Genomic DNA, 56991 nt, shown 5'->3' on the forward strand with positions numbered 1-56991 from the left:
AGCCTTCGGCAGCTCCTACATTGGAATGCATTTCCCTGTAGGAGCTGCCGAAGGCTGCGATCTTTGCTTTTAAGGATGCTTGAGGCTGTTAAGCGTCATCGAGCCAATCAACAACTCAGGGCTTTCCAGCTCTGCCAACCCGGCCGTGCTGACCCGCTCCGGCGGATGCCCGGCGCCATGCTGCAGATAGCTGAGCAGATTGCCCACCAACGGGTTGTGGCTGACCAGCAGCACGTTGCTCACCGACACCAGTTGATCGGTGACCTTGTCCGGGTCGACCTCCGGCGTCAGCCATTCGACCGTGCGAATCTCCGGTTCGAAGCCCAACGCTTCGCGCACAATCTGCGCGGTCTGCTGCGCCCGCAGATAAGGGCTGGCGTAGATCGCCGTCAACGGCTGGCCAATCAAATGCGCGGCGCTGCTCAAGGCTTCTTTGCGACCGTGATCGGTCAGCTCCCGCTCGGAGTCGGGGCACGAGCCGTAAGGCACCGCCTCACCGTGACGCAATACCCAGAGTTTCATAGTTTGGGTTCCTCATCTCGAACCGGATGCGGTGCAGGCGGCACAGCGTGTGGCGCTTCACCTTCCGGGGTACGCGGCGCAGGCCAGTCGGCGAACGGCCAGGGTTTCTGGTCGCTGTGAAAACTGCCGAAACGGCCGATCTGGGCCAGAAACTGGCTCAGGCTGTCGCCGAAATTCATCAGGCTGGCACTCGGGGCGCCATAGATCAAACGATAGATCAGTTGCACCAGCACCACCGCGCCGAGGATGAACTGCGCCACTTGCCAGACCAGCACGTAGACGATCATCCACAACACCCGCAGGAGAATGGATTCGTACTTGGCTTCGGTTTTAGGTTCGTTCATGGCTTGCTGCTCCCGGCTCAATCAGTTGAAACCACTGGTGGAAATAAAGTCGACGTCGGTTTTCGGCTCGGCACGCATCAGTAGACCGATCACCTGCTCCAGCGTGCGTCCTTCGAAGAGGATCGCGTGCAGCCCGGCGACCAGTGGCATGTACACGCCAACTTCCTGGGATTTGGCCTTGAGCACTTTCAGGGTGTTGACCCCTTCGGCAACTTCGCCAAGACGCGACACCGCTTCGTCGAGGCTCAAGCCCTGACCAAGAGCGAAACCGACCTGATAGTTGCGGCTCTTCGGCGAAGAGCAGGTGACGATCAAATCACCGACACCGGCCAGACCGAGGAAAGTCATTGGGTTGGCGCCCTGATTCACCGCAAACCGGGTCATCTCCGCGAGTGCGCGGGTGATCAGCATGCTCTTGGTGTTCTCGCCCATTTCCAGCGCCACCGCCATGCCGGCGATGATTGCGTAGACGTTTTTCAACGCCCCGCCCAGCTCGACACCAAAACGGTCGGCACTGGCGTAGACGCGGAAGGTGCGCCCGTGCAGCGCGGCTTGCACCTGTTTGCACAGTTCTTCGTCCTCGCTGGCGACCACGGTCGCGGTCAGCGCATGTTCGGCGATCTCACGCGCCAGATTCGGCCCGGACAGCACGCCAATGCGCGCTTGCGGGGCGATCTCTTCGAGGATCTGGCTCATCAGCTTGAAGGTGTGCGCCTCGATGCCTTTGGTCAGGCTGACCAGCATCTTGCCGCTCAGGCGCTCGGCGTGGGCGGCGAGCACCGTGCGCAGCGCGCTGGACGGCAGCGCGACAAAACACAAATCGCAGGCGTCGAGGGTTGCTTGCAGGTCAGTGACGGCGGTCACGCCCGGCAGAATCTTGATGCCTTTGAGGTAACGCGGGTTTTCGCGATTGACCCGGATGGCCTCGGCCTGTTCGGGGTCACGCATCCACTGCAGGACTTGATGGCCGTTCTCGGCCAAAAGGTTGGCCACGGCGGTACCAAAACTTCCGCCTCCCAGGACCGCAATCGGGCGCTGTTCAGTCATATGCAATCCGTTAATCCATACCAGTGGCGATGCCGGCATTATACGGGGCGACCCGGTCGCGGCCAGCCCCAGCAACAATTACCGACACTTGTAGGAAGAAGACCAATAAAAGCTAGGAAAATGCCTGCAACGTGACTGGAAAAGTCGCTGCCCTCGGTTAACATGCGCGCCAAATCTTTTCTCTATAGGCGGCGTTGTGCTTTTTGGCCCTCCTTCACCGCGTTCGTCACTGCTGCTGGCGCTGTTGTTCAGCCCGGCGTTGCTGGCGGACGACCTGTTTGTCGACAGCGAAACGCTGCCGCAGGTGCTGACGGCCACGCGCCTGAAACAGACGCCGGCGGAAGTGCCGGGGAGCATGACCGTTCTCGACAGCGCGTTGATCCACGCCAGCGGCGCCCGCGACATCAGCGAATTGCTGCGACTGGTGCCGGGCATGATGGTCGGCAACATCAACGGCAATCAGGCTGCGGTCAATTACCACGGCACCAATGCCACCGAAGCACGGCGCATGCAGGTTTTGATCGATGGCCGCTCGGTGTACCGCGCGGGTCTGGCCACGGTGGACTGGAGCGATATCCCCGTGGCCATGGAGGACATCGAGCGCATCGAAGTCTTTCGCGGGCCGAACACCGTCAGCTACGGCGCCAATGCGCTGATGGCGGTGATCAACATCATCACCCGCAACCCGGCGGACAGCCACGGCACACGGCTGAAATACACCCGTGGCCAGCGCGGCATCAATGACTTCTATGCCAGCCAGGGCACGGGCTGGAATGGCGGCGATCTACGCTTGTCGCTTTCCGGCCAGGAAGACGATGGCTTCGACACCGATCGCAGCGGCGCCGACTACCGCGACAGCCGTCGCCTGACCCGTTTCAATCTCGCCGTCAGCCACAGCCTCAGCGACGACCAGAGCCTCGACTGGCAGCTCAATGCGAAAGACGGCAGCAATCAGCGTCCCTACACCTACCGTCCGGTGTTCTCCGGGATTACCGATGCCGGTAACAATTCCGACGTGGTCGCCAAGGATTACGCCGGTTCGGTGCGCTGGAACCTCGACATCAATCCCGATCACAGCCTTTATATACAGGGTTCGGCGCAACACTGGGATCGTCAGCAGGTCTGGCGCGCCTGCGATGCCGAGGTGTCATTCAGCCCCGAGTTGACGCAACTGTGGCAGCTCAACCCGAATTACACCGAACGCCTGGCGCGCAACATCACCCAGTTCACCGGTCCCGGCGCAGCACCGGGCACGCCGCAGGAAATGGCCCTGGCCAATCAGGTGCTCGATCAATGGCGCAAAGGCGCCAGCCAGACCTTGTGCGGCGACATCGATCAGAGCGCTCGGGAATCACGGTACGACCTCGAATTGCAGGACACCCTCAGCCTGTCCGACAGCCTGCGGCTGGTCAGCGGCATGAACTATCGTTACGACCGCGCCAACTCCGAAACCTATTTCAACGGCACGCTGGACGACACCACATGGCGCGCCTTCGGCCAACTGGAATGGCGTGCCACGGAACACTGGCTGTTACAGGGCGGGGCGATGTTCGAAGACACGCAACTGATCGGCAGTTCGCTGACCCCGCGCTTCGCCGTCAATTATCTGATCAATCCGCGTCACGGCCTGCGCGCGGTGTATTCGGAGGCGATCCGCTCGCCGGACATGTTCGAGAACAACGTCAACTGGAGCTATCAGGTCAGCAACCTGCGGCCTTCGGCTTACGGTCAGTCGTCGGCGCGCTACTTCGTCAAGACACGTGGCCCCGGCGACCTGGATCAGGAACACATGCGCTCGCGGGAGCTGGGCTACAACGGCTATTTCGCCGAGCTGGGTCTGGCCCTCGACGTGAAGCTGTTCTACGACGAGATCACCGGCATGATCAGCGAGCCGCTGCGCAACAATCAGTACATCGCCAGCAACGCCAACAGTTCACGCTTTCGCGGCACCGAAACCCAACTCGACTGGCACGTGAGCCTGGCCGACCGCTTGCGTTTCACCTACGCCTTCGTCGACGCCGAGGCGAGCAACCCGCTTGATCAGCAGTTCACCTCGCGCAACAGCGGTTCGGCCGGGTGGCTGCGCGATTGGGGCCACGGCTGGAACAGCGCCCTCTTCTATTACGGCGACAACGCCCTCAACGGTTACCGCTTCGAACGGGTCGACACACGCATCGCCAAACGCATCCCGCTGGGCAAGGCTCAGTTGCAATTGGCCGGCGTGCTGCAACAGCGCCTCGACCATGAGCCGACCACCTTCGCCGACAACAATTACGACGAACGCCGGGTGATGTATATCAGCGCCGAGCTGGAGTTCTAGGATGGGTTACGGGCAATCACGGAAGATGCCAACCCTTGGCCACTGGCTGGCCGGGGTCTGTCTGTTTCTCACTGCATGGCTGCACGGGGTGGCCGTGCAGGCCGCCGACATTCTGCTCACCGGCGCCGAGGAAAGCCCCGGTGTCCAAGCTTTCGTGCAAGCCCTCAGCGAATTGCGCCCCACCGATAACGTGCGTTTTCAGCCGCTGGCCAGCCTGCCGGCGCCGGGCAAACTGCCGGCCAGCCTGCGTCTGATTCTGCTGGACTTGCCGGCCCTCGACTGGCGCCTGCAGGATTCCCAAGGCCCGGCAACGCTGGTGCTGCGCATCAGCCGTTTGCAGGCCCGGCAGCGTTTCGGTGATGCACAACCGGCGCGCCTGAGCCTGCTGTGGAGTGATCCGCCGCTGAGCCGGCAGTTGCAGCTGATCCGGCGGATATTGCCGCAGGCTCGGCGAATCGGCGTGCTGTTCGATCAGCACAGCGAGTTTCTGCTCAAAGAGCTGCATCAGTCCGCGCAACCGCTGAATCTGGAAATCGTCAGTCAGCGCTGGGACAACACCCACGACAGCCGTCCCCTGCAAGCGGTGCTGAAAAACAGCGATGTGTTGCTCGGTCTCGATGATCCCGACCTGTACAACCCCAAGACTGCGAAAAACCTGCTGCTCAGCAGTTATTCACGGCAGGTGGCGTTGGTCGGACCGAACATTGCCTTTGTCCGTGCCGGCAGTCTGGCCAGCACCTACAGCGACCAGAACGACTGGTTGACGATCCTCGATCAATTGCTCGATCAGCCCACCGCAAGCTGGCCGCGAACGCTCTATCCCGCACACTTTAAAGTCTCAAGTAATGCGCAGGTCGCTCGTTCATTAGGCATCGAACCCCTGAATGAAGCCTCTGTCGCCGGCACGCTGGCCGAAGGAGAACGCCGCCCATGAGTTTTCGTCGACGTTGGGACATCAATACCCGCACCCAGCTGATCAGCCTGGGCCCGGCGCTGTTGCTGACCTTGTTGTTGATCAGCTTCTTCACCTTTGTGCGCATCCAGGATTTGCGTCAGGAGCTGAACCACACCGGTCAATTGATCGCCAACCAACTGGCGCCCGCCACCGAGTACGGGGTGATTTCCGGCAACAACGAAGTGCTGGAAAGTTTGCTCAAGGCCACGCTCGCCACGCCCAACGTGCGCTTTCTGGAAGTGCAGGACAGCGCCAACCGGATTCTGGTCTACGTCGAACAACCGGCGGCCAGCCACAACCGTCCGCATCAGGTAGAAGTGTTTCAGGCCCCGGTGCGGCTGCAGAAAATCGCCCTGCACAATGATTTTTTTCAGGATGGAAAAGGCAGTAATAACGGCGCCAGTGAGGATTATCTCGGACGGGTGATCGTCGGTCTGTCCAACGATGCCTTCAGTCAGCGCCAGCAGGAAATCCTGCTCAAGGCCGGGATTCTGGCGTTGTTCGCCCTGCTCTTCACCTTTGTTCTGGCACGGCGCTTGGCCGGCAGCCTGTCGCAGCCGATCCGCGATATTGGCGATGCGGTCAAGGCGATTCAGGACGGCGACTACAAAACCCCGCTGCCGATTGTCGATGACACCGAACTCGGTGCGCTGTCGCAGCACATCAACAACCTCGCCCAGGCACTCGAACAAGCCAGCCGCGAACAGCATCAGGCGATGGCGCAACTGATCCAGACCCGCGAGGAAGCGGAAAAGGCCAACAACGCCAAATCCGATTTCCTGGCAATGATGAGCCACGAGTTGCGCACGCCCATGAACGGCGTGCTCGGCATGCTGCAATTGCTTGAAACCACCGAAATGACCGAAGAGCAGGTCGAATACGCTGCGCTCGCCTCGGAATCCACCGAGCATCTGTTGAAAGTCATCAACGACATCCTCGACTTCTCGCGCATCGAGCGCTCGGAGCTTGAGCTGGAGCACATTCCGTTCAACCTCGCCGAGCTGATCGGCGCCTGCGCGCAGTCGTTCCAGCACAGCGCGGTGCAACGAGGGCTGGCGCTGAACTTGCGCATCCCGGACGACATGCGCGGTTTGCAGGTGCAGGGCGATCCAACGCGGATCCGGCAGATTCTGGTTAACCTGGTCGGCAACGCGCTGAAGTTTACCGAGCAGGGTCGGGTCAGCATCGAAGCGCAGTGGCAGTCGCTGGATCACGAACTGCTGTGGTTCACCTGTTCGGTGCGCGACAGCGGAATCGGTATCTCGCCCGAGAGCCTGGAGCTGATGTTCAATGCGTTCCAGCAGGCCGATAGCTCGATTTCGCGGCGCTATGGGGGCACCGGCCTCGGTTTGCCGATCGCCCGCACCCTCGCCGAACGCATGGGCGGCACATTGCGTGCGCAGAGCGAAGAAGGTCGCGGCTCGGTGTTCACCCTGGAAATTCCGCTGGCACTTTATAAGCAGGCGATGCCGGCACTCGCCGCGCCACGTGCACTCAATGGCAACGGCCATGGTGAAGGACGCCATGTCTTGCTGGTCGAAGACAACCCGGTCAACCAGACCGTTATCGAGGCGATGCTGCGCAGTCTGGGCTTTACTGTCAGTGTGGCCACCGATGGCGCGCAAGCGGTGCGCAGTGCCGAGGGCGGCGAATTTGAAGCGATTTTGATGGACTGTCGTTTGCCGATCATCGACGGTTATGAAGCGACCCGGCAGATCCGCCGTTTGCCCGGACGCGTGGACGTGCCGATCATCGCGCTGACGGCCAATGCCTTGCAGGGCGACCGCGAAACCTGCCTGGCGGCCGGCATGAACGATTATTTGGCGAAGCCGTTCAAACGCAATGACCTACAGCAGATTCTGCAGCGCTGGGTGCAGTAGTGACGGCTTTTCGACCATCTGTGACTGGCGTGAACAGCGAAAGTGCGGCAGTCTTAGGCACCCGAACGGGCCTCAAAAGGGGCTTGATTAAAAATTTCAGTGCACAAGTGTACATTCATGTCCTTGGTGCTGTGACTTTCACCACAACGCAATAGTCTATGAGTAGGCTGCCGGTTCGAGGCATGAACGCTTCGAACGGTCGGGAAGATTTGCCCCACCTGCCGCATGGGATTATTGAGGAGCTCGCATGACCAAACAAAACGCCTTTACTCGGGAAGATCTGCTGCGCTGCAGTCGCGGTGAGCTGTTCGGCCCAGGTAACGCGCAACTGCCCGCCCCGAACATGCTGATGGTCGATCGCATCACCCTGATCAGCGAAGAAGGTGGCAAGTACGGCAAAGGTGAATTGGTCGCCGAGCTGGATATCAACCCTGACCTGTGGTTCTTCGCGTGCCACTTCGAAGGCGATCCGGTCATGCCGGGCTGCCTGGGTCTGGATGCCATGTGGCAACTGGTCGGCTTCTTCCTGGGCTGGCAAGGCCTGCCGGGCCGTGGCCGTGCGCTGGGTTCGGGCGAAGTGAAATTCTTCGGTCAGGTACTGCCGACCGCCAAGAAAGTCACCTACAACATTCATATCAAACGCGTCCTCAAGGGCAAGCTGAACCTGGCCATTGCCGATGGTTCGGTGACTGTCGACGGTCGCGAAATCTACACCGCCGAAGGCCTTCGCGTCGGCGTGTTCACCTCCACTGACAACTTCTAAGGGTTATTCGCATGCGCCGCGTCGTTATCACTGGTCTGGGCATCGTTTCGTGCCTGGGCAATGACAAAGAGACCGTCTCCGCTAACCTGCGTGCAAGCCGCCCTGGCATCCGGTTCAACCCGGAATACAAGGAAATGGGTCTGCGCAGCCAGGTTTCCGGCTCCATCGACCTCAACCTTGAAGAACTGATCGACCGCAAGATCTTTCGCTTCGTCGGTCACGCGGCAGCTTATGCCTACCTGGCCATGGCTGACGCCATCAAGGACTCCGGCCTGACCGAAGAGCAAGTGTCCAACCCGCGTACCGGCCTGATCGCCGGCTCCGGCGGTGCTTCGACCCTGAACCAGATGGAAGCGCTGGACATCCTGCGCGAGAAAGGCGTGAAGCGCGTGGGCCCGTACCGTGTAACGCGGACCATGAGCAGCACCGTTTCCGCTTGCCTGGCCACGCCGTTCAAGATCAAGGGCCTGAACTACTCCATCGCTTCTGCCTGCGCCACCAGTGCTCACTGCATCGGTACCGCCATGGAACAGATCCAGATGGGCAAGCAGGACATCGTTTTCGCCGGTGGCGGTGAAGAAGAGCACTGGAGCCAATCGTTCCTGTTCGACGCCATGGGCGCTCTGTCCAGCAAGCGTAACGAAACGCCTGAGCAAGCTTCCCGTGCCTACGACGCCGACCGTGACGGTTTCGTCATCGCTGGCGGTGGCGGCATGGTCGTGGTTGAAGAGCTGGAACACGCTCTGGCCCGTGGCGCCAAGATCTACGCCGAAATCGTTGGCTACGGCGCGACGTCCGACGGCTACGACATGGTTGCCCCAAGTGGCGAAGGCGCGATCCGCTGCATGCAGATGGCGATGTCCACCGTTGATACCCCGATCGACTACCTGAACACCCACGGCACTTCGACTCCGGTCGGCGACGTTGCGGAAATGAAAGGTGTGCGTGAAGTGTTCGGCGACAAGGCACCCGCGATCAGCTCGACCAAGAGCCTGTCCGGTCACTCCCTGGGCGCCGCCGGCGTTCACGAAGCGATCTACTGCATGCTGATGATGGAAGGCAACTTCATTGCCGGTTCCGCCAACATCGACGAGCTGGACCCAGCAGTGGCCGATCTGCCGGTGCTGACCAAGACCCGCGAGAACGCCACGATCAACACCGTGATGAGCAACAGCTTCGGCTTCGGCGGCACCAACGCCACGCTGGTACTGAAGCGCTGGGAAGGCAAGTAATTCCCCGCTGCTGAGCCACACATGAAAACGCCCCGACTGGTTCGGGGCGTTTTTTTTGCCTGCAGCAAATGGCCCAGGTACACCACAAATCCCTGTGGGAGCTGGCTTGCCAGCGATAGCGGAGTATCAGGTAACAGAGATGTTTGCTGTGCCGACGTCATCGCTGGCAAGCCAGCTCCCACAGGGTTCCAAGCTGTTCTGGAGATGAAACTTCTGTCATGAAACTTTGCCCCCTGCGACTGAATGTCGCGGTTTCAGCGGGCTGCAGCACTGTTGCAAAAAACGCAACAACACCTTGCACAAATCAGCCGTTTACTTAGCAAGCTAACAAATCATATAAAAGAGTCCTGCACACGCCTTGCTGCAGATAACTTGAGATTTGGAGCTAGCAGATGAGTGTAAAAGTAACTGAACGCGACGATTCACACATGTCCCACGAAGGCGTAGCCGCCGGTATCCGTATCTGGGACGTGCATCAACAAGACTTGCTGGTCGGCATGTTTCATAACGAGATCGACGCCCACAACTACAAGGCCGAACTCGAAGTGCAAGAACAGCAGCGGGACTTGAAATCCGCCTGATCCACCACTTTTCATGGTTGCAGCCTGCTCACTCACAGGGTGACAGGCTGCAACAACATCATGATCATCACGCCACGCGAATAGCACTCAGATACAGGTCGTCGTCGATTTCAACCGACGCGACCGCATCGACGATCTTCCCGTCTTCAAGCTTGACCACCTCACATGCACCCTCCCCCATGCCGTCATTCCTGATCGAGTACTGGACGGAGGTCGGGTGCCGCTTGCGATAGTCAAAGGGCATGCCGCAAGCAATCAGAAAGTCGATCTTCACCTCGGGAATTTCAACTTCCTTGTCACGCTCCCGCTCTCTGAGCACCGCATAATCGAGGCACACGTTAATGCCGAACGGACATCCCGCAACCAGGCTATTGATAAACAGCCCGTCGTAACCGTCGAAGTAACTGTGTTCCGCGCTGACCGCACTGTAATCCTTGACCTTGATGACAAATTCATCAAACAGTCGGAAAAACCAGAAGCCCTCTTCACTGCCAATATGCTGACCAAAATCGATGCCGGACACATAACGCTTCGGCCACATCGACATCAGCGGCATGTCGGCCTCATATTCCTTATTGGTAACGGCCAGCAAATAATTGATGACGTCATAATAACTTTCGTCACCCTCGCCGACTTTGATCAACGTCGCACAACTTCCCGCCAACAATACAATCTTGCCATAGCGTTCCGTGGGCATATCTTTCATTAATGACGAAACGTAAGCGGGCACTTTTTCCAGGTAGACGGTCGTTAGTTCATGCAATTCTTCCTCGCTGTCGACTTCGCGCCAAGGGATATTCCAGAAGAACTCTGGCAGAGTGAAGAAGAGACACTCCGCGCCAGCGTGATCAGCGGCTGCGGCCTTTGCTGCGATCCTGATTTTACGGCGTACGTACTCGACCCGCGCATCCAGTTCGCTGATCACGTAATCGGTAATCGACTGGCCAGGTGCCCGCAACTGAAAAAACTGCGGATTAAAAGTAGGTTGGCGCAACGAAGCAATGCTTAACAACATCAACAATATCCTTATTCATTTAATTTAATTCCATTTATTCTCCCCCACACAAAAATACTTATATAAAAGCGCAACGCACTGCGCATGAGCAGCGCAAAATTTCTACACTTAAAAAGTTAATTTCCGCCAAAAGAAAACCCGCCGATCGTATCGATACGAATCGGCGGGTTCAATATATAAAAACTTTCAAAGTACTAGCAAAAGTGTAGGCCGCTAGAACAATAAAGCGATTACCACATCAGATCATCAGGGATTTGATACGCCGCATACGGATCGTCCTCGGTGCTGACCTCTTCGGTCTGCACATTGAGCTGGACGATGCGCTGCGGGTCGCGTTCCTGGATCTTCAGAGCCGCTTCACGAGGGATCACTTCGTAGCCGCCGGCATGGTGCACGATCGCCAGCGAACCGCTGCTGAGCTTGTTGCGCATCAGCGTGTTGACCGAGATGCGCTTGACCTTCTTGTCGTCGACGAAGTTGTAGTAGTCCTCGGTCGTCAGCTTCGGCAGGCGCGAGACTTCGATCAGTTGCTTGACCTGAGCGGCACGCGCCTTGGCTTCGGCTTTCTCTTTCTGCTGACGGTTCAGCTCCTGATCGCGCTTGACCTTCTCGGCCATGGCTTCCTGAGCGGCGCGTTGCTGCGAATCATCCAGCTCGACCTGACCTTTGTGGGCCAGACGCTGCTGCTTCTGCTTGTCTTTGCTGACCTGCTTGGCCTGCTTTTGGTTGACCAGGCCTGCTTTGAGCAACTGGTCGCGAAGGGAAATACTCATCGGGCTTACTCACTAGGGCAGTTGCTCAGCCGCAGCTGGGCGCATTCTTTTCCTGACGTTTGGCTTCACCCCACAGGGCGTCCAACTCTTCGAGGGTGCAATCTTCCATGGGACGGTGGGTGTCGCGCAATGCCTGTTCGATAAAACGGAAACGTCTTTCAAACTTGCCATTGGCGCCACGCAGGGCAGCTTCCGGATCGACCTTCAGATGCCGGGCCAGATTGACCACGGAAAACAGCAGGTCGCCGATCTCGTCAGCCACCGCGACAGGATCGTTTTCGGACATGGCTTCGAGCACTTCATCGAGTTCTTCGCGCACCTTGTCGAGCACCGGCAAGGCGTCCGGCCAGTCGAAACCGACCTGCCCTGCGCGCTTCTGCAACTTGGCCGAACGCGACAAGGCCGGCAGCGTGGCCGGTACGTCATCGAGCAGCGACAGTTGCTCGGGCGCGGCGGATTTCTCGGCGCGTTCTTCGGCCTTGATCTCTTCCCAACGCTGCTTGACCTGTTCTTCGCTCAAACGCGGCACGTCGAGCGGCGCGTACAGATCGCCCGTCGGGAACACATGGGGATGACGACGAATGAGTTTGCGGGTGATGCTGTCGATCACCCCGGCAAATTCGAAACGGCCTTCTTCCTTGGCCAACTGGCTGTAATAGACGACCTGAAACAGCAGATCGCCGAGCTCGCCTTGCAGATGATCGAAGTCGCCACGCTCGATGGCATCGGCCACTTCGTAGGCTTCTTCGAGAGTATGCGGAACGATGGTCGCGTAGGTTTGCTTGATGTCCCACGGGCAACCGAACTGCGGATCGCGCAGACGGTTCATCAGGTGAAGCAGGTCTTCAAGGCTGTACATCATTTCTCAGTCTCACCACAAAACCCTGTGGGAGCTGGCTTGCCAGCGATGCGGGCACCTCGGTGTCTCAGGACAATCGAGGTGATGCAATCGCTGGCAAGCCAGCTCCCACAGTTGATCGGGTTGGTCATCACGGCGTACGGTTACGCCGCGTTTCGATGATGTTCGGTAACTGCGATATGCGTCCCAGCAACCGGCCCAGCGCGTCCAGACCCGGGATCTCGATGGTCAGGGACATCAACGCTGTGTTGTCCTCCTTGTTCGAGCGGGTGTTGACCGCCAGCACGTTGATGCGCTCGTTGAGCAGCACCTGCGAGACGTCACGCAGCAGACCGGAACGGTCGTAGGCGCGGATGATGATGTCCACCGGATAGGTGAGCACCGGCACCGGGCCCCAGCTGACCTGAATGATCCGCTCTGGCTCGCGCCCGCCCAGTTGCAGCACCGAGGCGCAGTCCTGACGGTGAATGCTCACGCCACGGCCCTGGGTGATGTAACCGACGATCGCATCGCCCGGCAGCGGCTGGCAGCAGCCGGCCATTTGCGTCATCAGGTTGCCGACGCCCTGGATCTGAATGTCGCCGCGCTTGCCTGGTTTGTAGCCGGTGGCCTTGCGCGGGATCAGTTCCAGCTGTTCGTTGCCGCGTTCCGGTTCGACCAGTTGCTGCGCGAGGTTGACCAGTTGCGCCAAGCGCAAGTCGCCGGCACCGAGGGCGGCGAACATGTCTTCGGCAGTTTTCATGTTGGCCTTGTCGGCCAGCTTGTCGAAGTCCACCGCGGGCAGGCCGAGGCGCGTCAGTTCGCGTTCGATCAGGGTTTTACCGGCGGCAACGTTCTGGTCGCGCGCCTGCAATTTGAACCAGTGAACGATCTTCGCCCGCGCCCGCGAGGTGGTGACGTAACCGAGGTTGGAGTTCAGCCAGTCGCGGCTCGGCGTACCGTGCTTGCTGGTGATGATCTCGACCTGCTCACCGGTCTGCAGGCTGTAGTTGAGCGGCACGATGCGCCCGTTGATCTTCGCGCCACGGCAGTTGTGGCCGATCTCGGTGTGCACGCGGTAGGCGAAGTCCAGCGGCGTCGCGCCCTTCGGCAAGTCGATGGCGTGACCGTCAGGGGTGAAGATGTAGACCCGATCCGGTTCGATATCGACGCGCAGCTGTTCCGCCAGTCCACCGATGTCGCCCAGCTCTTCGTGCCACTCGAGGACCTGACGCAGCCAGGAGATTTTCTCTTCGTAGTGGTTCGAACCGGATTTGACGTCGGTGCCCTTGTAGCGCCAGTGCGCGCAGACGCCGAGTTCGGCTTCTTCGTGCATCGAGTGCGTACGGATCTGCACCTCGAGAACCTTGCCTTCCGGGCCGATCACCGCGGTGTGCAGGGAGCGGTAGCCGTTCTCTTTCGGGTTGGCGATGTAGTCGTCGAATTCTTTCGGGATGTGCCGCCACAAGGTGTGGACGATACCGAGCGCGGTGTAGCAGTCGCGCATTTCCGGCACCAGCACGCGCACCGCACGCACGTCGTAGATCTGGCTGAATTCCAGACCCTTGCGCTGCATTTTGCGCCAGATCGAATAGATGTGTTTGGCCCGGCCGCTGATGTCGGCGTCGACGCCGGTGGCCTGCAATTCGTCCTTGAGCTGGGTCATCACGTCGGCGATGAAACGCTCGCGATCCAGCCGTCGCTCGTGGAGCAACTTGGCGATCTGCTTGTATTGATCCGGCTCCAGGTAACGGAAGGACAAGTCCTCCAGTTCCCATTTGATATGGCCGATGCCGAGGCGATGCGCGAGCGGCGCATAAATGTCGAAGACTTCGCGGGCGACACGGTTACGCTTTTCGTCGTCGGCGGTTTTCACCGCTCGGATGGCGCAGGTGCGTTCGGCGAGTTTGATCAGTGCGACACGCACGTCGTCGACCATCGCCACGAGCATCTTGCGCAGGTTTTCCACCTGCCCTTGCGTGCCCATGACCATCGACTGGCGCGGGCTGAGGCTGGCACTGATGGCCGCCATGCGCTGCACGCCGTCGATCAGTTTGGCCACCACCGGGCCGAAGCGCTGGCCGATGGCCGCGAGTTCGATCTGACCCTCGCGTACGCCGCGATACAAAACCGCCGCGACCAGCGAATCCTGATCGAGCTTGAGGTCGGCGAGGATCTCGGCGATCTCGAGTCCCGTGCTGAAACTGCCGGAGCCTTCGGCCCACAGATTCTTCTTGGCATTGGACTGCTGTTCGGCCTCGCGAGCGAACTCGCAGGCTTCCTTCAAGGCTTCGCGATCCAGTGCCAGATCGACACTGACCGCATGATCGAGCCAAGCCTCGAGATTGATACTGCCGTCATTGTTGATCGGCTGGTGTGCTCTCACCTGTACCATCTTGCTTTACCTTCCCTACGACGCAGATTCAATGCGTCAAATCGCTGACCTCTACTGTCCGTTTGCGCTCGCGGGGCTAATGCGAGCGCTGCGCGGACAGGTCAGGCGGATTCAGACGAGCCATCCTGGCTCGCTTCAAATAACGCCATGGCCTCGACATGTGCCGTCTGAGGAAACATATCGAGAATCCCGGCACGTTTTAACCGGTAGCCCTGCTTGATCAATTCGACCGTGTCGCGCGCCAGCGTTGCCGGGTTGCACGACACATACACCAACCGTTTGGCACCCAGGCTCGCCAGCTTGCGTACCACCTCGAAAGCACCGTCACGTGGTGGGTCCAAGAGTACCGCAGAAAAGCCGTTTCCGATCCACTGGGCATCGGTCAAAGGCTGGGATAAATCGGCTTGAAAAAACTTTGTGTTATGCAAATTGTTACTGGCAGCGTTCGCTTCTGCACGATCAACCATGGTCTGCACGCCTTCCACCGCGACAACTTCGCGCACGGCTTTAGCCAGCGGCAAAGCGAAGTTGCCCAAGCCGCAGAACAGGTCCAGCACACGCTCGTCGCTACCCGGTTTCAGCCAGTCCAGCGCCTGCGCCACCATCGCTTCGTTGACGCCGGCGTTGACCTGGATAAAGTCGCCGGGCCGATACGCCAAATTCAGATCCCACTGCTCCAGACGATAGCCCAGCGACTGGGTCGCATCGACCGGTTGCGGCTCGCCTTCGCCATGCAGCCACAATTGCGCCTCATGGAACTGGCAGAAGTCCTTGAGGATGTTCAGATCCGCGTCGGACAACGGCGCCATGTGCCGCAGCAACACCGCCAGTGACGAGCCACTGAACAATTCGACGTGACCCAACGCCTGCGGTTTGCTCAAACGACGGAGCATCTCCGGCAAACGGGTCATGATCGGTTGCAAGGGCTGTACCAGCACCGGACATTCGCTGATCGCGACGATGTCCTGACTGCCGGCGGCGCGGAAACCGACTTCGAGTTTCTTCGCCTTCATGTCCCAGCGCACCGCGATCCGGGCGCGACGGCGATAGCCGAATTCGGGTCCGGTCAGCGGTGCTGCCCATTCTTCAGGTTCGACACCGGCTACGCGCGACAATTGCTCGGCGAGCATGCGCTGTTTCAGGGCGAGCTGTTCGTCATGGGACAAATGCTGCACGCTGCAGCCGCCGCAACGGCCGGCGTGCTGACACGGCGCCGGGCGGCGCAGTTCGCTGGCCTTGAACACGCGCTCGGTGCGCGCTTCGACCACTTTGCCGTGGGCGCCGAGCACCCGCGCTTCGACCTCTTCACCGGCAAGGGCGCCGAGGACGAACCAGGTTTTGCCTTCGAAAAACGCGATGCCGCGACCGTCATTAGCCAAGCGCTCGATGCTCAAGCGCTGCTTTTTGCCGGTCGGGATTTGCGCGGCCTTGCTGCCACCCGTGGGTTGGAAGCGCAGGCCTCTCTCGTGCTTGGCCATCAGTTGGGCGCGTCGAAAATGCCGGTCGACAGGTAACGGTCGCCACGGTCGCAGATGATCGCGACGATCACCGCGTTTTCAACTTCTTTGGACAGGCGCAGCATCGCTGCGACCGCACCGCCCGAGGACACGCCGCAGAAGATGCCTTCTTCGCGGGCCAGACGACGAGTGACGTCCTCGGCCTCGCTTTGCGCCATGTCGACGATGCGGTCGACGCGGTCAGCCTGATAAATCTTCGGCAGGTATTCCTGCGGCCAGCGGCGGATGCCCGGAATGGCCGAGCCTTCCATCGGTTGCAGGCCGACGATCTGCACGCTGTCGCTCTGCTCTTTCAAGTAGCGCGACACGCCCATGATGGTGCCGGTGGTGCCCATCGAACTGACGAAATGGGTGATGCTGCCCTGGGTCTGACGCCAGATTTCCGGGCCAGTGGTGGTGTAATGCGCTTCAGGATTGTCGCCGTTGGCGAACTGATCGAGCACCTTGCCACGGCCTTCGGCTTCCATGCGCTGCGCCAGATCGCGCGCGCCTTCCATGCCTTCTTCCTGACTGACCAGAATCAGCTCGGCACCGTACGCGGTCATCGCCGCTTTGCGCTCGGCGCTGGAGTTGTCCGGCATGATCAGGATCATCTTGTAACCCTTGATCGCGGCAGCCATGGCCAGCGCGATCCCGGTGTTACCCGAGGTCGCCTCGATCAGCGTGTCGCCAGCGTGAATCTGCCCGCGCAATTCGGCACGGGTGATCATCGACAGCGCCGGACGGTCCTTGACCGAACCCGCCGGGTTATTCCCTTCGAGCTTGAGCAATAGGGTGTTGCTGGTTTCACCGGGCAGGCGCTGCAAACGCACCAGCGGAGTGTTGCCGACGCAATCGGCGATGGTTGGGTACTGCAGGGTCATGGCGTATTCGCAATCCAGACGTGCGGGGGCGCCTATCATACCGGCAAACCCGCGCAGGCCATATCACGCAAAGTGCGGTGCTTATGGTTTATGGGAATAAGGGATTAAAAGTCGCACCAGTGGTGCGACTAATTGCGGTGGATCATCTTGAATGGCGGTGACGCAAATGGCATCTTCGCTGGCAAGCCAGCTCCCACAGTGTCCAGTGCTGATCCATCATCGTGTCAGCAGTGCTGACCCTATTTGGATTGCTCACACAATCTGCGGGTGAAACACCTCCACTGTGGGAGCTGGCTTGCCAGCGATAGCGTCGAGACTGACAGCGCAATTATCAGCGATAAGTCGCAGATTCAAACGCAACCCCGCCCCACCATTCTCCGCCCACAAACTCCCGCCCTGACGCTGCACGGCATTGCGCGCGATGCTCAGCCCCAAGCCAAAACCACCATCACCTGGCCGCGAGCCGTCGAGGCGAGTGAACGGCAAGAAGATCCGCTGCAGATCCGCTTCAGCCACCCCGCCGCCCTGATCTTCCAGCCACAGGTGCCAATAATCGCCATCGCGCCGCCCATCGAGGCGGACGAGCCCGCCCTCCGGCGAATGCCGAATGGCATTGCGCAAAATGTTCTCCAGCGCCTGCGCCAGCGTGTTCAGGTTGCCGCGCACCCAGCACGACGAATCCACCGCACACTGCAACTGCAAACTCGGCCAGCCGCTTTCGTAGCAGGCGTTGTCGGTGAGCATTTCCCACAGTGCCTGGATCTGGATCGCCTCATCCGGCAGGGGGGTGCGATCGGTGTCGAGCCAGGCCAGTTGCAAGGTGTCTTCGACCAGCCGTTGCATGCCGTCGACTTCACGGCCAATGCGTTCGCGCAATTGCACCAGCCCCTGCTCACTTTCGCTGGCCACGCGCAGTCGGCTCAGCGGCGTGCGCAATTCATGCGACAAGTCGCGCAGCAATTGTTGTTGCAGGCTGACTGTCGATTGCAGGCGCTCGGACATGGAGTCAAACGCGCGGGCCAGTTCGCCGAGTTCGTCCGGACGCTGGGTGATGCCGCTGGACAGTCGCACATTCAATTGATCGGCACGCCAGGCGTTGGCCTGTTCGCGCAGGTTGTTCAGGGGCACCACCAACAAGCGATACAGGCCGACACACAGCAACAACGTAAACAGACCGGGAATCACACCGTTGGTGATGACCCGCCACAACACTCGATACTTGCCCGGCAAAAAGCGCTCGGGCAACTCAATGACCAGACTGCCCGCAGCCGGTTCTTTAGGAAAAGGAATGCGCAACCACGGCCGGCCCTGTTTATGAATCGGCCAGTCGAGCCCACGCAAGAATGTCAGGCGCTGCAGCTCTTGTTCGTTCAGCGGCTCATTGCTCAGCGACTGCAAATTGCCGCCGATCACGCCGACCCAACTGGCCTCGCGCAACTCCATGCTCTGCAACCAGTCATCGATGCCGCTGCGGCCGCCGCGCTGCCACGCCTGTTCAGCCTGTGAGGCGTAGCGGCTGAGGGTGCCCCGCGCTTCGTCGGAGAGAAACTGATTGCGCTCCTCCATATAGCGGCCCCATGACCAGCTCAGCCAGATCATCAACAGGCAGAAGGCGACCAGCAAACACGCCAGTTTCCAGAACAGTGAATGCCGCCCCGGCAGTTCAGAGCGTTTCATCGGCGGCACTCAACACGTAACCCTTGCCCCACACGGTGCGCACTTCGCGCTCGGTATAACCGATGGCCTTGAGTTTGCGGCGGATCTGGCTGATGTGCATGTCGAGGCTGCGATCATGGGCCGCGTAGCCGCGCTGCAACACATGCTGATAAAGGAAGGCTTTGCTCAGCACTTCTTCATCATTGCGATTGAGGGTTTCCAGCAGACGGAATTCGCTGCGCGTCAGCCCGGCAGGCTGATCACGAAAGAACACCTCGCACTGCTCATCGTCGAAGCGCAACGTGCCCGTCGCCACCGGCACGGCGAGCGCCGCCGGACGACGATCCAGCGCGACCCGGCGCAGGATCGCTTCGATGCGCACATGCAGTTCGGCCATGCTGAACGGCTTGGGCAGGTAATCATCGGCGCCCAAGCGGAAGCCACTGATGCGGTCGGCTTCGGCACCGAGGGCCGACATCAGCAGCACCGGCGTCGAATGGCTCTGGCGCAATTGCGTCAGCACGTTCAAGCCGTCCAGGCCCGGCAGCAGAATATCCATCAGCACCACGTCGAACGGCTGGCGCCTGGCGATGCTCAGGCCTTCCTGGCCGTTCTGGCACCAGGTCACCTGAAAGCCGCTGCGGCCCAGATGCTCATGAACATAGGCACCGAGGACTGGATCGTCCTCGATGGAAAGAATGCGTGGCGGGCCAACGGGAACAGGAGTCATGAGTATCTGCAAGTAATTCTCAGTTGAGCGCGATTATTCAAGATTGTCCGACAGCGGGCAACACAAGGTTGGCCTATCGGACAAACGCGCAGCGGCGCTCAGACCCATCCCGAGAGCATTTTTCCGGAGATTGCCCGCGAGCAAATCGCTACACTGCGCCCATGTCGCGTGCCGGATGCACGCATGAGTCAACAGATCAGCGGGATGCAGGAGAGAGGCGTGCTCAAGAAACTGGGAATCAAAGGTCGAGTGTTATTGCTGACCTTGTTGCCGACCAGCCTGATGGCGCTGGTGCTGGGTGGCTATTTCACCTGGACGCAGCAGTCCGACCTGCAGAGCCAATTGATGCAGCGCGGCGAAATGATCGCCGAGCAACTGGCGCCGCTGGTGGCGCCCGCCATGGGCCATGGCGACAGTGATCTGCTGGAACGCATCGCCACCCAATCCCTCGAACAACCCGACGTACGCGCGGTGACCTTCCTCGCGCCCGACCGCTCGCCCTTGGCCCACGCCGGCCCGACCATGCTCAATCAGGCGCCGAGCGGCGACAGCGGACATCTGCAACGGCGCAGCGGTAACGACGCGACGCGCTACCTGATGCCGGTCTTCGGCAAGCACCGAAATCTTGCCGGCGAACTGATCCCTGAGGAGTCCGATCGCCTGCTTGGCTGGGTCGAGCTGGAGCTGTCGCACAACGGTATGTTGCTGCGCGGTTATCGCAGTCTGTTCGCCAGCCTGCTGCTGATTGCCGCCGGTCTTGCCGGAGCCGCGCTGCTGGCGCTGCGCATGGGCCGCACGATCAACCGGCCGCTGAGCCAGATCAAACAGGCCGTCGCGCAGCTCAAGGACGGCCACCTGGAAACCCGTCTGCCGCCGCTCGGCAGTCAGGAACTGGATGAGCTGGCGTCGGGCATCAACCGCATGGCCGGCACCCTGCAGAACGCCCGCGAAGAACTGCAGCACAGCGTCGATCAGGCCACCGAAGACGTTCGGCAAAACCTGGAAACCATCGAGATCCAGAACATCGAACTGGATCTGGCGCGCAAAGAAGCGCTGGAAGCGAGCCGGATCAAATCCGAATTCCTCGCCAACATGAGCCACGAAATCCGCACGCCACTCAACGGCATTCTCGGCTTCACCCACCTGTTGCAGAAAAGCGAACTGACCCCGCGCCAGCTCGACTATCTGGGCACCATTGAAAAGTCCGCCGACAGCCTGTTGGGCATCATCAACGAGATTCTCGACTTCTCGAAGATCGAGGCCGGCAAACTGGTGCTCGACCACATTCCGTTCAACCTGCGCGACTTGCTCCAAGATACCCTGACCATTCTGGCCCCCGCCGCGCACGCCAAACAGCTTGAGCTGGTCAGTCTGGTCTATCGCGATACGCCGCTGTCGCTGGTCGGTGATCCGCTGCGCCTCAAGCAGATTCTGACCAACCTGGTGAGCAACGCGATCAAGTTCACCCGCGAAGGCACCATCGTTGCCCGGGCGATGCTCGAAGAAGAACACGACGACAGCGTGCAACTGCGCATCAGTATTCAGGACACCGGTATCGGCCTGTCGAGTCAGGATGTGCGCGCGCTGTTCCAGGCCTTCAGTCAGGCCGACAACTCGCTGTCCCGTCAGCCGGGCGGCACCGGTCTGGGGCTGGTGATTTCCAAGCGGCTGATCGAACAGATGGGCGGCGAAATCGGCGTCGACAGCACGCCGGGCGAAGGCTCGGAATTCTGGATCAGCCTGAGTCTGCCGAAAACCCGCGACGACGCCGAAGACCTGCCGGCCGCGCCGCTGCTCGGACGCCGTGTGGCGGTGCTGGAAAGTCACGAACTGGCCCGTCAGGCCTTGCAGCATCAACTGGAAGACTGCGGCCTCGACGTCACCACCTTCAATACATTGGAAAGCCTGACCAATGGCGTCACCGGCGCTCACCAGACCGATCAGGCGATCGATCTGGCGGTGCTCGGCATCACCAGCAATGACATGCTCCCCGAACGCTTGAACCAGCACATCTGGGACCTCGAACACCTCGGCTGCAAAGTGCTGGTGCTGTGCCCGACCACCGAGCAGACGCTGTTTCATCTGTCGGTGCCGAACCCGCACAGCCAGTTGCAGGCCAAACCCGCCTGCACGCGCAAACTGCGCCGCGCCCTCGCCGATCTGGCCAACCCGCGCCAGCCGCGCAACGAGCCGGGCGAGCAGTTGTCGAGTCGGGCGCCGAAAGTACTTTGCGTCGACGACAACCCGGCCAACCTGTTGCTGGTGCAAACCCTGCTCGAAGACATGGGCGCCAAAGTGCTGGCGGTCGAGAGCGGTTACGCTGCGGTCAAAGCGGTGCAGACCGAATCATTCGACCTGGTGCTGATGGACGTGCAAATGCCGGGCATGGACGGTCGCCAAAGCACCGAAACCATCCGCCAGTGGGAAAGCGAACGGCATTGCACGCCGCTGCCGATCGTCGCCCTCACCGCCCACGCCATGGCCAACGAAAAACGCGCCCTGCTGCAAAGCGGTATGGACGATTACCTGACCAAACCGATCAGCGAGCGGCAACTGGCTCAAGTCGTATTGAAATGGACCGGTCTGGCCTTGCGCAACCAAGGTCCAGAGCGGTCCAGCGAGAACGCGGGCGTCAGCCACGAACTGCCGGTGCTCGACCACGAGGAAGGCTTGCGTCTGGCTGCCGGCAAGGCGGATCTTGCCGCCGACATGTTGGCGATGCTGCTGGCTTCACTGGAAGCCGATCGCGAAGCCATCCGCGCCGCCCGCGACGCCCATGACCAGAATGCGCTGCTCGAACGGGTCCATCGTCTGCACGGCGCCACCCGTTACTGCGGCGTACCGCAATTGCGCGCAGCCTGTCAGCGCAGCGAAACCCTGCTCAAACAGGATGACCCGAAAGCCCTGATGGCCCTTGATGAACTGGAGCGGGCGATCAATCGCCTGGCCGCTCAGGCGAAGATCAGCGCCTGATCCACGGCAATGCCGGTAACGCTCAAGACCGCTAACCTTGTCGCGGGTCATTTGCGCCCGTGTCATTGCTCCAGGAGGATTTCATGCGCACGCTCATTTTCAGCAGCCAGACTTACGACCGTGACAGCTTCCTCGGCGCCGATTGCCCGGCCGGGATCGAACTGCACTTCCAGCCAGCGCGGTTGAGTCTCGACACCGCCGCACTGGCCGACGGCCACGAAGTGGTTTGCGCTTTTATCAATGATGATCTCGGTGCACCGGTGCTGGAGCGTCTGGCCGCCGGCGGCACGCGCCTGATTGCCCTGCGCTCGGCCGGCTACAACCATGTCGATCTAGCCGTGGCGAAACGCTTGGGGCTGACCGTCGTGCGCGTTCCGGCCTACTCGCCGCACGCTGTCGCCGAACATGCCGTGGCGCTGATTCTCGCCCTCAATCGACGCTTGCACCGCGCCTACAACCGCACCCGCGAAGGCGACTTCAGCCTGCACGGCCTGACCGGTTTCGATCTGGTTGGCAAGACCGTCGGCATTGTCGGCACCGGACAGATCGGCGCGACGTTCGCGAAAATCATGCACGGTTTCGGCTGCGAATTACTGGCCTACGATCCTTATCCACACCCTGAAGTGCTGGCCTTGGGCGCGCGCTATCTGAGCCTGCCGGAACTGCTCACGCAGTCGCGCATCATCAGCCTGCACTGCCCGCTCAACGCGCAGAGCAAACATCTGATCAACCGCGATTCGCTGGCCCACATGCAGCCCGGCGCGATGCTGATCAACACCGGTCGCGGCGGACTGGTCGACACACCGGCGCTGATCGACGCCTTGAAGGACGGGCAACTGGGTTATCTCGGGCTGGATGTGTACGAAGAAGAGGCGCAGATATTTTTCGAGGACCGCTCCGACCTGCCGTTGCAGGACGATGTGCTGGCGCGATTGCTGACGTTTCCTAACGTGATCATCACCGCGCACCAGGCGTTTCTGACCCGTGAGGCGCTGGGCGCGATTGCCGCGACCACCCTGCACAACATCGCGACCTGGGCGGCTGGGGCGCCGCAAAACCAGGTCGAGGGTTGAGGCTTATTTTGGCGAGAGCGAAGACGCCAGAATCAACAGCGCCAGCCAGCCGAAACCGAACAAGCGCTGTTTCAGCGAATGGCCGTTGCGCAGCAGGAACCAGACAAACACCATCGGCAGCAGAAACACCATGATCTTCAACCAGCCTTCCACCGGGCGGCTGCCATCGGCATTGATCTGCGGTTGAGTCGTCGGTCGCGTTGCCGTTTCAGCCTGCTGCCGGCGTAGGCGCCCCGCCGCTGCTGGCATGACTTTGGGCAAAGGTTCAGGGGTCGGCGGCAAGGCAACCGCTTCAGGCACGGCCTTATTGCGTGGCAGGCTACCGAACGAAATCGTCGACGTTTGCGCCGATGCGGTGACGGGGTGCGCTTGTGTATGAGCGGGTTGTGCCGGAGCCCCGCAATGAATGCACGCCGTGGCTTCGGAGCTGATGCTCCGCTTGCATTCATAACATTCGATCAGCGCCATGTTCCGTTCCTTCAGAGTCGAGGCCGGCAGTTTGCCATGAGCGCCCGTCGATTTGAACCGGATCGAAGGTCGCACGCGCGCATCATTCTGCAATCGAGCCCGTGCTAGCATGTCGCGCATATTTGGAGGACCCATGGTCGAACACGATTTCCGCTACACCCTGATGAACCCGCAACACACCCTCACCGAATGCCGCGCCCTGGTTCCGGGCCGTTATCAGGTCACCGGAAACGGTGGTTCGATCCGCATTGGTGATGTCCTGTTGGTCACCCTCAAAGGCAGCAAGGATTTGTCCATGCGCCTGACCGTCGACACCGTCCGCCACCTGATCAACCCGCCGGGCCAATGGACCGCGATGACCACAGGCCCGGTGTTCGGCGAATTGGCCATCCACACCTGGCAGGTCAATTGCGACAGCTGCGCCAAAGAGCTGAGCTTCGAATTCGCGGTCGACTCCAAGCTGGGCAAAGCTGCGGAAAAACCGGCCGCCACGGCCCGCATCGCCGAGTTGGGCTGGAAAGCCGTGGGTGACAAGCATCTGTGCCCGCAATGCCCGGAGCCGGCATGATGAAACGCCTTGCCCTGACCGCTCTGGTCGGCGCTGGCCTGGTGGGCTGTGCCGCAGAACCTGTGCAACTGCAACAGAACCGCAGCTACATTCTGGAGTGGATCGGCGAACGCCCATTGATGGATTACAGCCACCTGACCATCACCCTTGGCGATGATGGCCGTGCCTACGGCAACGGTGGCTGCAACCATTGGTTCGCGCCGTACACCCTCGAGGGCGACAAGATCACCTTCGGCAAGATCGGCAAGACCCGCAAGCTCTGCGCGCCGGCGCTGATGGAACAGGAACAACGCTTCCTGCAGGCGCTGGAACATGTCCAGCGCTGGGACATCTCGCCGATCGAGCAGATGCGTCTGTGGCCGGCTGAAGGCAAGCCGTTGCGTTGGTGGCTCGAAGAGGGTTGATTGTTCAGCCGCAAAAAAGATCGCAGCCTTCGGCAGCTCCTACATGAGTCCGTGTACACCCTGTAGGAACTGCCGAAGGCTGCGATCTTTTCTTTCACAACAACCTATTTGGTTGCTTGCAACGCCTCAAGCTTGGCCATCACCCCCGCCGCCGTCTGCTCGCCCATCAACTGTTCGCGCACTTTGCCCTTGTTGTCGATGATGTACGTCACCGGCAATGCCTCGCTGCGCGGCACGTCGAACAGTTCCGCCGGATCCTGCGCCAGCACGGTGAACTTGATGCCGAGCTTCTCGCTCGCCTCTTTCAGCTCCGCGCCCTGCACATTGTCGAAGTTGACCCCGAATACACCGACGTTCTTGCCCTTGAGTTCATCGGCCAAATGGTTGAGCTCGGGAATCTCGGTGCGGCATGGGCCACACCATTCGGCCCAGTAATTGAGCACTACCCATTGCTTGTCCAGACGTTCGGAGGCGACTTTCTGCCCATTCTGGTCGATGCCGTAGTCGTTGCCGCAGCCCCCCAGCATCAACGCCCCGATTACCGTCAATGCCGCTGCCAATCGCCGTGTCATGTCATGTTCCTTGTGAAAATTTAACCGCGTCTGCGACCCATCGCCTCTGACGGTTCTGGATTGCGCGCTGCACAGTTAGAATAGCCGCCACTTTACGCCAGAAGCGACCCGCCATGACCGATCTGACGCTTTATCACAATCCGCGCTGCTCGAAATCCCGCGGCGCGCTGGAACTCATCGAAGCCCGCGGCCTGACGCCAACCGTCGTGCGTTACCTCGAAACCCCGCTGAACGCGGGGCAAATCAAGGCACTGCTCGGCAAGCTCGGGATCAGCGCACGGCAACTGCTGCGTACCGGCGAAGATGAATACAAAATGCTTCAACTGGCTGACGAAAGCCTCAGCGAAGCGCAATTGATCGACGCCATTGCCCAGCATCCAAAACTGATGGAGCGGCCGATTCTCGAAGTCGGTGACAAAGCCGTCATCGGTCGTCCGCCGGAAAATGTATTGGAGTTGTTGCCGTGAGCGCGCCCTACATTCTGGTGCTGTATTACAGCCGCAACGGCTCGACCAACGAAATGGCGCGGCAGATCGCACGCGGTGTCGAGCAGGCTGGCCTCGAAGCGCGCCTGCGCACCGTGCCGGCGATCTCCACCGAGTGCGAAGCGGTGGCAGCGGATATTCCCGCTGAAGGCGCACTCTACGCAACGCTGGATGACCTGAAGAACTGCGCTGGCCTGGCGCTGGGCAGCCCAACGCGTTTCGGCAACATGGCCGCGCCGCTGAAGTACTTCCTTGATGGCACCAGCAATCTCTGGCTGACCGGCGCGCTGGTCGGCAAACCGGCCGGCGTGTTCACCTCGACCGCCAGTTTGCATGGCGGCCAGGAAACCACCCTGCTGTCGATGATGCTGCCCCTGCTGCACCACGGCATGTTGATCACGGGCCTGCCGTACAGCGAATCGGCATTGCTGGAAACCCAAGGTGGCGGCACGCCTTACGGCGCCAGTCATCACGCTGGGGCTGACGGCAAAAAAGGTCTCGATCAGCACGAAGTGGCGCTGTGCCGCGCGCTCGGTCTGCGCCTGGCCAAGACTGCGCAGAAACTGGAGGGCTGACAGTGGCGAAGAAGCCGAAAGTCCTGCCCTCGGTCGAGTGGCTCGAGCCGCGCGTGAAAGCCATGCGGGTGGTCAGTCTGCTGAGCTTTTTCGCTTTGGGCGGATTGCTCGCGGCTTACTATCTGCTTTTCGCCGATCTGCACGGCGCGCGGCCGTGGGTGATTCTGCTGGTCGAGTTGATCCCGTGGCTCGTCCTCGCGCCGGCGATGATCATGGGCAGCGCCCGTGGCCATTCATGGATGTGTTTTGTGGTGAATCTGTATTTCATCAAAGGCGCACTGGCGGCGTATGACCCGAACCGGCAGATGTTTGGTGTGCTGGAGATGGTCGCGAGCCTGGCGGTGTTCTGCTCGGCGCTGCTGTATGTGCGGTGGCGGTATCAGCTGAATCGTAAACTGGCAGGTGAAGGCGAAATCTCCGTCGCCTGAAAGGCCGCCATCGCTGGCAAGCCAGCTCCCACAGGTTTTTGCGTCGATCACATAAATGTGTTTCAACAAAGATCCTGTGGGAGCTGGCTTGCCAGCGATTGGGGCAACTCGGTCTTAATGGTTGACGGTGTACGCGAGCATCATCGAAATCTGGCTCATCGGCCGCCCGCCACTCTGTTCATGCCACTGGTTGAACGCATCCTGCACAATCTTCAGATCGCGCTGGCTGGTCGGCACCTTGTCGACGATCTTCTGCGCATTCAGCGCCGCGACCACGTCGTAGCTCGGCACAAACGTATCCTTGCCGACCATGCGCAAAAAGCGTGGCGCCGAGAGCCCGCCAAGTTGGTGGCCGTGCTTTTTCAGGTACGTCCAGAGACCGACAATATCGGTCACCGGCCAGTCGGCAATCAGTGCGCCGAAACTGCCCTTGTCCTGTTCCACATCGAGAATGAACTGCGCATTGCGCGGCACGCTTTTCAGTTTGCCGAGGTGGCGAATGATTCGCGCGTCCTGCATCAGGCGCTCAAGGTGCTCGGCGCTCATCAGCACGACTTTTTCCGGGTCGAACTTGAAGAACACTTCTTCAAAGGCCGGCCACTTGGCGTCGACCAGACTGTGCTTGAGACCGGCGCGGAACACGCGCAGGGCCATGGTCGAGAGGTAACGGTCGTCGCTGATCTTGCGCAATTGCGCGGGAGTCTTGGGAACGGGCAGATGGGCTTCCAGTTCAGCCGCCGAACCGAAGCGGTTCAGACAGTATTCGTGCAGCCACTTGTAATCGCGCATGCCCTCTCCTGGGAAATGAAAATGAAATTCTATCTTTGAACACAAAACACTGTGGGAGCGAGCTTGCTCGCGAAAGCGGTATGTCATTCAACATGGATGTCGGCTGACACGACGCCTTCGCGAGCAAGCTCGCTCCCACATGAGTCGGGTTTACAGGTTGACGACGTTAACGAAGCGCGAAGCCGCGGTCTCGTCGATCTTGAGGCTGGTGAAGTCGAACAGGTTGCGGTCGGCCAGTTGCGACGGAATGACATTCTGCAGGCTGCGGAAAATCGATTCGGTACGGCCCGGGGTCTTGCGCTCCCAATCAACGAGCATTTCCTTGACCACCTGACGCTGCAGGTTTTCCTGCGAACCGCAGAGGTTGCACGGGATGATCGGGAATGCCTTGAAGTCCGAATAGGCCTGAATGTCTTTCTCGTTGCAGTACGCCAGCGGGCGAATCACCACGTTGCGACCGTCATCGGCGCGCAGCTTCGGCGGCATGGCTTTCAGCGAACCGTTGAAGAACATGTTGAGGAAGAACGTCTCGACGATGTCGTCGCGGTGATGACCGAGGGCCATTTTGGTCGCGCCGATTTCGTCAGCGAAGGTGTACAGCGTGCCGCGACGCAGGCGCGAGCACAGCGAGCAGGTGGTCTTGCCTTCCGGAATCAACTCCTTGACCACCGAGTAGGTATCTTTCTCGACGATGTGGTACTCGACGCCCAGCTCTTTCAGATAGGCTGGCAGCACATGCTCGGGGAAGCCCGGCTGCTTTTGGTCCATGTTCACGGCGACGATTTCGAACTTGATCGGCGCAACCTTCTGCAAGTGCAGCAGCACGTCGAGCATGGTGTAGCTGTCCTTGCCGCCGGACAGGCAGACCATGACCTTGTCGCCGTCTTCAATCATGTTGAAATCGGCGACCGCTTCGCCGGCCAGGCGGCGCAGGCGCTTTTGCAGTTTGTTCTGGTTGACCGTAAGAGTGCCCATGACGCGAGATCCGTGAGGTGTGACGAAAGGCCGGCATTTTACGCAAAAACCCGGCGTGGGCGAAGCATACCGACCGGTCGCATTCTGCGATGCATATTCATGTAGGAGCTGCCGAAGGCTGCGATCTTTTGATTTTGATTTTAAAAACACGATCAAAAGATCGCAGCCTCCGGCAACTCCTACACGGTCGAGAATCATGTCAATCAAGACTGAGCGGCGATTACCCGCCATGTTTACAGCGCGATTTGCTCTAAGCCCCTAATACCTGTGCGGTTAAGTCCTTTCTATACTGCGACATAAGGTCGCACACATCTGAAGACCTGTATTTGCTCGGCCACCTTGGCCCGTAGGCGCTCCGTTGGGGGGCGATGGCAATAACAAGAGGAGTGACTGGCATGATCCATCACGTAGTGGGACTTTTCACCCACCCCGATCAGGAATGGAAGGAAATCCGTGGCGACCAAGAGGAAAGTATCAGCCACATGTACCTCACCCACACGCTGATTCTCGCAGCGATTCCCGCCGTCTCGGCGTTTATCGGCACCACGCAGGTTGGCTGGGTGATCGGCAACCGCGCGCCAGTGATGCTGACTGTTGAAAGCGCGATCTGGATGACCGTCATGTCGTATCTGGCGATGCTCGGCGGGGTCGCGGTCATGGGTGCCTTCGTGCACTGGATGGCCCGCACTTACGACGCCAATCCGAGTCTGGCCCGTTGCGTTGCTTTCGCCACCTACACCGCTACACCGTTGTTTGTCGGCGGGCTGGCGGCGCTGTATCCGCATATGTGGCTGGGAATGATTGTGGGGACCGCGGCCATCTGCTACACGGTGTATCTGTTGTACGTGGGGCTGCCGACGTTCATGAATATTCCGTCGGATGAAGGTTTTCTGTTCTCAAGTTCGGTGCTGGCGGTGGGTCTGGTGGTGCTGGTCGCCATCATGGCCTTCACCGTGATTGTCTGGGGGCTGGGCGTAGGGCCCGTTTATACCAACTGACTTGATTGGCTCAATACAGGCCGCCGCAAGGCGGCCTTGTCGTTTGGCGGATGACCATTCGGCAGCTCGACGATTCGCAAGTCTGCGGCGTTGCGGCATACTCGACGCCTCTGGAGATCCATCAAGCATGCCCGAGCAACTCAATACCCGCGTCGAAGACTGTTACCAACTCGCAGAATCCTTTTTCAAACGTTCTTTCCCACGCCCGGTCGTCAGCCTCAAGCTGCGCGGGCAAAAAGCCGGTGTCGCGCATCTGCACGAGAACCTGCTGCGCTTCAATCCGCAGCTGTACCGGGAAAACGCCGAACACTTCCTCAAGCAGACCGTGGCCCACGAAGTCGCGCACCTGATTGCCCATCAGTTGTTTGGCGATCGAATCCAGCCCCATGGCGAGGAATGGCAATTGATCATGCGCGGCGTTTACGAACTGCCGCCGGATCGCTGCCACACCTACGAAATCAAACGCCGCAGCGTGACCCGCTATATCTACAAATGCCCATGCGTGGACAGTGACTTTCCGTTCTCGGCGCAGCGCCATAGCCTGGTCCGGCAGGGACGGCGGTATTTGTGTCGCAGATGCCGCAGTACCTTGGTGTTCAGTGGTGAGATGCGCGTCGAATAGTCAGCTTGTGTTGCCCTGACTGGCCCCATCGCTGGCAAGCCAGCTCCCACAGGTTCAGTGAGCACCTCGAAAACTGTGGGAGCTGGCTTGCCAGCGATGAGGCCAGAACAGGCACTAGAGAATGACTTTGGCAGAACGCAATTCTGCAATCCGCTCAGTACTAAACCCCAACTCCGCCAACACCTCATCCGTATGCTGCCCCAACCCCGCGCCAACATGCCGCGGCGCCGGCAACGCTTCAGAAAACTTCAACGGACACGCCATCTGCGCCTGCGTCGTGCCATCCCCACGCGGCACTTGCGTCACCAGTTCCCGCGCCTGCAACTGTGGATGGCGCACCGACTCTGCCAAATTCAACACCGGCTCGACACACGCATCGATCCCGGCAAACAACTCGCACAATTCGGCAAAGTCATGTTTTTCAAACTCGACCGTCAGCGCGTATTTCAACTGTCGCTGCTGTTCAGGCTTGGGCGACAAACCCAGCGCCGCCAACTCCGGCCGCCCCAGCGCGGCACACAACTGCTGCATGAACGCCGGCTCCAGACTGCCCACCGACATCCAGCGCCCATCCCGCGAGCGGTAATAGTCGTAAAAACTGCCGCCATTGAGCATCTGATCTTCCCAGCCCGGTTCTGCGCCACAGGCCAGATACCCGGCGCCGGCCATGGCATTAAGGCTGAACGCGCAGTCGGTCATGCTCACGTCCAGATGCGTGCCCTGCCCCGTCTGCTGTCGGGCAATCACCGCCGCCAGCAGGCCGATCACGCCGTGCAGCGAGCCACCGGCAACATCCGCCACCTGCATGCCCAGCGGCAACGGCCCGCTCTGCGCACGGCCGGTGTAACTGGCCAGCCCCGCCAGCGCCAGATAATTGATGTCATGCCCGGCGCGCTCCTTGTACGGCCCGGTCTGGCCGTAACCGGTGATCGACACGTAGATCAACCTCGGGTTGATGGCTTTCAACGCCTCGTAACCCAACCCCAAGCGCTCCATCACACCGGGACGAAACTGTTCCAAAACAATGTCGTATTCGCCGAGCAACTGCTTGACCACCTCCAGCGCCTCGGGCTGTTTCAAGTCCAGCGCCAGACTGCGCTTGTTGCGGTTCAGGTAAGCGTGACTGGCTGATACGCCGCCATCATGGGGCGGCAATACCCGCAGCAGATCCAGGCGCGTCGGGGATTCGATGCGCAACACCTCGGCGCCCATGTCCGCCAGCAACAGCGAGGCAAACGGCCCCGGCAACAAGGTCGAGAAATCGAGGATCTTCAGTGAGGCCAGCGGTGCAGACATGGGCGAACTCCTTGTGCGATGCACTCAGCCTAGGCAGGCATTGCCGATGCAGCAATCACCGGAAATGTCAGCGGGTGTGACCGTTACGCTCAAATCGCAGGCATGAAAAAACCCGCCTAAGCGGGTTTCTTCAATGCAAGCAGCGCTTACTTCACGTTGCTCGGGGTTGCGCCTTCAGCGACACCCAGGTCGTCTTCAGGGCGGGTATCAATGATGCCGCGACCGCCAGAAGCCAGTTCGGCGTCCAGTACGTCGGTGTCCAACTCTTTCACCCACTTGGCAACCACGATGGTCGCAACAGCGTTACCAACGAGGTTGGTCAGTGCGCGGGCTTCGGACATGAAGCGGTCGATACCGAGGATCAACGCCAGACCGGCCACCGGCAGGTGACCTACCGCCGACAGGGTCGCTGCCAGCACGATAAAGCCCGAACCGGTCACACCGGCTGCGCCTTTGGAGGACAGCAGCAACACCACCAGCAGCGTGATCTGGTGAGTGATGTCCATGTGCGTGTCAGTTGCCTGAGCAATGAACACCGCAGCCATGGTCAGGTAGATCGCAGTACCGTCGAGGTTGAACGAGTAACCGGTCGGGATCACCAGACCCACCACCGATTTCTTCGCGCCCAGACGCTCCATCTTGATCAGCATGCGTGGCAGTACCGATTCCGACGACGAGGTGCCGAGTACGATCAACAACTCTTCACGGATGTAACGGATCATCTTCAGCACGCTGAAGCCGTGCATGCGAGCGATACCGCCGAGCACGATGAGGATGAACGCCAGGCAAGTGATGTAGAAGCAGATCATCAGTTGACCCAACTGCACCAGCGAGCCGACACCGTAGGCACCGATGGTGAAGGCCATGGCACCGAAGGCACCGATTGGCGCGAGCTTCATGATCATGTTGATGATGTTGAACATCACGTGAGCGAAGCGATCGATGAAGTCGAGGATCGGCTTGCCGTAGGCACCCAGGCGATGCAGGGCGAAACCGAAGATCACCGAGAACATCAGCACTTGCAGGATGTCACCGGTGGCGAACGCGCCGACGATGGTGGTCGGGATCACGTTGAGCAGGAAGCCGACAACGCTTTGGTCAGCGCCAGCGGCAACATAGGAAGCGACTTTCGAAGCATCAAGGGTGGCGACGTCGATGTGCATGCCGTTGCCCGGCTGTACAACGTTGACCACGACCAGGCCGACCAGCAGCGCGATGGTCGAGACGATTTCGAAGTAAAGAAGTGCGTAACCGCCGGTCTTGCCGACCGACTTCATGTTCTGCATGCCGGCGATGCCGCTGACCACGGTGCAGAAGATGATTGGGGCGATGATCATTTTGATCAGCTTGATGAACCCGTCACCCAGCGGCTTTACTGCCACGCCGAACTGCGGGTAGTAATGACCGAGCGCGATACCGATGATGATCGCGATGATCACCTGGAAATACAGGGATTTGTACAGTGGCTGACGAGTCGTCATTGCAGATTTCCTCAAGAGCCTCGCGTGGCAACATCCATCTGTTGACCGCGAAACCTGAATTGCGAACCCTCCTGCACTGGAGGGATTTGTTGTTGGAGCGGCGCTTTCCGGTCGGGAGAAACGCACGCTTCTGTCGCTCTTATCGCAAACGCCGTGCCACTTTGGTGCATATGGCTGCAAGCCTTTTGATATCAAGGCCTGCAGGTTTTTTACTGTCACCGACTGGTTACTTGAGTGTGGCGGATTTCCGCCAACTCGCCACTTCTCGTCCTACAATTTGGCGGAAATCCGCCTTGTTGCCCGTATCCCCCCCGGCTACCATCCGGCGCTTGAGGAAGGATCTGCCGCTTATGCGCGAACGCACCATTGCCAGTCATTTCGCCCGCGCCGCCCTCGGTGGCGCGCGCCGTCTGGGTTTCGACTATTCGGGCCTGCTGCTGCAATTGGGCATCAGCCCGGAATTGCTCGACGAGCCGCGCGCGCGCATCCCCCCCGAACAATTCACCCAACTGATCCAGAGCCTGTGGCTGGCGCTCGACGACGAATACCTGGGTTTCGGCCAAGCGCCGAGCAAACCCGGCAGCTTCGCGATGATGTGCCACGCCTCGATCCACTGCCGCAATCTGGAGAAGGCTCTGCAACGCGGTTTATTGTTTTATAGCCTATTCCCCGGCGCCCCGCGTCTGACCCTGACACGCGAAGACGAATGGGTGCGTTTGAGCCTCGACGATTCGCAGTTATGGGACCCGGATCACTTTTTAACGGAAAGCCTGCTGGTGATCTGGCATCGCCTCGGCAGTTGGCTGATCGGCCAGCGTATTCGCCTCGAACAAGCCTCATTCAGCTACCCACGCCCGGAACACGGCGCTGAGTATGACTTGCTGTTCCCCTGCCCCCTGACCTTCGGCGCCGAGCAAAGCAGCCTGTTGTTTCACAGCCGCTACCTGCCGATGCCGCTGTTGCAGGACGAACGCACGCTCAAGCACTTTCTCGAACGCTCCCCCGCCGACCTGCTCTCACGGCCGGACGATGGCGATAGCCTCAGCAGTCGCTTGCGCCGCCTGCTCAGCCGCGACAGTGCGAACTGGCCGGATCTGGAAGCGGTGGCGGCGCAGCTGCACATCAGTCCGCAGACCCTGCGCCGGCATTTGCGTGAGGAAGGCACCAGTTTTCAGGAATTGAAGGATCAGCTGCGGCGGGATATCGCCATCTATCATTTGGGCCGGGCGGATTTGTCGTTGCAGCAGATTGCCGAGCAGTTGGGGTTTTCCGAACCGTCGGCGTTTCACCGGGCGTTCAAGAAGTGGACGGGGCTGACACCGGGGGCTTATCGCGCGCAGGAGCATTGAGGCAATCAACAATCTTGTGGTGAAGTCACTGGCCCCATCGCTGGCAAGCCAGCTCCCACAATGTCCGAGTCGTACATAAAATTCATGTAAACCTCAAAACGTGTGGGAGCTGGCTTGCCAGCGATAGGGCCAGAAAGGCCAACACCTAAACCGCCGGAAAATGAATCCTGAACGCCGCCCCGCCCATCGGCGAGTCACCCAGCGCCAGTTTGGCGTTGTAGCTTTCGATGATGTCCTTGACCACCGCCAGTCCGATGCCTTGCCCCGGATGCTGGGCATCCAACCGTTCACCGCGCTCGAGAATCCGCGCACGCTGATCCTGCGGTACCCCCGGCCCGTCGTCTTCAACACACAGCTCCACCCCGGCCAAGGTTTCGCGCACGCTGATGCGCACTTCACCCAGGCACAGGCGATAGGCGTTTTCCAGCAGGTTGCCCATCATCTCCAGCAACGCACCCTGCTCGATCGGCACATAACAATGCTCGGGCAGATCAAAGGCCACGCGCACGTGTTTATCGCGGTAAACCTTGTCCAGCGTATCGCAGAGACTTTTCAACACCGGTTGCAGGCGCACCTGATGGCGCACCAGACCACTTTTGCGCAGGCTGGCCCGTTGCAGTTGATAGCTGATCTGCTGGCTCATGCGCTCGATCTGGCTTTGCAGCACCCAAGCCTGGTCGCGATCTTCCGGGCGCTGGGCCATGTCTTCGCTGACGCCTTGCAGCACGGCCAACGGGGTTTTCAGGCTGTGCGCCAGATCGTCGAGGGAGTCGCGGTAACGGCTGCGCTGCTGACGCTCGCTGTGCAGCAAGCGGTTGAGCGAGCCGGTCAAACGCAGCAGTTCGCGCGGGTGCTGTTCGGTCAGGCTCTCGCGAGTGCCGCCTTCGATTTCATCGAGTTCCTGACTGAGTTGCCGCAGGGCTTTAAGGCCCCAGGTCAGACCGATCCACAACAGCGCCAGCAGTACCAGCAAAGCTGCGCCGAAACCGAGGTAGAGATTCTCGCGCAGGCCTTCGAGGGTGGTTTCGTACTCGCGCACCGGTTGCAGGGCGACGATGCTGAAGGCTGCACTTTTGCCGCCGAGCAGTTTGACTTCAACGTCGTAAACGAAGAATTCCTGACCGTTGGCCTCGCGGATCCGCGCGAACTCGTTGCCGAGACCGTCGTAGCGCGGCTTGTAGTTGATCTGCTCTTCCTGGGTAGCTTTCGAGCGCCAGACCAGATGCCCTTCGCGGTCGTAGATGTAACCGAGCAAACGGAAATCGGTGAGGTTGAAGCGCTCATCGGGCAACTGGTTGGGCATCACCAGTCGGCCGTTCTCAATGCGCGCCGCCGAGATCAGCGTGGTGACGTCAGAGGCGAGGCGCTGCTCGATCGAGTCCTGCAGCGCGAGACTGAAAGCGCCCTGCATCGCCGGCAGCAAGGCGAGCATGAACAACACCGCCAATGTGGTGGCGGCGAGCATCAAGCGAACGCGAAGAGAACGAATCAAGTGCAGCGCTCATTGAACAGGTAGCCGAGGCCGCGCACGGTGTCGATCGGCTTGAACCCGGCCGGGCCTTCGAGTTTGCGGCGCAAACGGCCGACCAGCACTTCGATGACATTCGGATCGCGCTCGTCGTCGTCCGGGTAGAGTTGCTCCATCAAACGATCCTTGGGCACCACTTGCTGATGGTGGCGCATGAGGTATTCGAGGATGCGGTATTCGTAAGCGGTCAGCGCCAGCGGCTGTTCGTCGAGGGTCGCCTGTTTGCGATTGAGGTCGAGCAGCAATGGACCGGCAACGATGGTCGACTGGGTGAAACCGCTGGAGCGGCGCAGCAAGGCATTCAAGCGTGCGTCGAGTTCTTCGAACTGGAACGGCTTGACCACGTAGTCGTCGGCGCCGGCAGCGAGGCCTTCGACCTTGTCCTGCCAGTTGCCGCGCGCGGTGAGGATCAGGATCGGGAAAGTCTTGCCGCCCGAGCGCAACTGGCGAATCAGGTCGAGACCGCCCATGCCCGGCAGACCGAGGTCGATGACCGCCAGATCAAAGTTGAACTGCCCGGTCTGGTACAGCGCCTCCTCGGCATTGGCCACGGACTCGACCACGTGACCGCTCTCCGTGAGGCGGGTTTGCAGGTGATGACGCAACAGCGCCTCATCTTCGACGACCAACAGTTTCATGACCTTCTCCTAATCACTTGAAATCTCCACAACCCCGTGGGAGCGAGCTTGCTCGCGAAGGCGATTATCCAGTCAACGATGATGTTGAATGAAACATCGCTTTCGCGAGCAAGCTCGCTCCGACAGGGTTCCAGGGCGACTCACTCCTTAGAAATTGTAGTTAGCCGACAGGTAAGTCTGTGCGCTGCTGTTCAGATCCAGCGAACCTTGCTTGCTGCCACCGCTCTCTTTCATTTCGGTGCTGGCGTTGCTCATCAGGTAACGGTAACCGAGTTCGACCGAGGTGTTCTGCGAGACTTGCTGCAACACACCCAACTGACCGCCGATCGCATAACCGATGTCACTGTCGCGGCTGTAGCCTGGCGAATCCTGAGTCAGCTTGGTCAAACCCGCCGTCGCACCACCGAACAGCTTGGTGCTGCCACCCACCGGGTAGAACAGATCGTAGCTGCCCAGCAGATTTTCCTGACGCAGTTTAATGCCATTGTGCGAGCCCGACACGTTGTCGTAGGTGGCGTAGTAGCGACCCTGGCTGTTTTGCTGGCCGAGGCGGACGCCGTAGGTGTTGTTGCCGTCGATCGCGCCAGTGGCATTCGGGTGGCCGAGGTTGTCATTCAGTGCGCGGGACTTGTCGATCTTGTCGCTGGTCTGGCCGAACGTCAGGCCGGCGAAGTTGGTTGTGTCGTCGGCGTTGGCCGCGATGCTGGAGCCTAACAAGGTAAATGCCAGCAGCAGTTTGTTAAAACGAGTCATGGGTATTTCCTCTTTCACAGTGCTGTTTGGGTATGGCGCAAGGTTACTGACCGCCCCCTGTACAGCCCCTGAACCGTCTCTGAACCTCACCTGAATCAAATCGACTAGGCTGTTTTGACCACTTTCGATAAGGAGACCCCGACCATGCGCCTGTTCCTCGCCCTCACTTTGCTGGCGGTCAGCAGCCTCACCCAAGCTGCGATCAAGACTGAAGAGATTCCCTACCAGAGCGCCGACGGCACCAAGCTGATCGGTTACTACGCCTATGACGACGCGATAAAAGGCGCGCGCCCCGGCGTGGTCGTGGTGCACGAATGGTGGGGCCTGAACGATTACGCCAAGCGCCGCGCCCGCGATCTCGCCGCACTCGGCTACAGCGCACTGGCAATCGATATGTACGGCGAAGGCAAGAACACCGAGCACCCGAAAGATGCGATGGCGTTCATGCAGGCCGCGACGGCGGACGCCGCTGCTTCCAGCAAACGTTTCGAGGCCGGGCTGAACTTGCTGAAGAAGCAGCCGCAGACCGACGTCAATAAAATCGCCGCCATCGGTTACTGCTTCGGCGGTGGCGTGGTGCTGAACGCGGCGCGGCAAGGTGAGCCGCTGGCGGGCGTGGTGAGTTTCCACGGTGCGCTGGCGACCAAGACCCCGGCAACGCCTGGCAGTGTGAAGGCGAAGATTCTGGTCGAGCACGGTGCGCTGGACAGCATGGTCACCCCGGACAACGTCACCGCGTTCAAGTCGGAAATGGACAAGGCCGGGGCAGACTATAAGTTTGTCAGTCTGGATGGCGCCAAGCATGGCTTCACCAACCCCGATGCCGATCGCCTGAGCCATGGCGAGCACGGCGGCCCGGACATTGGGTACAACAAGGCTGCGGATGAAAAATCCTGGGCGGACATGAAAGCGTTCTTCCAGAAAATCTTCAGCTAACCCATCCGCACCTGATCGTTCCCACGCTGATCGTCCCCACGCTCTGCGTGGGAATGCAGCCCGGGACGCTCCGCGTCCCAAGAGCCGAACGCAGAGCGTCCGATAAGGCATTCCCACGCAGAGCGTGGGAACGATCAGCCTACGAACTCGACCTTGCCACGACTAACCGGCAAAATGCCCGCCATGAATCTCACCCCCGCCCTCCCCGCCTGCTGCACCGCGCTCGACAGCCATTGGCCGTTGCCGACGGTATTGCCCGACACCGTGCTGCTCGGCACCCACTTCGACCCGGCGCGATTGCTGGGCGACGACTTCCTGCGCAGCGCCATCGAGGCGCCGCCAAGCATTCAGCGCTCAGTGGCCAAACGTCAGGCCGAGTTTCTCGCCGGGCGGATCTGCGCCCGGGCGGCGTTGCAGCAACTGGAAGGCTCCAGCGTAGTGCCGGCGATCGGTGAAGACCGTGCGCCGATCTGGCCGGCGCACATCTGCGGCTCGATCACTCACAGCACCGGTCACGCCGCCGCGATTGTCGCCAACAAGCAACATTGGCGCGGCTTGGGCATGGATCTGGAAAATCTGCTCAGTACCGAGCGCGCCGAGCGACTGGCCGGGGAAATCCTCACACCGGCAGAAATGCAGCGCATGGCGGCGGCTTCGCGAGAGCAGTTGGCGTTGTGGGTGACGCTGACGTTTTCGGTGAAGGAAAGTTTGTTCAAAGCGCTGTACCCGATTGTGCAGCAGCGCTTTTACTTCGAGCACGCTGAGGTGCTGGAGTGGACTGAGGCGGGTCAGGTGCGGTTGCGGTTGTTGACGGATCTGTCGAGCGAATGGCGCCACGGCACCGAGCTTGATGCGCAGTTCGGGGTGCGGGATGGGCAGTTGTTGAGTCTGGTCAGTATTCAAGCCTGAGGATTTTCATTGGCTGTCAGGCCTCATCGCTGGCAAGCCAGCTCCCACAGTTTCCGTGGTGAGCACAAATTCAAGGTACACCCCTGAAACCTGTGGGAGCTGGCTTGCCAGCGATGGGGCCAGCAAACCCACCACACAACTCACCGGCGCTCCTGATTCCTCGGCCAACTCAGGCTGAAACACGCCCCACCCAGACTTTTGCTCTTGCCAATGATCGCCCGGCCGTCATGCCAGTGAATGATCCGCCGCACGATCGACAACCCCAGACCATGCCCGCCCGACGCGCGCGTACGGCTGTCGTCCAGACGCAGAAACGGCGTAAAGATCCGCTCCCACGCCACCTCAGGCACGCCGGGCCCGTCGTCCTCGACATCGACCCGACAGCGCAACTGCCCGACCTGATAACTCACCGTCACCTTCGAACGGGCATGGCGCATGGCGTTGCTCACCAGATTCTGTAAGGCGCGGTGCAAGTAACGCGGCTCGGCTTCGACCCAGGCATCGTCGTTGTCCGCCGCCGACAGACACAAACCACGCTGCACCGTGACCTCGGCACGCAACGGCGCCAGCTCTTCGATGACCTGATCGACCAACGCATCCAGGTCGATGCGCTGGAACGTCAGCGCCGGCGAGCCTTGCTCCAGTCGCGCGTAGGTGAGCATTTCATCGACCAGCTTATCGAGGTCCTCGATGTCGTGATCCATGCCTTCGCGGTACTTTTCCAGCGCTTGCGGGGTGGTCGCCGAGCCGATCATTTCCAGGCCAAAACGCAGGCGCGCCACTGGCGTGCGCAACTCGTGGGAGACCGCGCGCACCAGTTCGCGCTGGATCGCCAGGAGTTGCTGCAAGTGCTCGGCCATGCCGTTGAACGCCGAGGCGAGGCGCCCGACCGAATCAGCACCGCGCGCCGGCACGCGGGTTTCCAGGCTGCCCTTGGCGATGCGCGTGGCTGCCGCTTCGAGGCCGCGCAAACGCCGTTCGAGCTGGCGCACCAACAGATAAACGATAAGGCCAATCAGGCTCAGCCCGAGCGCGGCGATCAACACCAGCCACTCCGGCGGATACGGATTCATCTGGTACAGCGGGCCGATCTCCAGCACCCACGGCGTGCCAACCATGCCGGCAAACACGCGGATCGAATCACCGCCCTTGCCCAGCGCCATCACCGTATCGCCTTCGGCCACGCGACGATTCTGATCCTCGTCCATGTCGGCATCGTTGACCGTGACCAGCCGCAGGTCAAAGCCGAAGCCCTTCTCTTCCTTTATCTGCGCCAGTCGTTTCGGCTGCTCGCCGACGGGCACCCGCACCAGCTCATCGGCCAACAGATAAATGGTCGCGCGCGCCAGTTGTTCGCTGATCTGCTGCACTTCTCCCACCAGAACTAGCTGTTCCTTGTCGCTGACCATCCGGTAAACCTTCGCCGCGTGCGGGCCGGTCTGCTCGACCAAGGCCTGACCGCGCTGCACGCGGGTACGTTGGGACAGGTCGAGATCGGTCTCGGCGAACTTTTTCAGCGCCAGCGGAATCCCGAGCAAGCGTTCCCACACCAGCAGCGCGCGATGGCGTTCGGTTTCGTTCATCGGCTGCAGGTTGCTGGCCATCAGCGAGAATGTGCCGTGGGCCAGGCGCTCGCGATACTGCTCGCTGCGCACCTGATTGAGCAGGTTCAGCGCCAGCACGCCGAGCACCGCGACCAGAATGATCGCAGCGCACATGCCGCCGTAGATGCGCAGGAAGATCGAGTTCACAGCGGCAGGTCGACGCAGGCTTCGGGGACAAACAGATAGCCTTTGCTGCGCACGGTTTTGATCAGGCGTGGATGATCTGGGTCGTCACCGATTTTCGGGCGGATTCGCGAGATGCGCACATCGATCGAGCGGTCCTGGCCGTCGTAGCCGATGCCGCGCAGGGCGGTAAAGATTTCTTCGCGGGACAAAATGCGCCCGGCATTGGAAACCAGCAGCCACAGCAGGTCGAATTCGGCGCTGGTCAGCTCGATGCCGTTGTCACTCAGCCAGGCTTCACGCAAAGCGTTGTCGACTACCAACGGACCGAATTGCAGACGACGGGATTTTTCCGTGATCGGTTCCGCGCTGTCACTGCGCCGCAGCAACGCCTGAACCCGTGCCAATAACAAGCGCGGGCGCACCGGTTTGCACACGTAATCGTCAGCGCCAAGATCGAGACCTTGAATCTGATCGGCGTCATCGGTGCGCGCCGTCAGCATCAGGATCGGCCCGTCGTACTGATTGCGCACCTTGCGGCAAATGCTCAAGCCGTCTTCACCGGGCAGCATCAGATCGAGGATCACCAGATCCGGTTGCTCCTTGATGATCCGCGCCGCCGCCAGCGCACCGTTGCCTTCGATGTCCACGCGCAATCCATTGGCTTGCAGGTAATCGCGCGTGAGTTCGGCCAGTCGCTGGTCATCCTCGACGATCAATACCTGCCAGGCTTGTTGCTCCACCGGTGACCTCTGCTTTCTATTGTTATTAAGTAAGGAAGAACCGTATGACTCAGTACAAATCATGTGGGAGCGAGCTTGCTCGCGAATGCGTCAGATCAGTCAACATTGATGCTGAACCTACCGACGCCTTCGCAAGCAAGCTCGCTCCCACAGTTTCAGATCCTCCGGTCTTTTTGTCATGTTTAAAGAGGATAAGAATGCGTACGAACAGGTCGATTGTATAAACGGCGTACAGCCAGAACACAAGTCGGTAAATGCGTTCGGACGAGGCGGTTTTTTGTGATAGGGTTCGCGCCCTTAAAAATCCGCTGAAGCGTTTTTCCGGGTGAATAAACAGTGACAAACGGTCTAGGTCAGCAGGTTCGCGGCCTACACGGGAATTCCTTGTTTCTTACACAATTTACGCACAGGTTTATCCACAGGTAGTACGTTGCAACACCCCTCAAAACGCATTATCTTGTAGCACGGCGCGGGGAGAGACCCTACATATGGGGTTTTCCACTCAAACGCCCAACCACATTTAGGGCCTGAAACTCAAGTGCTTTATTGCCAGTTTCCGGTTGAACCAAGCAAGTTTTTCAAAGCCCAAACCGCACTTGCGGATGGCACCGTTTTTTAGGTCGGAAATGACCGGAACGGTACGGGTGTTGCAGTCATTACTGTCACCTTGGAAGGAATCCGGCTCGAGCCTTGGCTCGCGGCCAAAAACTTCGGCAAGGATGCGGCGCTACAAGCCTTTTTCCTACTGTTCCGAAGTTGTTACGCCGACGCTTGTCGGTTGCAGTGCTTCGGTACAGAACGGTGAGCACCATGACGGTGCCAAACAAACATAGAGAATGTGGAGACCACCCCCATGCAAACCGACACAACTCGCGAGAACCCGCAGGGCACCTTGCCGCAGGCCGCCGATTCGAATTCGGATCTGGCTGCTACCGCGCCTGGTCAACTGCGCGTGATCAAGCGTAATGGCACTGTCGTTCCTTACACCGATGACAAGATCACCGTCGCTATCACCAAAGCGTTCCTCGCAGTTGAAGGCGGCACCGCTGCCGCTTCGTCGCGAATCCATGACACCGTGGCCCGCCTGACCGAACAGGTCACCGCGACCTTCAAGCGTCGCATGCCTTCGGGCGGCACCATCCACATCGAAGAAATCCAGGACCAGGTTGAACTGGCCCTGATGCGTGCCGGCGAGCAGAAAGTCGCGCGCGACTACGTGATCTACCGTGACGGTCGTTCGAAAGAACGCGCTGCCCACGCCCCGGCGGAAGAAGCAGTCAACGCGCACCCGTCGATCCGCATCACCCGTGCCGACGGCAGCCTGGCGCCGCTGGACATGGGCCGTCTGAACACCATCGTCACCGAGGCCTGCGAAGGTCTGGAAGAGGTCGACGGCGACCTGATTCAGCGCGAAACCCTGAAGAACCTGTACGACGGCGTGGCACTGACCGACGTCAACACCGCGCTGGTGATGACCGCCCGTACCTTGGTGGAGCGTGAGCCGAACTACTCGTTCGTCACCGCCCGCCTGCTGATGGACACCCTGCGTGCCGAAGGCCTGGGCTTCCTTGGTGTGACCGAAAGCGCCACTCACCACGAAATGGTTGACCTGTACGCCAAGGCACTGCCGGCCTACATCGCCAAAGGTATCGAGTTCGAACTGCTGAACCCTGTGCTGGCCTCCTTCGACCTGGAAAAACTGGGCAAGGCGATCAACCACGAGCGCGATCAGCAATTCACCTACCTGGGCCTGCAAACCCTGTACGACCGTTACTTCATCCACAAGGATGGTATTCGTTTCGAACTGCCGCAGATCTTCTTCATGCGCGTGGCCATGGGCCTGGCGATCGAAGAGAAGCAGAAAGAAGACCGTGCGATCGAGTTCTACAACCTGCTGTCGTCCTTCGACTACATGTCGTCGACTCCGACCCTGTTCAACGCCGGTACCCTGCGTCCACAGCTGTCGAGCTGCTACCTGACCACCGTGCCGGATGACCTGTCGGGCATCTACCACGCGATTCACGACAACGCCATGTTGTCGAAATTCGCTGGCGGCCTGGGCAACGACTGGACGCCGGTGCGTGCGCTGGGTTCGTACATCAAGGGCACCAACGGCAAGTCGCAAGGCGTGGTTCCGTTCCTCAAAGTCGTGAACGACACCGCTGTAGCCGTTAACCAGGGTGGCAAGCGCAAAGGCGCTGTGTGTGCCTACCTGGAAACCTGGCACATGGACATCGAAGAGTTCATCGAGCTGCGCAAGAACACCGGTGATGATCGTCGTCGTACCCACGACATGAACACCGCCAACTGGATCCCTGACCTGTTCATGAAGCGCGTCTTCGATGACGGCAAATGGACCCTGTTCTCGCCATCCGAAGTGCCGGACCTGCACGACCTGACCGGTAAAGCCTTCGAAGAACGCTACGAGTACTACGAAGCCCTGACCGAATACCCAGGCAAGGTCAAACTGTTCAAGACCATCCAGGCCAAAGACCTGTGGCGCAAAATGCTCTCCATGCTGTTTGAAACCGGCCACCCATGGCTGACCTTCAAAGACCCGTGCAACCTGCGCAGCCCGCAGCAGCACGTTGGCGTGGTTCACAGCTCGAACCTGTGCACCGAGATCACCTTGAACACCAACAAGGACGAGATCGCCGTTTGCAACCTGGGCTCGATCAACCTGCCGAACCACATCGTCAACGGCAAGCTGGACACCGCCAAGCTGGAACGCACCGTGAACACCGCCGTTCGCATGCTCGATAACGTTATCGACATCAACTACTACTCGGTGCCACAAGCGAAGAACTCCAACTTCAAGCACCGTCCGGTCGGTCTGGGCATCATGGGCTTCCAGGACGCTCTGTACCTGCAGCACATCCCTTACGGTTCCGACGCTGCCGTCGAGTTCGCCGACAAGTCGATGGAAGCGGTCAGCTACTACGCGATCCAGGCGTCCTGCGACCTGGCAGACGAGCGCGGCGCGTACGAGACGTTCCAGGGTTCGCTGTGGTCCAAAGGCATCCTGCCGCTGGATTCGCAACAGATCCTGATCGAGGCTCGCGGCCAGAAGTACATCGACGTTGACCTGAACGAAACCCTGGACTGGGCACCGGTTCGCGCCCGTGTGCAGAAAGGCATTCGTAACTCCAACATCATGGCCATCGCACCGACCGCGACCATCGCCAACATCACCGGCGTATCGCAGTCGATCGAACCGACCTACCAGAACCTCTATGTGAAATCGAACCTGTCGGGCGAATTCACCGTGATCAACCCGTACCTGGTTCGCGACCTCAAGGCTCGCGGTCTGTGGGACTCGGTCATGATCAACGACCTGAAGTACTACGACGGTTCGGTTCAGCAGATCGAGCGCATCCCGCAAGAACTCAAAGAGCTCTACGCGACCGCCTTCGAAGTGGACACCAAGTGGATCGTTGACGCGGCCAGCCGTCGTCAGAAGTGGATCGACCAGGCCCAATCGCTGAACCTGTACATCGCTGGCGCCTCGGGCAAGAAACTCGACGTGACCTACCGCATGGCCTGGTACCGTGGCCTGAAAACCACCTACTACCTCCGTGCCCTGGCCGCGACCAGCACCGAGAAGTCGACCATCAACACCGGCAAGCTGAACGCTGTATCCAGCGGCGGCAACCACGGTGACGATTCGGTACTGGCAGCCCCTGCCGGTCCAGCGCCAGTGCCAAAAGCCTGCGCGATCGACGAGCCGGATTGCGAAGCTTGCCAATAAGCTGAGCTGAGTCAGGTGTCGAAAGACACCTGAACGAAAAAGCCCCTGACAGACCACTGGTTTGTCGGGGGCTTTTTTTTGCGTCCGTGTTGAGCCAGATAGATGTCGGTTGGCTGACAAACCGCTATCGCGAGCAGGGCGGGCTCCCACAGTTGGATTGGATGTTGTCAGCGAGAGATTGTTTGGTTCGTAAGCCGCTTTCGCGAGCAAGCTCGCTCCCACAATTCCGTGTTGCAAACACCCCACGCGGCAAAGCCGCCCCACTCAACACAATGAGCGCAAGCTCGAGTACCGCTCTTGATCTTGATCTCGGAGCCCGTCGGCAGGCTGAGTGGAGGGATTGATCCGGGGGTGGGAGCGCAGCGACCGTTTGGCGCAGCCAAACACAGCGAGAGGAGGTGCAGCGAAGCAAACCGTAGGCGCTGCGCCCGGATCGATCCCGGAGCGAAGAAACCCCGAGCATTAGCGAGCGGGCCGAACGTCAGGGCAAAGCCTTTTGGTTCCTTTTTGGCGTTTGAAAAAGGGACTCGCCGTAAGGGCGAAACCGCCAGTAGCAACAACCGAAGAAACGGATACACCCCCCCACCCAAAACCAAAAAAGCCCCTCAAAAAGAGGGGCTCCCTGACAAAACCAAAACCCAGAATCAAGTCATCTGAATAATGGTCTGCATGATGGTGCTCTGCGTGGAAATGGTCTTGGCGTTCGCCTGATAGTTGCTCTGACCCTTGATCAGATCAACCAGCTCATTGGTCAGGTTAACGTTCGACTCTTCCAGCGAGTTCGAAGCGATCGAACCCAAAGTACCGGTTTCCGGCGCATCGTAACCCGGGATACCCGAAGCAAAAGTCTCTTTCCAGCTAGTACCGCCAACAGCCTGCAGACCCTGTTCGTTGGTGAAGCTCGCCAGCGCAACCTGACCAATCGCCTTGCTCTGGTTGTTACTGAAGTTGGCAAACAGCGTACCGGTGCCGTCGATGGTCAGGTTAGTGATCTGGCCAGTGGCGTAGCCGTCCTGAGTCGGGATCGAACGCGCGGTATCAGCGTTGTACTGAGTGGTCTTGCCCATCGAAATGGTCACGCCCGCCGGGTTCGCCGCTGCGCCGTTAGCTTTCCAGACGCCATCGGTCACTGTACCCGGAACCCAACTTTTCAGGGTCAGGTCGCTGCTGATGATCGCCGCGCCGCCCAGCGGATTCGGAGTGCTGACCTGAGTCAGTTTGCCGGTCGCATCAAACGACAGGGTCGATGCCACGGGTGCAGTGACTTTCGGATCGCTGCCGGTTGCGTCGGCGTTACGGCCATCAACCAGGGTGTAAACCTTCCAGGTGTTGGCACCGGTTTTCACCATGTACTGATCCATGGTGTGCTGGTTGCCCTGGCTGTCATAGATTGGCGTGCTGAACGACTTGGTGTAGGTCGCGGTGTTGGTCGGATCAAACTTGCCAGCGGCCACTGTGTCGTCGATCGGCGTCGCCGTCGAGTTCAGGTTGATGGTCGAGGTCACGAGCGAGGTGGACTTCGGCGCCAGGTTGGAGGTGTCGATCTTCAGGTCGGTCAGGACGCCGTTGATGATCTTGCCGTTGGCATCCACACCGTAACCTTGCAGACGCGAGGTGTAGTCGGTGTTGGTGATGTAACCGGCATTGTCGACCTTGAACGTACCGGCCCGGGTGTAGGTGACCGAGCCGTTGTTGCTCATGGTGAAGAAGCCCGAACCGTTGATGCCCATGTCCAACACGTTGCCGGTGTTGTTGATGTCACCTTGGGTGAACTGCTGGGAAACGTTGGCCAGGCGCACGCCGTTGCCGATCACTTTGCTGCCGCTACCCAGGCGAGTGGCCGAGTAGACGTCTTCGAATTCTGCACGGGACGATTTGAAACCGGTGGTCGCGACGTTGGCGATGTTGTTGCCGGTCACGTCCAGTTGTTTGTTGGCTGCATAGAGACCGCTAAGGCCGATATTGAAAGACATATTCCACTCCTTTGTGCCGGTTAGTCGGCTCTATATACCAATGGTTTGTACTTTGGACAGGGCCACGGAGCCCTTGCCAGCCAGGTTGAGCATCAGCTCGCCACCCGTCTGACTGATCGTCACGCTATTGACGGTGGCCGGCAGATAAGTGACCAGGTCCGTCGCGGCGCCGTTGATTGGCGCGTTGGCCTTGAAGGTGTAAGTGCCGACAGGAACCACAGTGCCCGACGAATCCTTGCCGTCCCAAGTGAAGCTGGCATCACCGGCCGCGCGGCTGCCCAGATCGATGGTGCGAACAGCCTTGCCGTCCTTGTCGGTGATGGTCACGGTGCCTTCGGCGATGGACGACGGGACACTCACCGTACCGGTCAGGCCTTTTGTCGGATCGTCGAGTTGCGCGGTGTTGGTCTGCACAATCACGTTACGGCCCACCAGCGACGATGCCTGCAAGGCCTGCGACGAGTTGTAATTGCCGGCCAGCGAACTCACGGTGCTGTTCAGCGTGGTGATGCCTTCCAGGCTGCTGAACTGCGCCAACTGCGCCACGAATGCGCTGTTGTCCTGCGGATCGAGCGGGTTCTGGTTTTTCAGCTGGGTCACCAGCAGTTGCAGGAACGCGTCCTTGCCCAGCGCTTGACCGCCGGTTGCACTGTTGGTCGCCGAAGCGATGCCGCCGGTGGTGCTGCTGCTGGCCGTCTTCGACGAGTTGGCCAGGATGTCATTCATGCTCAGGGAGCTGGTGGTATCGGAAACACTCATGGCAGTCGCCCCTTATTACTGACCGAGGGTCAGGACCTTCTGCATCATGGTTTTGGCGGTGTTCATCATTTCGGCGTTGGTCTGGAAGGACCGGCTCGCGGAAATCATGTCAGCCATTTCTTCCACCACATTGACGTTCGGGTAGTAGACGTAGCCTTTGGCGTCGGCTGCCGGATGGTTCGGCTCGTAACGCGCTTCGAGGTTGCTCTGGTCTTCGACGACGCCGAGTACCTGCACGCCCTGCCCTGCGGCGTCCTGGCTCTGGAACAGCGAGTTGCTGCCGGTGTTCTGGCCGCCCTGGAACATGGTGGCAAACACCGGGTGACGGGCGCGGTAGGTCTGGTCGATGCTCGACGAGACGGTTTCGGCGTTGGCGATGTTCGAAGCCACGGTGTTCAGACGCGTGGTTTGAGCGCTCATGCCGCTGCCGGCAATGTTGAAAACGCTGGACAGGGACATGGATTACTCTCCGCGCAGGGCTGACACCAGCCCTTTGAATTTGCTGTTGAGCAGCGTGAAACTGGCCTGGAAGCCCACGGCGTTTTCCGCGTAGTTGGACTGTTCCAGTTGGGCGTCCACGGTGTTCTGGTCGATCGAAGGCTGCATCGGCGTGCGATACATCAGCGACTCGTCGCCGTTGCCCAGACCTTCAGCTTCGATGTGACGGCTGTTGGTCATGTTCAGGGCGATGGTGCCGTTGGCGTTTTTCTGGGTCTGTGCTTCCAGTACTTTGGAGAAGTCCAGATCCCGCGCCTTGTAGTTCGGGGTATCGGCGTTGGCGATGTTGTTGGCCAGCACTTCTGCACGTTGGGCGCGGAAGCCCAGAGCCTTTTCGTGAATGCCGAGCGCTTTATCGAAGCTGATGCTCATGTCGGGAACCTTCAGGTGACCGGTTTTTCGTAACTGAGCTTTAGCAAGCGCCGTGCCAATGCTCAAAACCCCCATAAACCGGGGCTTTGCGGGGTATCGGCAAAGCGGCAATGCCAGAAAAGCGGCAACCGGTTTCCGCCGAATGCCGCTTTTCTGCCGCTTGCCATCCATCTCATACACACCACGGCCCCCTGTAGGAGTGAGCCTGCTCGCGATGGCGGTAGCACATTCAACATCATCGGTGCCTGACACACCGCTATCGCGAGCAGGCTCACTCCTACAGGGATTTGTGGTGCATGAGGGAAATCATTCGGGCACAAAAAAACGGCAGACCTTTTGGGCCTGCCGTTTCATGTATTGCCGTTGCAATCATTTCGCCTGGTAAATGATCCCCGGGCTGCACTGCACCATCTGGTAATGGTCCGGCAAACCGTTCAACGCTTCGGAAGCGCCAAGGAACAGATAACCACCCGGCTTCAACGTGCTGTGAATACGCAACAGGATGTCCTTCTTCACTTCGGCAGAGAAGTAGATCAACACGTTGCGGCAGAACACGATGTCGAACTTGCCCAGCGCGGCATAGCTGTCGAGCAGGTTGAACGAGCGGAACTCCACCCGGCTCTTGATCGGCGCCTTGATCACCCAGCGACCCGGCCCTTTCGGGTCGAAGTAACGCTGCAGGCGTTCGGGCGACAAACCGCGACCGATCGCCAGGCTGTCGTACTCGCCGGTCTTGCAGTTGGTCAACATCAGGCCGGACAGATCAGTGGCAACGATCTGCACACCCATCTTCAATTGGCCGAGGTTACTGCGCTCGAACTCGTCGATCGACATCGACAGCGAGTACGGTTCCTGCCCCGACGAGCACGCCGCCGACCAGATCCGCAGACGCTGGTTGGGGCTGGCCTTGATCGCTTCGGGCAGCACCTTGTTCTTCAAGACTTCAAACGGATAGGTGTCACGAAACCACAGGGTTTCGTTGGTCGTCATGGCATCGACCACTTGCTCGCGCAAACCGCTGCGCGGCTGGGTCTGGATGCGCTGGACCAGCTCACCCAGGGATTTGATGCCTTGCTGCTCCATCAGTTTGTTGAGACGGCTCGAGACCAGGTACTGCTTGTTTTCACCGAGCAAAATGCCACAGGCTTTTTCCAGGAAGACCCGGAACTGTTCGAAATCCAAATTACCCGTAGACAATGATGCCGCCTCTTAAATCGTGTTGACCGCCAGGGACAAAGCGCCCCTAGCTGATATCTGCTGCTTTGATCCGGTCGACTACCCGGGATGCCAGGTCATCAGGACGGAATTTGGCCAAAAAGTCATCGGCGCCGACTTTCTTGACCATCGCCTGATTGAATACCCCGGACAACGAAGTATGCAGGATGATATGAAGCTTTTGCATGCGTGGGTCAGCGCGGATTTCCGCCGTCAGGGTGTACCCGTCCATCTCCGGCATCTCGATGTCGGAGATCATCATCAGGAACTCTTCTTCCGGCTTCTTGCCCTCATCGACCAGCTTGCGCAGGTAATCCAGCGCCTGCTTGCCGTCGTTCAGCGCGACCACTTCGACACCGACCGTCTGCAGACAACGCGTGACCTGCTTGCGCGCCACCGACGAGTCATCGACCGTCAGCACCCGCAGCGACAACGCTTTGGTCTGGGTCTCGACATCGACCACGCCCACCGAAATCGCTTCCGGTGTCGGCGCAACTTCCGCCAGCACTTTCTCGACGTCGATGATTTCGACTAACTGATTGTCCACCCGAGTCACAGCGGTCAGGTAATGATCGCGACCCGTGCCCTTGGGCGGTGGATGAATCTCTTCCCAGTTCATGTTGACGATGCGCTCCACCGAGCGGACCAGGAAACCCTGGGTCTTGGTGTTGTACTCCGTGATGATCACGAACGGGTTTTTCTTGTCCTTCAACGCACCCGAGCCGGTCGCCATTGCCAGATCAAGGATCGGAATGGTTGCCCCCCGGATATTTGCCACCCCGCACACGACAGGACTGGACTTGGGCATCAACGTCAGTGACGGGCACTGCAACACTTCCCGTACCTTGAACACGTTGATTCCGTAGAGCTGCTGACCGTCGAGACGGAACAACAACAACTCCAGGCGATTCTGCCCCACCAGTTGCGTGCGCTGGTTTACCGAATCCATTACACCAGCCATGCCCAGACTCCTACACCAACGCCAAGTGTTGTTGCGACGCACATTCATTGCTAAACGGCACGGCGCTTGCTTTTTAACTCGTATGAACGCTCAAACGACATTTTTCCGACACCTGACCTCCCGCACTCGCCAAAGCCTGTGCGTGCTGTCCGCCGTCTGCTTGTTTTCCGCTGGCAGCCCTGCCGTTGCTGATACGGTTACCTTGCCTGACATGCTTATCGGCGTCACTCAGGGCTTTCTTGAGTTCACCGTAGAAGACTATCTGGCCACCAGTCAAACGGAAGGCCGCTATGAAATCGAGGTCAAGCAACTCGATCCGCGTATGCGCATGCCCATGTGCGACAAGGAATTGACAGCGTCGCTGGAGAGTCCGGCACGTCCTTTGGGGCGGGTCACCGTCAAGGTTCGCTGTGAGGGCGCATCGCCCTGGACCGTGTTCGTGCCCGCTCAAGTCCGCCTGTTTCGCGAGATTGTGACGACCACCCGACCACTCAAGCGCGCCGGGATTATCGAGCCGCAGGACGTGACCTTGCGTGAACGCGATGTCAGCACGATCAATCAGGGCTTTCTGACCTCGGTAGACGAAGCGATCGGGCAGAAATTAACCCGACCAACGGTCGCCGATCAGGTGATTACCCTGGTGCATCTGGAGCAGGCTGAAGTCGTGCGCAAAGGCGATCAAGTGGTCATCACCGCTCGCAGCGGCACGCTCGCCGTACGCATGCCCGGCGAAGCCCTGGCCAATGGCGGTTTGAAAGAACAGATCCGGGTGAAAAACCTCAACTCCCAGCGAGTCATCAAGGCGCAGGTCATCGCGCCGGGCCAAGTTGAGGTGGCCATGTAAAAGCCTCAGGAGAAAACTGGCGCGGACCCCGTCGCTTCCCTAAACTGTGCCGCAGCAGGACACGCGTCGGCGCATGCAAGGCATATTGGTATAAATGTGCCTAAAGTTTTCCAGGGGATGGCCGAAAACATGGCAAGCGTCCAAATTCCCAGAGGTTTTTATCATGGTCATCGATTTCAGCCGTTTGAACAGCTCCTCGTCACTTACGGGCAGTACACGTACCAGCAACGCCAAGGAGACCGCTGAAACCGGTACTTCCGCGCCGCTGAATACCCCGGCCGAACAGGCCAGTACCGCAAAAAGCGGGGAATCGGTACACCTCAGCAATGAGGCTCAACAGTTGCAGAAGGTCACTGACAAGCTGCGCGATCAGCCTGCTGTCGACAAAGCCCGTGTGGCCGAGTTGAAAGCCGCGATTGCCGATGGCAGCTATAAAGTCGACAGCAACCGTGTAGCCAGCAAACTGCTCAACTTCGAAGCCCAGCGCTAGGCTTTTGCCGGCGCCAGGCTTTTGGACGCTTAAAACCCAAGGCCATCCATGCACGACACTAATTTATTGCAACTGATCAACGACGACTTTGCTCCAGCTCAACAATTGCTGGAGTTGCTGCAAACCGAATCTCTCGCTTTGCACGGTCGCGACATGCCCCTGCTGGAAGAAATTCTGGCGCACAAACAGGCATTGATCATTCTGCTTGAACAGCATGGCCGCAAGCGCAGCGAAATCCTCGCCAGCCTCAACTTGCCGACCGATCGTAGCGGTCTTGCGCAACTGGCCAGCCACTCGAGCATTGGCGACCAGTTGCTAACGCAAGGCGATGCATTGACCGATCTGATCGCGCAATGCCAGGCCGCCAATCTCAAGAATGGCCAGTCGATCCAGATCCAGCAGGCCGCCACGGCCAATCAACTGAAGATCCTTACCGGTGGTGAAGCGCCAGCGCTTTACAACGCCAGCGGTACGTTTGCCAAACCCGCCGTACCGCGTCCGCTCAGCCAGGCATGAGTCGTTGATGCGTCAGCTCTATCAACCCGCGGAACATGCTGGCAAAATGCTGGCTAGTCGTCATATTTTGTCTGGAGATTGATAAACCGTGTCCAACGCCCTCAGCGCGGATGATGCTCCGCAGCCACCAAAGGTGCTCACCACGCCACTGGAAATCTCCAGCAACCTGCGTCAGCTGCAAGACAGCCACGATCCTTTGATCATCACGTTCCACGAGCGCAGCCAGCGCTTTCAGAGCTACTTGATCAAAGTTGACCGCGACACCGCTTCGATTGCACTGGACGAAATGATCCCGCGCGATGGCGAACGTTTCCTGTTGGCCGGCGAGCCGTTCAAGGTTGAAGGTTTTCACGAAGGCGTGCGCATCGCCTGGGAATGCAACGGCACGCTGAACATTGAAGAGTCCGAAGGCGACCGTTTCTACACCGGCGAGCTGCCGACCGAAGTGGTTTACCACCAACGCCGCAATGCTTTCCGCGCCGCGCTGAAACTCGCTGATCTGGTCAGCGTTGAACTGGGTGGCGAAAAGCTCAAGGCGCCGATCAACGGCAAGCTGCTGGATATTTCCGCGACCGGTTGCAAGCTGCGTTTCGAAGGTGACATCACTGATCGCTTGCAACTGGGCCAGGTCTACGACCGCTTGATCGCCACGCCGCTGTTCGGCAATCAGCCGACCGCCGTCGAACTGCGTTACTTGCACTTCGAAGAAAAACTCAACATCACCTTCGCCGGCCTGCGTTTCCACAACATCAGTGGTCAGGCGGCGCGCAACGTTGAGCGTTTCGTTTATCAGTTGCAGCGTGAAGCACGTCGTTTCGATAAAGACGATATGTGATTTGTAGCGACCAATAAAAAGGGCAGTCTTTGGCGGGACTGCCCTTTTTTATGCGCGGTGTTTTTGGTTCAGCTCAAGGTCGGCCGCCACTGAGATCCGGGGTCGGTTTGTCATTATCGTTGTCGGTGTCCGGCTCGCCCTCTACAGCAGGCTCGACCGGCGTATCGGTTTCAGGCGCTGGTTCGGGAGCCGGCGCTTGCACAGGATCCTGCACCATCTGCTCCTGCACCACCTGCTCGTCGACCCGAGGGTCAAGCGCCGCCACCAGCGGCGAGCTGGACATGCTGTCCGGCATGGCGACGTGGTGCAGCGGCGCGTCGTCGACCTGGTGCAGATTGGTCACGGCTTTCGGACGAATCCGCCACACCAGCACCAGCGCAAAGAAGCTGAAGAACGCATACAGACTCTGGCTGCCGAGAAACTTCATCAACACACCCGCCAGCAACGGCCCGATGCTCGCGCCGACACCGTAAGTCACCAGCAGCATCGCCGTCAGCGACACCCGCCGATCCCCCTCGACGTGGTCGTTGGAGAACGCCACTGCCAGCGGATACAGGCAGAACTGCACCAGCGAACACAGGAAGCCCACGCCGAACAAGACCTCCAGCGGCACGTGCGGCAGCACCGCCAGAGGCAACGCGGCCACCGCCAGGAACCCGGCGAAACAACGAATCAACAGCGCCCGATCATAACGGTCAGACAACCAGCCCAACGGCCACTGCACCAGCAACCCGGCAAAAATGCAGCTACCCATAAACAGACCGACCTGCTCGGTCGACAGCCCCTGCTGCGAGGCATACAGCGGTGCCAGACCGTAGAACGAGCCGATGATCAGGCCGGCCCCGAGCACCGTGCTCAACGACTGCGGGACTCGCTTGATGAAGAAGCGCGGCTCCATCGGCGCCGGATGCAAAGGCGCCGGGTGAATGCGCCGGGTCAGCGTCACCGGCACCAGACACAGCGCAAAGCACAGGGCGACCAGCATCAGCAGTTCCAGACCCAGCCCCGGGTGCATCACCAGAATCAGTTGACCCAGCACCAGACCCAGATACGAAGCGATCATGTACCCACTGAACACCAAGCCACGCTGATTGGCGTCGGCCTGCTCGTTGAGCCAGCTCTCGATCACCATGTATTGGCACATCATGCCCAGACCGACGATGGTCCGCAGCACCAGCCACGCTGGCAGCCAGTCCACCAGACCATGGCCGAGCACCGCCGCGCCGACGATCCCCGCACATGCCGAGTACGCACGGATATGCCCGACGCGGGCGATCAACCGGTGGCCGATCTTGCCGCCTAGCACCAGGCCGAAATAGTTGGCCGCCATCAACGCACCGACCCACAGGCCGTCGACGTTGTCAGCGGCCAGGCGCAAGGCTAGATAGGTCGATAGAAGGCCCGAGCCGATCAACATCATCAGCGAGGCGAAATACAGCGCTCGAAAGGATTTCCAGATTTGGCGCATCGGCGTTCCGAGCGGCTCCTTGCAGTAAAGACCGGGCTACCAAAACGATAGCCCGATGGCGACGATACGTCAGGCCTGGGCTGCTAGAACACGCCGTTCCCAGGGAGTGATTTCATCAAAGAAGCTGGTCAACTCCATGGTCTTCGAAGCGATGTAGCCTTCGATGAACTCCTGTCCGAACAGTTCCCTCGCCAATTGGCTACGTTTCAGACGCTCAAGCGCAGCATGCAAGGTACATGGCAACGAGAGGTTGTCCGGCACCTCGAACTCGCCCTGAATCGCTTCCGTCGGCTCCAGTTCATGCTCGATGCCATGCAAACCCGCGGCCAGACTGGCAGCGATCGCCAGATACGGATTGGCATCGGCGCCGGGCAAACGGTTTTCGACCCGACGCGCAACCGGCGAACTGGCGGGAATACGCAAGCCGGCGGCGCGATTGTCATGGGACCAGCACGCGTTGTTCGGCGAAGCGTACGGATGGCACAGACGCTGATAAGAGTTCACGTTGGGCGCAAACAGTGCGGTGAACTCCGCCATGCCGGCCTGCTGGCCACCGATGAAGTGGCGGAACATTGCCGTCGGCTCGCCGTGCTCATCACTGAACACGTTCTTGCCAGTGTTGATGTCGACGATGCTCTGGTGAATGTGCATCGAACTGCCCGGCGTGTGCGCCAGCGGCTTGGCCATGCACACCACGGTCAGGCCATGCTTGAGCGCGACTTCCTTGAGCAGGTGTTTGAACAGGAACGTCTGATCGGCCAGCAGCAGTGGATCGCCGTGCAGCAGATTGATCTCGAACTGGCTGACGCCCATCTCGTGCATGAAAGTGTCACGCGGCAGGCCGAGGGCGGCCATGCATTTGTAAACTTCGTTGAAGAACGGCCGCAGCCCGTTGTTGGAACTGACGCTGAATGCCGATTGGCCATCCTCGCGACGACCATCAAGGCCCACCGGCGGACGGAACGGTTGGGTCGGATCAGTGTTCGGGGCGAAGACAAAGAACTCCAGCTCGGTCGCCACCACCGGCGAAAGGCCGCGCGCGGCGTAACGGGCGATGACTTTTTTGAGCTGACCCCGGGTCGACAGGTTGGAGCTTTCGCCGGTCAATTCATCGGCGTCGCAAATGGCCAAGGCACGCGGCTCGTCACTCCAGGGCAGCGGATGAATCATTGTGGGTTCGGCTACCAGCGCCAGGTCGCCGTCATCGCTGCCGTAAAAGCGCGCCGCCGGATAACCGCCCATGATGCATTGCAGCAGCACTCCCCGCGCCATCTGCAAACGCCGCCCTTCGAGGAAACCCTCGGCGGTCATCACTTTGCCTCGCGGCACGCCGTTCAAATCCGGCGTGACACATTCAATCTCATCAATGCCCGTCAGTCGCTGCGCGAGTGAACGCTGGCCATCGGTTGTCATGACGCAATCCTTGTTATTGTGCGAGCCGCGAACGGCGACCCGTACAAAATAGGCTTCGGCTGTTCGGAATATCAAGCAGCGTCAAAACAAAAAAACAAACAACGCGAATACTCCCTGCAGGAGCTGCCGCAGGCTGCGATCTTTTGATGTTGTTTTTCCAGAATCAAAAGATCGCAGC

Annotated in this window: 53 protein-coding genes and 1 pseudogene; 23 read left to right on the plus strand and 31 right to left on the minus strand. The window is 59.7% G+C overall.

What is annotated here, in order from left to right; translation table 11 throughout:
* Positions 1-69: 69 nt before the first annotated feature.
* From sixA to EJA71_RS03690, 3 genes are read right to left on the minus strand one after another with little or no spacing between them, the layout of a single operon-like run.
* Positions 70-522, minus strand: a complete 453-nt coding sequence (sixA, locus tag EJA71_RS03680) for a phosphohistidine phosphatase SixA (RefSeq protein ID WP_158954403.1) — start codon at positions 520-522, stop codon at positions 70-72.
* Positions 519-866 (minus strand): DUF4389 domain-containing protein, encoded by a 348-nt coding sequence (locus EJA71_RS03685; RefSeq protein ID WP_158954405.1) that lies wholly within the window; start codon positions 864-866, stop codon positions 519-521. The genes sixA and EJA71_RS03685 overlap by 4 nt, the downstream gene beginning before the upstream one ends.
* Positions 867-887: 21 nt before the next feature.
* On the minus strand, positions 888-1913 hold the full coding sequence (locus EJA71_RS03690) for an NAD(P)H-dependent glycerol-3-phosphate dehydrogenase (RefSeq protein ID WP_095188635.1): 1026 nt from the start codon (positions 1911-1913) through the stop codon (positions 888-890).
* A 196-nt stretch (positions 1914-2109) separates the two neighbouring features.
* Here EJA71_RS03690 and EJA71_RS03695 point away from each other — a divergent pair, with 196 nt between their 5' ends.
* The 6 genes from EJA71_RS03695 (at position 2110) to EJA71_RS03720 (ending at position 9644) form a co-directional block, all read left to right on the plus strand.
* Positions 2110-4233 carry a TonB-dependent siderophore receptor gene (locus tag EJA71_RS03695; protein WP_158954407.1) on the plus strand — a complete coding sequence of 708 codons (2124 nt, stop codon included), beginning with the start codon at positions 2110-2112 and terminating at the stop codon, positions 4231-4233.
* A 1-nt stretch (position 4234) separates the two neighbouring features.
* Positions 4235-5167, plus strand: coding sequence for an ABC transporter substrate-binding protein (locus EJA71_RS03700; RefSeq protein WP_158954409.1), 933 nt, complete (start codon positions 4235-4237; stop codon positions 5165-5167).
* A complete protein-coding gene (locus tag EJA71_RS03705) occupies positions 5164-7068 on the plus strand; it encodes an ATP-binding protein (RefSeq protein WP_158954411.1) in 1905 nt (634 codons plus the stop codon). Before EJA71_RS03700 ends, EJA71_RS03705 begins: the two co-directional genes overlap by 4 nt.
* Positions 7069-7315: 247 nt before the next feature.
* The gene (gene fabA, locus EJA71_RS03710) at positions 7316-7831 is read left to right on the plus strand and encodes a 3-hydroxyacyl-[acyl-carrier-protein] dehydratase FabA (protein WP_003227150.1); all 516 of its coding nucleotides are present in this window, start codon (positions 7316-7318) and stop codon (positions 7829-7831) included.
* 11 nt (positions 7832-7842) lie between these two features.
* Entirely contained in the window at positions 7843-9063 is a 1221-nt protein-coding gene (fabB, locus tag EJA71_RS03715) for a beta-ketoacyl-ACP synthase I (RefSeq protein WP_158954413.1), read from the plus strand.
* Between the two features lie 392 nt (positions 9064-9455).
* Positions 9456-9644, plus strand: a complete 189-nt coding sequence (locus EJA71_RS03720) for a hypothetical protein (protein ID WP_158954415.1) — start codon at positions 9456-9458, stop codon at positions 9642-9644.
* 67 nt (positions 9645-9711) lie between these two features.
* Here EJA71_RS03720 and EJA71_RS03725 read toward each other — a convergent pair whose 3' ends face one another.
* The 8 genes from EJA71_RS03725 to EJA71_RS03760 all read right to left on the minus strand — a co-directional run bounded on the left by EJA71_RS03725 (position 9712) and on the right by EJA71_RS03760 (position 19431).
* Positions 9712-10659 carry a hypothetical protein gene (locus tag EJA71_RS03725; RefSeq protein WP_158954417.1) on the minus strand — a complete coding sequence of 316 codons (948 nt, stop codon included), beginning with the start codon at positions 10657-10659 and terminating at the stop codon, positions 9712-9714.
* Positions 10660-10889: 230 nt separating this feature from the next.
* Positions 10890-11432, minus strand: a complete 543-nt coding sequence (locus EJA71_RS03730) for a DUF2058 domain-containing protein (protein WP_158954419.1) — start codon at positions 11430-11432, stop codon at positions 10890-10892.
* A 25-nt stretch (positions 11433-11457) separates the two neighbouring features.
* Positions 11458-12291 carry a nucleoside triphosphate pyrophosphohydrolase gene (gene mazG, locus EJA71_RS03735; protein WP_158954483.1) on the minus strand — a complete coding sequence of 278 codons (834 nt, stop codon included), beginning with the start codon at positions 12289-12291 and terminating at the stop codon, positions 11458-11460.
* A gap of 130 nt (positions 12292-12421) precedes the next feature.
* On the minus strand, positions 12422-14665 hold the full coding sequence (gene relA / locus EJA71_RS03740; RefSeq protein ID WP_158954421.1) for a GTP diphosphokinase: 2244 nt from the start codon (positions 14663-14665) through the stop codon (positions 12422-12424).
* Positions 14666-14766: 101 nt separating this feature from the next.
* Positions 14767-16143 (minus strand): 23S rRNA (uracil(1939)-C(5))-methyltransferase RlmD, encoded by a 1377-nt coding sequence (gene rlmD, locus EJA71_RS03745; RefSeq protein ID WP_158954423.1) that lies wholly within the window; start codon positions 16141-16143, stop codon positions 14767-14769.
* Positions 16143-17045: a cysteine synthase CysM gene (cysM, locus tag EJA71_RS03750; RefSeq protein ID WP_163005011.1), complete on the minus strand. Its 903-nt coding sequence runs from the start codon at positions 17043-17045 to the stop codon at positions 16143-16145. Before cysM ends, rlmD begins: the two co-directional genes overlap by 1 nt.
* Before the next feature lie 252 nt (positions 17046-17297).
* Positions 17298-18722, minus strand: coding sequence for a sensor histidine kinase (locus EJA71_RS03755; RefSeq protein WP_158954425.1), 1425 nt, complete (start codon positions 18720-18722; stop codon positions 17298-17300).
* Entirely contained in the window at positions 18709-19431 is a 723-nt protein-coding gene (locus EJA71_RS03760) for a response regulator transcription factor (protein ID WP_158954427.1), read from the minus strand. The genes EJA71_RS03755 and EJA71_RS03760 overlap by 14 nt, the downstream gene beginning before the upstream one ends.
* 219 nt (positions 19432-19650) lie before the next feature.
* On the opposite strand from EJA71_RS03760, the gene EJA71_RS03765 reads away from it, so the two are divergent.
* Complete coding sequence (locus EJA71_RS03765) at positions 19651-22404, plus strand: response regulator (RefSeq protein WP_158954485.1); 2754 nt, start codon at positions 19651-19653, stop codon at positions 22402-22404.
* Positions 22405-22487: 83 nt separating this feature from the next.
* The gene (locus EJA71_RS03770; protein WP_158954429.1) at positions 22488-23477 is read left to right on the plus strand and encodes a 2-hydroxyacid dehydrogenase; all 990 of its coding nucleotides are present in this window, start codon (positions 22488-22490) and stop codon (positions 23475-23477) included.
* A 3-nt stretch (positions 23478-23480) separates the two neighbouring features.
* Here EJA71_RS03770 and EJA71_RS03775 read toward each other — a convergent pair whose 3' ends face one another.
* Positions 23481-23945 (minus strand): hypothetical protein, encoded by a 465-nt coding sequence (locus tag EJA71_RS03775; RefSeq protein WP_158954431.1) that lies wholly within the window; start codon positions 23943-23945, stop codon positions 23481-23483.
* Positions 23946-24078: 133 nt separating this feature from the next.
* Between EJA71_RS03775 and EJA71_RS03780 the strand changes: the two genes are divergently transcribed.
* Positions 24079-24513 (plus strand): hypothetical protein, encoded by a 435-nt coding sequence (locus EJA71_RS03780; RefSeq protein WP_158954433.1) that lies wholly within the window; start codon positions 24079-24081, stop codon positions 24511-24513.
* On the plus strand, positions 24513-24917 hold the full coding sequence (locus EJA71_RS03785) for an META domain-containing protein (protein WP_158954435.1): 405 nt from the start codon (positions 24513-24515) through the stop codon (positions 24915-24917). Before EJA71_RS03780 ends, EJA71_RS03785 begins: the two co-directional genes overlap by 1 nt.
* A 104-nt stretch (positions 24918-25021) precedes the next feature.
* On the opposite strand, the gene EJA71_RS03790 is transcribed toward EJA71_RS03785, so the two are convergent.
* Positions 25022-25489 (minus strand): TlpA disulfide reductase family protein, encoded by a 468-nt coding sequence (locus EJA71_RS03790; protein WP_158954437.1) that lies wholly within the window; start codon positions 25487-25489, stop codon positions 25022-25024.
* A gap of 113 nt (positions 25490-25602) precedes the next feature.
* Between EJA71_RS03790 and arsC the strand changes: the two genes are divergently transcribed.
* From arsC to EJA71_RS03805, 3 genes are read left to right on the plus strand one after another with little or no spacing between them, the layout of a single operon-like run.
* A complete protein-coding gene (gene arsC / locus EJA71_RS03795) occupies positions 25603-25956 on the plus strand; it encodes an arsenate reductase (glutaredoxin) (RefSeq protein ID WP_158954439.1) in 354 nt (117 codons plus the stop codon).
* Positions 25953-26549 carry an NAD(P)H:quinone oxidoreductase gene (gene wrbA / locus EJA71_RS03800; RefSeq protein WP_158954441.1) on the plus strand — a complete coding sequence of 199 codons (597 nt, stop codon included), beginning with the start codon at positions 25953-25955 and terminating at the stop codon, positions 26547-26549. Before arsC ends, wrbA begins: the two co-directional genes overlap by 4 nt.
* Before the next feature lie 2 nt (positions 26550-26551).
* A complete protein-coding gene (locus EJA71_RS03805) occupies positions 26552-26977 on the plus strand; it encodes a DUF2069 domain-containing protein (protein WP_158954443.1) in 426 nt (141 codons plus the stop codon).
* Positions 26978-27091: 114 nt separating this feature from the next.
* Here the strand turns inward: EJA71_RS03805 and EJA71_RS03810 are convergent, their stop codons facing one another.
* The 3 genes and pseudogenes from EJA71_RS03810 to ttcA all read right to left on the minus strand — a co-directional run bounded on the left by EJA71_RS03810 (position 27092) and on the right by ttcA (position 28741).
* Positions 27092-27766: a DNA-3-methyladenine glycosylase I gene (locus EJA71_RS03810; protein ID WP_158954445.1), complete on the minus strand. Its 675-nt coding sequence runs from the start codon at positions 27764-27766 to the stop codon at positions 27092-27094.
* A gap of 49 nt (positions 27767-27815) precedes the next feature.
* Positions 27816-27905, minus strand: a pseudogene (locus tag EJA71_RS27720) (metal ABC transporter ATP-binding protein); the annotation flags it as partial.
* Between the two features lie 11 nt (positions 27906-27916).
* Positions 27917-28741, minus strand: coding sequence for a tRNA 2-thiocytidine(32) synthetase TtcA (gene ttcA, locus EJA71_RS03815; RefSeq protein ID WP_016987438.1), 825 nt, complete (start codon positions 28739-28741; stop codon positions 27917-27919).
* 395 nt (positions 28742-29136) lie between these two features.
* On the opposite strand from ttcA, the gene EJA71_RS03820 reads away from it, so the two are divergent.
* Positions 29137-29739 carry a Yip1 family protein gene (locus EJA71_RS03820; protein WP_007917515.1) on the plus strand — a complete coding sequence of 201 codons (603 nt, stop codon included), beginning with the start codon at positions 29137-29139 and terminating at the stop codon, positions 29737-29739.
* Between the two features lie 127 nt (positions 29740-29866).
* Positions 29867-30361, plus strand: coding sequence for a SprT family zinc-dependent metalloprotease (locus EJA71_RS03825; RefSeq protein WP_158954447.1), 495 nt, complete (start codon positions 29867-29869; stop codon positions 30359-30361).
* A gap of 114 nt (positions 30362-30475) precedes the next feature.
* Here EJA71_RS03825 and EJA71_RS03830 read toward each other — a convergent pair whose 3' ends face one another.
* Both EJA71_RS03830 and EJA71_RS03835 read right to left on the minus strand, forming a co-directional pair.
* Positions 30476-31657, minus strand: coding sequence for a CaiB/BaiF CoA-transferase family protein (locus EJA71_RS03830; RefSeq protein WP_158954449.1), 1182 nt, complete (start codon positions 31655-31657; stop codon positions 30476-30478).
* Positions 31658-31803: 146 nt separating this feature from the next.
* Entirely contained in the window at positions 31804-33138 is a 1335-nt protein-coding gene (locus tag EJA71_RS03835) for a dicarboxylate/amino acid:cation symporter (RefSeq protein WP_158954451.1), read from the minus strand.
* Between the two features lie 350 nt (positions 33139-33488).
* Between EJA71_RS03835 and EJA71_RS03840 the strand changes: the two genes are divergently transcribed.
* Positions 33489-34487 (plus strand): AraC family transcriptional regulator, encoded by a 999-nt coding sequence (locus tag EJA71_RS03840; RefSeq protein WP_158954453.1) that lies wholly within the window; start codon positions 33489-33491, stop codon positions 34485-34487.
* 145 nt (positions 34488-34632) lie between these two features.
* Here the strand turns inward: EJA71_RS03840 and EJA71_RS03845 are convergent, their stop codons facing one another.
* The 3 genes from EJA71_RS03845 to EJA71_RS03855 all read right to left on the minus strand — a co-directional run bounded on the left by EJA71_RS03845 (position 34633) and on the right by EJA71_RS03855 (position 37406).
* Positions 34633-35979, minus strand: coding sequence for an ATP-binding protein (locus EJA71_RS03845; RefSeq protein ID WP_158954455.1), 1347 nt, complete (start codon positions 35977-35979; stop codon positions 34633-34635).
* Positions 35976-36653, minus strand: a complete 678-nt coding sequence (locus EJA71_RS03850) for a response regulator transcription factor (protein ID WP_008079190.1) — start codon at positions 36651-36653, stop codon at positions 35976-35978. The genes EJA71_RS03845 and EJA71_RS03850 overlap by 4 nt, the downstream gene beginning before the upstream one ends.
* A gap of 147 nt (positions 36654-36800) precedes the next feature.
* Complete coding sequence (locus tag EJA71_RS03855) at positions 36801-37406, minus strand: hypothetical protein (protein WP_158954457.1); 606 nt, start codon at positions 37404-37406, stop codon at positions 36801-36803.
* Between the two features lie 144 nt (positions 37407-37550).
* Here EJA71_RS03855 and EJA71_RS03860 point away from each other — a divergent pair, with 144 nt between their 5' ends.
* Together EJA71_RS03860 and EJA71_RS03865 are read left to right on the plus strand one after the other, a co-directional pair.
* On the plus strand, positions 37551-38342 hold the full coding sequence (locus EJA71_RS03860) for a dienelactone hydrolase family protein (RefSeq protein ID WP_122592278.1): 792 nt from the start codon (positions 37551-37553) through the stop codon (positions 38340-38342).
* A gap of 183 nt (positions 38343-38525) precedes the next feature.
* Positions 38526-39251, plus strand: coding sequence for a 4'-phosphopantetheinyl transferase (locus EJA71_RS03865; RefSeq protein WP_158954459.1), 726 nt, complete (start codon positions 38526-38528; stop codon positions 39249-39251).
* A 140-nt stretch (positions 39252-39391) separates the two neighbouring features.
* Here the strand turns inward: EJA71_RS03865 and EJA71_RS03870 are convergent, their stop codons facing one another.
* Both EJA71_RS03870 and EJA71_RS03875 read right to left on the minus strand, forming a co-directional pair.
* A complete protein-coding gene (locus tag EJA71_RS03870; RefSeq protein WP_158954461.1) occupies positions 39392-41002 on the minus strand; it encodes an ATP-binding protein in 1611 nt (536 codons plus the stop codon).
* Entirely contained in the window at positions 40999-41721 is a 723-nt protein-coding gene (locus tag EJA71_RS03875) for a response regulator (RefSeq protein ID WP_158954463.1), read from the minus strand. The genes EJA71_RS03870 and EJA71_RS03875 overlap by 4 nt, the downstream gene beginning before the upstream one ends.
* 853 nt (positions 41722-42574) lie before the next feature.
* On the opposite strand from EJA71_RS03875, the gene EJA71_RS03880 reads away from it, so the two are divergent.
* A complete protein-coding gene (locus EJA71_RS03880; RefSeq protein ID WP_158954465.1) occupies positions 42575-45469 on the plus strand; it encodes a ribonucleoside-diphosphate reductase subunit alpha in 2895 nt (964 codons plus the stop codon).
* Positions 45470-46113: 644 nt separating this feature from the next.
* Here EJA71_RS03880 and flgE read toward each other — a convergent pair.
* The 6 genes from flgE to EJA71_RS03910 all read right to left on the minus strand — a co-directional run bounded on the left by flgE (position 46114) and on the right by EJA71_RS03910 (position 51247).
* Positions 46114-47442: a flagellar hook protein FlgE gene (gene flgE, locus EJA71_RS03885; RefSeq protein WP_158954467.1), complete on the minus strand. Its 1329-nt coding sequence runs from the start codon at positions 47440-47442 to the stop codon at positions 46114-46116.
* A 30-nt stretch (positions 47443-47472) separates the two neighbouring features.
* Positions 47473-48201, minus strand: coding sequence for a flagellar hook assembly protein FlgD (gene flgD, locus EJA71_RS03890; RefSeq protein ID WP_158954469.1), 729 nt, complete (start codon positions 48199-48201; stop codon positions 47473-47475).
* 15 nt (positions 48202-48216) lie between these two features.
* Complete coding sequence (flgC, locus tag EJA71_RS03895; protein WP_007963049.1) at positions 48217-48660, minus strand: flagellar basal body rod protein FlgC; 444 nt, start codon at positions 48658-48660, stop codon at positions 48217-48219.
* Between the two features lie 3 nt (positions 48661-48663).
* The gene (gene flgB, locus EJA71_RS03900) at positions 48664-49071 is read right to left on the minus strand and encodes a flagellar basal body rod protein FlgB (protein WP_007917581.1); all 408 of its coding nucleotides are present in this window, start codon (positions 49069-49071) and stop codon (positions 48664-48666) included.
* 369 nt (positions 49072-49440) lie between these two features.
* Complete coding sequence (gene cheR, locus EJA71_RS03905; RefSeq protein WP_158954471.1) at positions 49441-50268, minus strand: protein-glutamate O-methyltransferase CheR; 828 nt, start codon at positions 50266-50268, stop codon at positions 49441-49443.
* A 46-nt stretch (positions 50269-50314) separates the two neighbouring features.
* Positions 50315-51247, minus strand: coding sequence for a chemotaxis protein CheV (locus EJA71_RS03910; RefSeq protein ID WP_158954473.1), 933 nt, complete (start codon positions 51245-51247; stop codon positions 50315-50317).
* A gap of 82 nt (positions 51248-51329) precedes the next feature.
* On the opposite strand from EJA71_RS03910, the gene flgA reads away from it, so the two are divergent.
* The 4 genes from flgA to EJA71_RS03930 all read left to right on the plus strand — a co-directional run bounded on the left by flgA (position 51330) and on the right by EJA71_RS03930 (position 53932).
* Entirely contained in the window at positions 51330-52091 is a 762-nt protein-coding gene (gene flgA, locus EJA71_RS03915) for a flagellar basal body P-ring formation chaperone FlgA (protein WP_158954487.1), read from the plus strand.
* Positions 52092-52254: 163 nt separating this feature from the next.
* Positions 52255-52581, plus strand: a complete 327-nt coding sequence (gene flgM / locus EJA71_RS03920) for a flagellar biosynthesis anti-sigma factor FlgM (protein WP_007960324.1) — start codon at positions 52255-52257, stop codon at positions 52579-52581.
* 48 nt (positions 52582-52629) lie between these two features.
* Positions 52630-53097 (plus strand): flagella synthesis protein FlgN, encoded by a 468-nt coding sequence (locus EJA71_RS03925; protein ID WP_158954475.1) that lies wholly within the window; start codon positions 52630-52632, stop codon positions 53095-53097.
* Positions 53098-53185: 88 nt separating this feature from the next.
* Positions 53186-53932 carry a flagellar brake protein gene (locus tag EJA71_RS03930; RefSeq protein WP_158954477.1) on the plus strand — a complete coding sequence of 249 codons (747 nt, stop codon included), beginning with the start codon at positions 53186-53188 and terminating at the stop codon, positions 53930-53932.
* A gap of 73 nt (positions 53933-54005) precedes the next feature.
* Here the strand turns inward: EJA71_RS03930 and EJA71_RS03935 are convergent, their stop codons facing one another.
* Both EJA71_RS03935 and EJA71_RS03940 read right to left on the minus strand, forming a co-directional pair.
* Positions 54006-55400, minus strand: coding sequence for an MFS transporter (locus tag EJA71_RS03935; RefSeq protein WP_158954479.1), 1395 nt, complete (start codon positions 55398-55400; stop codon positions 54006-54008).
* 69 nt (positions 55401-55469) lie between these two features.
* Entirely contained in the window at positions 55470-56711 is a 1242-nt protein-coding gene (locus EJA71_RS03940) for a glutamine synthetase family protein (protein ID WP_178113648.1), read from the minus strand.
* Positions 56712-56991 lie beyond the last annotated feature (280 nt).

It is taken from the genome of Pseudomonas sp. PB106 (genome assembly GCF_009764645.1).
Lineage (GTDB): Bacteria > Pseudomonadota > Gammaproteobacteria > Pseudomonadales > Pseudomonadaceae > Aquipseudomonas.

Excerpts from the sequence above, each read along its gene's own strand:
- flgE (WP_158954467.1), bottom strand. The coding sequence starts at position 47,442 with ATGTCTTTCAATATCGGCCTTAGCGGTCTCTATGCAGCCAACAAACAA.
- EJA71_RS03840 (WP_158954453.1), top strand. The coding sequence starts at position 33,489 with ATGCGCGAACGCACCATTGCCAGTCATTTCGCCCGCGCCGCCCTCGGT.
- EJA71_RS03690 (WP_095188635.1), bottom strand. The coding sequence starts at position 1,913 with ATGACTGAACAGCGCCCGATTGCGGTCCTGGGAGGCGGAAGTTTTGGT.
- mazG (WP_158954483.1), bottom strand. The coding sequence starts at position 12,291 with ATGTACAGCCTTGAAGACCTGCTTCACCTGATGAACCGTCTGCGCGAT.
- EJA71_RS03700 (WP_158954409.1), top strand. The coding sequence starts at position 4,235 with ATGGGTTACGGGCAATCACGGAAGATGCCAACCCTTGGCCACTGGCTG.
- EJA71_RS03790 (WP_158954437.1), bottom strand. The coding sequence starts at position 25,489 with ATGACACGGCGATTGGCAGCGGCATTGACGGTAATCGGGGCGTTGATG.
- cysM (WP_163005011.1), bottom strand. The coding sequence starts at position 17,045 with ATGACCCTGCAGTACCCAACCATCGCCGATTGCGTCGGCAACACTCCG.
- EJA71_RS03685 (WP_158954405.1), bottom strand. The coding sequence starts at position 866 with ATGAACGAACCTAAAACCGAAGCCAAGTACGAATCCATTCTCCTGCGG.
- fabB (WP_158954413.1), top strand. The coding sequence starts at position 7,843 with ATGCGCCGCGTCGTTATCACTGGTCTGGGCATCGTTTCGTGCCTGGGC.
- EJA71_RS03855 (WP_158954457.1), bottom strand. The coding sequence starts at position 37,406 with ATGACTCGTTTTAACAAACTGCTGCTGGCATTTACCTTGTTAGGCTCC.
- flgB (WP_007917581.1), bottom strand. The coding sequence starts at position 49,071 with ATGAGCATCAGCTTCGATAAAGCGCTCGGCATTCACGAAAAGGCTCTG.
- EJA71_RS03860 (WP_122592278.1), top strand. The coding sequence starts at position 37,551 with ATGCGCCTGTTCCTCGCCCTCACTTTGCTGGCGGTCAGCAGCCTCACC.
- EJA71_RS03755 (WP_158954425.1), bottom strand. The coding sequence starts at position 18,722 with ATGAAACGCTCTGAACTGCCGGGGCGGCATTCACTGTTCTGGAAACTG.
- EJA71_RS03770 (WP_158954429.1), top strand. The coding sequence starts at position 22,488 with ATGCGCACGCTCATTTTCAGCAGCCAGACTTACGACCGTGACAGCTTC.
- EJA71_RS03825 (WP_158954447.1), top strand. The coding sequence starts at position 29,867 with ATGCCCGAGCAACTCAATACCCGCGTCGAAGACTGTTACCAACTCGCA.
- EJA71_RS03780 (WP_158954433.1), top strand. The coding sequence starts at position 24,079 with ATGGTCGAACACGATTTCCGCTACACCCTGATGAACCCGCAACACACC.
- sixA (WP_158954403.1), bottom strand. The coding sequence starts at position 522 with ATGAAACTCTGGGTATTGCGTCACGGTGAGGCGGTGCCTTACGGCTCG.
- EJA71_RS03940 (WP_178113648.1), bottom strand. The coding sequence starts at position 56,711 with ATGACCGCCGAGGGTTTCCTCGAAGGGCGGCGTTTGCAGATGGCGCGG.
- rlmD (WP_158954423.1), bottom strand. The coding sequence starts at position 16,143 with ATGGCCAAGCACGAGAGAGGCCTGCGCTTCCAACCCACGGGTGGCAGC.
- flgM (WP_007960324.1), top strand. The coding sequence starts at position 52,255 with ATGGTCATCGATTTCAGCCGTTTGAACAGCTCCTCGTCACTTACGGGC.
- ttcA (WP_016987438.1), bottom strand. The coding sequence starts at position 28,741 with ATGGGCACTCTTACGGTCAACCAGAACAAACTGCAAAAGCGCCTGCGC.
- arsC (WP_158954439.1), top strand. The coding sequence starts at position 25,603 with ATGACCGATCTGACGCTTTATCACAATCCGCGCTGCTCGAAATCCCGC.
- flgC (WP_007963049.1), bottom strand. The coding sequence starts at position 48,660 with ATGTCCCTGTCCAGCGTTTTCAACATTGCCGGCAGCGGCATGAGCGCT.
- EJA71_RS03835 (WP_158954451.1), bottom strand. The coding sequence starts at position 33,138 with ATGACGACTCGTCAGCCACTGTACAAATCCCTGTATTTCCAGGTGATC.
- EJA71_RS03725 (WP_158954417.1), bottom strand. The coding sequence starts at position 10,659 with ATGTTGTTAAGCATTGCTTCGTTGCGCCAACCTACTTTTAATCCGCAG.
- EJA71_RS03730 (WP_158954419.1), bottom strand. The coding sequence starts at position 11,432 with ATGAGTATTTCCCTTCGCGACCAGTTGCTCAAAGCAGGCCTGGTCAAC.
- flgA (WP_158954487.1), top strand. The coding sequence starts at position 51,330 with ATGAACGCTCAAACGACATTTTTCCGACACCTGACCTCCCGCACTCGC.
- EJA71_RS03720 (WP_158954415.1), top strand. The coding sequence starts at position 9,456 with ATGAGTGTAAAAGTAACTGAACGCGACGATTCACACATGTCCCACGAA.
- EJA71_RS03705 (WP_158954411.1), top strand. The coding sequence starts at position 5,164 with ATGAGTTTTCGTCGACGTTGGGACATCAATACCCGCACCCAGCTGATC.
- EJA71_RS03820 (WP_007917515.1), top strand. The coding sequence starts at position 29,137 with ATGATCCATCACGTAGTGGGACTTTTCACCCACCCCGATCAGGAATGG.
- fabA (WP_003227150.1), top strand. The coding sequence starts at position 7,316 with ATGACCAAACAAAACGCCTTTACTCGGGAAGATCTGCTGCGCTGCAGT.
- EJA71_RS03865 (WP_158954459.1), top strand. The coding sequence starts at position 38,526 with ATGAATCTCACCCCCGCCCTCCCCGCCTGCTGCACCGCGCTCGACAGC.
- EJA71_RS03775 (WP_158954431.1), bottom strand. The coding sequence starts at position 23,945 with ATGGCGCTGATCGAATGTTATGAATGCAAGCGGAGCATCAGCTCCGAA.
- EJA71_RS03910 (WP_158954473.1), bottom strand. The coding sequence starts at position 51,247 with ATGGCTGGTGTAATGGATTCGGTAAACCAGCGCACGCAACTGGTGGGG.
- flgD (WP_158954469.1), bottom strand. The coding sequence starts at position 48,201 with ATGAGTGTTTCCGATACCACCAGCTCCCTGAGCATGAATGACATCCTG.
- EJA71_RS03760 (WP_158954427.1), bottom strand. The coding sequence starts at position 19,431 with ATGACTCCTGTTCCCGTTGGCCCGCCACGCATTCTTTCCATCGAGGAC.
- EJA71_RS03850 (WP_008079190.1), bottom strand. The coding sequence starts at position 36,653 with ATGAAACTGTTGGTCGTCGAAGATGAGGCGCTGTTGCGTCATCACCTG.
- EJA71_RS03935 (WP_158954479.1), bottom strand. The coding sequence starts at position 55,400 with ATGCGCCAAATCTGGAAATCCTTTCGAGCGCTGTATTTCGCCTCGCTG.
- EJA71_RS03785 (WP_158954435.1), top strand. The coding sequence starts at position 24,513 with ATGAAACGCCTTGCCCTGACCGCTCTGGTCGGCGCTGGCCTGGTGGGC.
- EJA71_RS03830 (WP_158954449.1), bottom strand. The coding sequence starts at position 31,657 with ATGTCTGCACCGCTGGCCTCACTGAAGATCCTCGATTTCTCGACCTTG.
- EJA71_RS03880 (WP_158954465.1), top strand. The coding sequence starts at position 42,575 with ATGCAAACCGACACAACTCGCGAGAACCCGCAGGGCACCTTGCCGCAG.
- relA (WP_158954421.1), bottom strand. The coding sequence starts at position 14,665 with ATGGTACAGGTGAGAGCACACCAGCCGATCAACAATGACGGCAGTATC.
- EJA71_RS03810 (WP_158954445.1), bottom strand. The coding sequence starts at position 27,766 with ATGCGCGATTACAAGTGGCTGCACGAATACTGTCTGAACCGCTTCGGT.
- EJA71_RS03925 (WP_158954475.1), top strand. The coding sequence starts at position 52,630 with ATGCACGACACTAATTTATTGCAACTGATCAACGACGACTTTGCTCCA.